56 protein-coding genes and 2 pseudogenes (1 of these 58 running past the window's edge) are annotated in these 57,671 nt (G+C 41.2%); 22 read left to right on the forward strand and 36 right to left on the reverse strand.

The features are described 5' to 3' along the window. The 14 genes from E5329_RS05665 to E5329_RS05725 all read right to left on the reverse strand — a co-directional run. On the reverse strand, window positions 1-709 hold a 709-nt coding region (locus tag E5329_RS05665), incomplete at its 3' end, for a hypothetical protein (protein ID WP_135988624.1). Window positions 710-879: 170 nt separating this feature from the next. Beyond that, window positions 880-1,602, reverse strand: coding sequence for a hypothetical protein (locus E5329_RS05670; RefSeq protein WP_135988625.1), 723 nt, complete (start codon window positions 1,600-1,602; stop codon window positions 880-882). An 18-nt stretch (window positions 1,603-1,620) separates the two neighbouring features. Beyond that, entirely contained in the window at window positions 1,621-2,355 is a 735-nt protein-coding gene (locus E5329_RS05675) for a hypothetical protein (RefSeq protein ID WP_135988626.1), read from the reverse strand. 24 nt (window positions 2,356-2,379) lie between these two features. After that, window positions 2,380-5,874 carry an RHS repeat-associated core domain-containing protein gene (locus E5329_RS05680; RefSeq protein ID WP_135988627.1) on the reverse strand — a complete coding sequence of 1,165 codons (3,495 nt, stop codon included), beginning with the start codon at window positions 5,872-5,874 and terminating at the stop codon, window positions 2,380-2,382. A 194-nt stretch (window positions 5,875-6,068) separates the two neighbouring features. Further along, entirely contained in the window at window positions 6,069-7,385 is a 1,317-nt protein-coding gene (locus E5329_RS05685) for a sensor histidine kinase (RefSeq protein ID WP_135988628.1), read from the reverse strand. Window positions 7,386-7,607: 222 nt separating this feature from the next. Then, window positions 7,608-7,808 carry a hypothetical protein gene (locus tag E5329_RS05690; RefSeq protein WP_275443054.1) on the reverse strand — a complete coding sequence of 67 codons (201 nt, stop codon included), beginning with the start codon at window positions 7,806-7,808 and terminating at the stop codon, window positions 7,608-7,610. A 73-nt stretch (window positions 7,809-7,881) separates the two neighbouring features. Continuing rightward, the gene (locus tag E5329_RS05695; RefSeq protein WP_135988629.1) at window positions 7,882-8,595 is read right to left on the reverse strand and encodes a LytR/AlgR family response regulator transcription factor; all 714 of its coding nucleotides are present in this window, start codon (window positions 8,593-8,595) and stop codon (window positions 7,882-7,884) included. Continuing rightward, window positions 8,567-8,998: a hypothetical protein gene (locus E5329_RS05700; protein ID WP_135988630.1), complete on the reverse strand. Its 432-nt coding sequence runs from the start codon at window positions 8,996-8,998 to the stop codon at window positions 8,567-8,569. Before E5329_RS05700 ends, E5329_RS05695 begins: the two co-directional genes overlap by 29 nt. After that, window positions 8,968-9,720, reverse strand: a complete 753-nt coding sequence (locus tag E5329_RS05705; RefSeq protein ID WP_135988631.1) for a pyridoxal phosphate-dependent aminotransferase — start codon at window positions 9,718-9,720, stop codon at window positions 8,968-8,970. The genes E5329_RS05700 and E5329_RS05705 overlap by 31 nt, the downstream gene beginning before the upstream one ends. Before the next feature lie 62 nt (window positions 9,721-9,782). Beyond that, window positions 9,783-9,989, reverse strand: a complete 207-nt coding sequence (locus tag E5329_RS05710) for a hypothetical protein (protein WP_135988632.1) — start codon at window positions 9,987-9,989, stop codon at window positions 9,783-9,785. A gap of 76 nt (window positions 9,990-10,065) precedes the next feature. Then, a complete protein-coding gene (locus E5329_RS05715) occupies window positions 10,066-10,557 on the reverse strand; it encodes an HAD hydrolase-like protein (RefSeq protein ID WP_135988633.1) in 492 nt (163 codons plus the stop codon). Window positions 10,558-10,627: 70 nt separating this feature from the next. Continuing rightward, on the reverse strand, window positions 10,628-10,981 hold the full coding sequence (locus tag E5329_RS05720) for a hypothetical protein (RefSeq protein ID WP_135988634.1): 354 nt from the start codon (window positions 10,979-10,981) through the stop codon (window positions 10,628-10,630). Beyond that, entirely contained in the window at window positions 10,948-11,274 is a 327-nt protein-coding gene (locus tag E5329_RS29645) for a hypothetical protein (protein ID WP_168356535.1), read from the reverse strand. Before E5329_RS29645 ends, E5329_RS05720 begins: the two co-directional genes overlap by 34 nt. Before the next feature lie 12 nt (window positions 11,275-11,286). Beyond that, entirely contained in the window at window positions 11,287-11,928 is a 642-nt protein-coding gene (locus E5329_RS05725) for a hypothetical protein (RefSeq protein ID WP_135988635.1), read from the reverse strand. A gap of 410 nt (window positions 11,929-12,338) precedes the next feature. Between E5329_RS05725 and E5329_RS05730 the strand changes: the two genes are divergently transcribed. Both E5329_RS05730 and E5329_RS05735 read left to right on the forward strand, forming a co-directional pair. Further along, the gene (locus tag E5329_RS05730; RefSeq protein WP_135988636.1) at window positions 12,339-12,803 is read left to right on the forward strand and encodes a hypothetical protein; all 465 of its coding nucleotides are present in this window, start codon (window positions 12,339-12,341) and stop codon (window positions 12,801-12,803) included. Between the two features lie 27 nt (window positions 12,804-12,830). Beyond that, window positions 12,831-13,181 carry a transposase gene (locus tag E5329_RS05735; RefSeq protein WP_135988637.1) on the forward strand — a complete coding sequence of 117 codons (351 nt, stop codon included), beginning with the start codon at window positions 12,831-12,833 and terminating at the stop codon, window positions 13,179-13,181. A gap of 772 nt (window positions 13,182-13,953) precedes the next feature. Here E5329_RS05735 and E5329_RS30465 read toward each other — a convergent pair. The 3 genes from E5329_RS30465 to E5329_RS05755 all read right to left on the reverse strand — a co-directional run bounded on the left by E5329_RS30465 (window position 13,954) and on the right by E5329_RS05755 (window position 15,076). Further along, window positions 13,954-14,235: an ATP-dependent Clp protease proteolytic subunit gene (locus tag E5329_RS30465; RefSeq protein WP_275443055.1), complete on the reverse strand. Its 282-nt coding sequence runs from the start codon at window positions 14,233-14,235 to the stop codon at window positions 13,954-13,956. Further along, the gene (locus E5329_RS30470; RefSeq protein WP_275443056.1) at window positions 14,132-14,581 is read right to left on the reverse strand and encodes an ATP-dependent Clp protease proteolytic subunit; all 450 of its coding nucleotides are present in this window, start codon (window positions 14,579-14,581) and stop codon (window positions 14,132-14,134) included. The genes E5329_RS30465 and E5329_RS30470 overlap by 104 nt, the downstream gene beginning before the upstream one ends. Window positions 14,582-14,674: 93 nt before the next feature. Continuing rightward, window positions 14,675-15,076 (reverse strand): PH domain-containing protein, encoded by a 402-nt coding sequence (locus E5329_RS05755; RefSeq protein ID WP_135988638.1) that lies wholly within the window; start codon window positions 15,074-15,076, stop codon window positions 14,675-14,677. Between the two features lie 170 nt (window positions 15,077-15,246). On the opposite strand from E5329_RS05755, the pseudogene E5329_RS32100 reads away from it, so the two are divergent. Both E5329_RS32100 and E5329_RS05770 read left to right on the forward strand, forming a co-directional pair. Then, window positions 15,247-16,601 (forward strand): annotated as a pseudogene (locus E5329_RS32100) (transposase). Window positions 16,602-17,153: 552 nt separating this feature from the next. Continuing rightward, entirely contained in the window at window positions 17,154-18,467 is a 1,314-nt protein-coding gene (locus tag E5329_RS05770; protein WP_135988639.1) for an IS4 family transposase, read from the forward strand. Window positions 18,468-18,715: 248 nt separating this feature from the next. Here E5329_RS05770 and istA read toward each other — a convergent pair whose 3' ends face one another. The 6 genes from istA to E5329_RS05800 form a co-directional block, all read right to left on the reverse strand. Next, the gene (istA, locus tag E5329_RS05775; RefSeq protein WP_330571984.1) at window positions 18,716-19,645 is read right to left on the reverse strand and encodes an IS21 family transposase; all 930 of its coding nucleotides are present in this window, start codon (window positions 19,643-19,645) and stop codon (window positions 18,716-18,718) included. 684 nt (window positions 19,646-20,329) lie between these two features. Further along, a complete protein-coding gene (locus E5329_RS05780) occupies window positions 20,330-20,887 on the reverse strand; it encodes a hypothetical protein (RefSeq protein ID WP_135988640.1) in 558 nt (185 codons plus the stop codon). Between the two features lie 36 nt (window positions 20,888-20,923). Then, window positions 20,924-21,178, reverse strand: coding sequence for a hypothetical protein (locus E5329_RS05785; RefSeq protein ID WP_135988641.1), 255 nt, complete (start codon window positions 21,176-21,178; stop codon window positions 20,924-20,926). A gap of 63 nt (window positions 21,179-21,241) precedes the next feature. Then, window positions 21,242-21,955 carry a LytR/AlgR family response regulator transcription factor gene (locus E5329_RS05790; protein WP_135988642.1) on the reverse strand — a complete coding sequence of 238 codons (714 nt, stop codon included), beginning with the start codon at window positions 21,953-21,955 and terminating at the stop codon, window positions 21,242-21,244. Window positions 21,956-22,043: 88 nt separating this feature from the next. After that, window positions 22,044-24,926 carry a hypothetical protein gene (locus E5329_RS05795; protein WP_135988643.1) on the reverse strand — a complete coding sequence of 961 codons (2,883 nt, stop codon included), beginning with the start codon at window positions 24,924-24,926 and terminating at the stop codon, window positions 22,044-22,046. A 52-nt stretch (window positions 24,927-24,978) separates the two neighbouring features. Then, window positions 24,979-26,997, reverse strand: a complete 2,019-nt coding sequence (locus E5329_RS05800) for a beta-galactosidase (protein WP_135988644.1) — start codon at window positions 26,995-26,997, stop codon at window positions 24,979-24,981. 180 nt (window positions 26,998-27,177) lie between these two features. Here E5329_RS05800 and E5329_RS05805 point away from each other — a divergent pair, with 180 nt between their 5' ends. Continuing rightward, window positions 27,178-27,843, forward strand: coding sequence for an HAD family hydrolase (locus tag E5329_RS05805; RefSeq protein WP_135988645.1), 666 nt, complete (start codon window positions 27,178-27,180; stop codon window positions 27,841-27,843). A gap of 2 nt (window positions 27,844-27,845) precedes the next feature. Here the strand turns inward: E5329_RS05805 and E5329_RS05810 are convergent, their stop codons facing one another. The 7 genes from E5329_RS05810 to E5329_RS05840 form a co-directional block, all read right to left on the reverse strand. After that, a complete protein-coding gene (locus tag E5329_RS05810) occupies window positions 27,846-28,040 on the reverse strand; it encodes a hypothetical protein (RefSeq protein ID WP_135988646.1) in 195 nt (64 codons plus the stop codon). Between the two features lie 66 nt (window positions 28,041-28,106). Further along, window positions 28,107-28,964, reverse strand: coding sequence for a YitT family protein (locus tag E5329_RS05815; protein WP_135988647.1), 858 nt, complete (start codon window positions 28,962-28,964; stop codon window positions 28,107-28,109). Window positions 28,965-28,967: 3 nt separating this feature from the next. Then, the gene (gene tig, locus E5329_RS05820) at window positions 28,968-30,224 is read right to left on the reverse strand and encodes a trigger factor (protein WP_135988648.1); all 1,257 of its coding nucleotides are present in this window, start codon (window positions 30,222-30,224) and stop codon (window positions 28,968-28,970) included. Between the two features lie 173 nt (window positions 30,225-30,397). Then, window positions 30,398-31,018 carry a rubrerythrin gene (gene rbr / locus E5329_RS05825; RefSeq protein ID WP_135988649.1) on the reverse strand — a complete coding sequence of 207 codons (621 nt, stop codon included), beginning with the start codon at window positions 31,016-31,018 and terminating at the stop codon, window positions 30,398-30,400. Between the two features lie 126 nt (window positions 31,019-31,144). Further along, the gene (locus E5329_RS05830; protein WP_135988650.1) at window positions 31,145-32,257 is read right to left on the reverse strand and encodes an AAA family ATPase; all 1,113 of its coding nucleotides are present in this window, start codon (window positions 32,255-32,257) and stop codon (window positions 31,145-31,147) included. Window positions 32,258-32,421: 164 nt separating this feature from the next. Beyond that, a complete protein-coding gene (locus tag E5329_RS05835) occupies window positions 32,422-32,940 on the reverse strand; it encodes a fibronectin type III domain-containing protein (protein WP_168356536.1) in 519 nt (172 codons plus the stop codon). Next, window positions 32,918-33,280 (reverse strand): YccF domain-containing protein, encoded by a 363-nt coding sequence (locus E5329_RS05840; protein ID WP_135988712.1) that lies wholly within the window; start codon window positions 33,278-33,280, stop codon window positions 32,918-32,920. The genes E5329_RS05835 and E5329_RS05840 overlap by 23 nt, the downstream gene beginning before the upstream one ends. Before the next feature lie 195 nt (window positions 33,281-33,475). Between E5329_RS05840 and E5329_RS05845 the strand changes: the two genes are divergently transcribed. From E5329_RS05845 to E5329_RS05855, 3 genes are read left to right on the forward strand one after another with little or no spacing between them, the layout of a single operon-like run. After that, window positions 33,476-33,847: a GntR family transcriptional regulator gene (locus tag E5329_RS05845; protein WP_135988652.1), complete on the forward strand. Its 372-nt coding sequence runs from the start codon at window positions 33,476-33,478 to the stop codon at window positions 33,845-33,847. A gap of 2 nt (window positions 33,848-33,849) precedes the next feature. Then, window positions 33,850-34,698 (forward strand): ABC transporter ATP-binding protein, encoded by an 849-nt coding sequence (locus tag E5329_RS05850; RefSeq protein WP_135988653.1) that lies wholly within the window; start codon window positions 33,850-33,852, stop codon window positions 34,696-34,698. Window positions 34,699-34,714: 16 nt separating this feature from the next. Further along, window positions 34,715-35,368 (forward strand): ABC-2 transporter permease, encoded by a 654-nt coding sequence (locus E5329_RS05855; RefSeq protein WP_135988654.1) that lies wholly within the window; start codon window positions 34,715-34,717, stop codon window positions 35,366-35,368. Between the two features lie 147 nt (window positions 35,369-35,515). On the opposite strand, the gene E5329_RS05860 is transcribed toward E5329_RS05855, so the two are convergent. Next, the gene (locus E5329_RS05860; protein WP_135988655.1) at window positions 35,516-35,776 is read right to left on the reverse strand and encodes a hypothetical protein; all 261 of its coding nucleotides are present in this window, start codon (window positions 35,774-35,776) and stop codon (window positions 35,516-35,518) included. Window positions 35,777-36,228: 452 nt separating this feature from the next. Here E5329_RS05860 and E5329_RS05865 point away from each other — a divergent pair, with 452 nt between their 5' ends. The 12 genes and pseudogenes from E5329_RS05865 (at window position 36,229) to E5329_RS05920 (ending at window position 49,254) form a co-directional block, all read left to right on the forward strand. Continuing rightward, a complete protein-coding gene (locus E5329_RS05865; protein ID WP_135988656.1) occupies window positions 36,229-37,077 on the forward strand; it encodes a patatin-like phospholipase family protein in 849 nt (282 codons plus the stop codon). Between the two features lie 18 nt (window positions 37,078-37,095). Beyond that, entirely contained in the window at window positions 37,096-37,587 is a 492-nt protein-coding gene (locus tag E5329_RS05870) for a hypothetical protein (RefSeq protein WP_168356534.1), read from the forward strand. A gap of 29 nt (window positions 37,588-37,616) precedes the next feature. Continuing rightward, entirely contained in the window at window positions 37,617-38,783 is a 1,167-nt protein-coding gene (locus E5329_RS05875; protein WP_135988658.1) for an exonuclease SbcCD subunit D, read from the forward strand. Next, window positions 38,780-41,605 carry an SbcC/MukB-like Walker B domain-containing protein gene (locus E5329_RS05880; protein ID WP_135988659.1) on the forward strand — a complete coding sequence of 942 codons (2,826 nt, stop codon included), beginning with the start codon at window positions 38,780-38,782 and terminating at the stop codon, window positions 41,603-41,605. The genes E5329_RS05875 and E5329_RS05880 overlap by 4 nt, the downstream gene beginning before the upstream one ends. Window positions 41,606-41,771: 166 nt before the next feature. Continuing rightward, entirely contained in the window at window positions 41,772-41,903 is a 132-nt protein-coding gene (locus tag E5329_RS30485; protein ID WP_275443059.1) for a Fic family protein, read from the forward strand. Window positions 41,904-41,974: 71 nt separating this feature from the next. Further along, entirely contained in the window at window positions 41,975-42,916 is a 942-nt protein-coding gene (locus E5329_RS05885; protein ID WP_135988660.1) for a DUF1848 domain-containing protein, read from the forward strand. Window positions 42,917-43,369: 453 nt separating this feature from the next. Next, complete coding sequence (locus E5329_RS05890) at window positions 43,370-44,257, forward strand: damage-control phosphatase ARMT1 family protein (protein WP_135988661.1); 888 nt, start codon at window positions 43,370-43,372, stop codon at window positions 44,255-44,257. 296 nt (window positions 44,258-44,553) lie between these two features. Beyond that, window positions 44,554-45,523: pseudogene (locus tag E5329_RS05895) on the forward strand (ABC-three component system protein). Continuing rightward, entirely contained in the window at window positions 45,510-45,737 is a 228-nt protein-coding gene (locus tag E5329_RS05900) for an ABC-three component system middle component 6 (RefSeq protein WP_135988662.1), read from the forward strand. Before E5329_RS05895 ends, E5329_RS05900 begins: the two are co-directional and overlap by 14 nt. Then, window positions 45,728-47,458: a DUF2326 domain-containing protein gene (locus E5329_RS05905; RefSeq protein ID WP_135988663.1), complete on the forward strand. Its 1,731-nt coding sequence runs from the start codon at window positions 45,728-45,730 to the stop codon at window positions 47,456-47,458. The genes E5329_RS05900 and E5329_RS05905 overlap by 10 nt, the downstream gene beginning before the upstream one ends. Window positions 47,459-47,713: 255 nt before the next feature. Further along, the gene (locus E5329_RS05915) at window positions 47,714-48,322 is read left to right on the forward strand and encodes a histidine phosphatase family protein (RefSeq protein ID WP_135988664.1); all 609 of its coding nucleotides are present in this window, start codon (window positions 47,714-47,716) and stop codon (window positions 48,320-48,322) included. After that, window positions 48,319-49,254 carry a D-2-hydroxyacid dehydrogenase gene (locus E5329_RS05920; RefSeq protein WP_135988665.1) on the forward strand — a complete coding sequence of 312 codons (936 nt, stop codon included), beginning with the start codon at window positions 48,319-48,321 and terminating at the stop codon, window positions 49,252-49,254. Before E5329_RS05915 ends, E5329_RS05920 begins: the two co-directional genes overlap by 4 nt. A gap of 2 nt (window positions 49,255-49,256) precedes the next feature. On the opposite strand, the gene E5329_RS05925 is transcribed toward E5329_RS05920, so the two are convergent. The 5 genes from E5329_RS05925 to E5329_RS05945 all read right to left on the reverse strand — a co-directional run bounded on the left by E5329_RS05925 (window position 49,257) and on the right by E5329_RS05945 (window position 55,880). Further along, window positions 49,257-50,276: a zinc dependent phospholipase C family protein gene (locus tag E5329_RS05925; RefSeq protein WP_135988666.1), complete on the reverse strand. Its 1,020-nt coding sequence runs from the start codon at window positions 50,274-50,276 to the stop codon at window positions 49,257-49,259. Window positions 50,277-50,490: 214 nt separating this feature from the next. Further along, window positions 50,491-51,135, reverse strand: coding sequence for a YczE/YyaS/YitT family protein (locus tag E5329_RS05930; RefSeq protein WP_275443062.1), 645 nt, complete (start codon window positions 51,133-51,135; stop codon window positions 50,491-50,493). Continuing rightward, on the reverse strand, window positions 51,132-53,360 hold the full coding sequence (locus E5329_RS05935; protein ID WP_135988667.1) for an alpha-galactosidase: 2,229 nt from the start codon (window positions 53,358-53,360) through the stop codon (window positions 51,132-51,134). Before E5329_RS05935 ends, E5329_RS05930 begins: the two co-directional genes overlap by 4 nt. Window positions 53,361-53,381: 21 nt before the next feature. Further along, a complete protein-coding gene (melB, locus tag E5329_RS05940) occupies window positions 53,382-54,797 on the reverse strand; it encodes a melibiose:sodium transporter MelB (protein ID WP_275443063.1) in 1,416 nt (471 codons plus the stop codon). A gap of 168 nt (window positions 54,798-54,965) precedes the next feature. After that, window positions 54,966-55,880, reverse strand: coding sequence for an AraC family transcriptional regulator (locus tag E5329_RS05945; RefSeq protein WP_135988668.1), 915 nt, complete (start codon window positions 55,878-55,880; stop codon window positions 54,966-54,968). A gap of 236 nt (window positions 55,881-56,116) precedes the next feature. Here E5329_RS05945 and E5329_RS05950 point away from each other — a divergent pair, with 236 nt between their 5' ends. Then, the gene (locus E5329_RS05950; protein ID WP_135988669.1) at window positions 56,117-56,371 is read left to right on the forward strand and encodes a helix-turn-helix domain-containing protein; all 255 of its coding nucleotides are present in this window, start codon (window positions 56,117-56,119) and stop codon (window positions 56,369-56,371) included. 153 nt (window positions 56,372-56,524) lie between these two features. Continuing rightward, a protein-coding gene (locus tag E5329_RS05955) for a glucose-1-phosphate adenylyltransferase (RefSeq protein WP_135988670.1) crosses the window boundary here: on the forward strand, window positions 56,525-57,671 show its 5' portion. It continues 59 nt past the right edge of the window; 1,147 of the gene's 1,206 nt are visible here — the first part of the coding sequence; the start codon lies at window positions 56,525-56,527; its stop codon lies off the right edge, out of view.

Consider the following 57,671-nt stretch of genomic DNA (forward strand, 5'->3'; position numbering starts at 1 on the left):
CTTTCTCGATTACCTCTTCCGGAGTCATATCCATATACGCTTTATATTTTAATACGGTTCCCTGTTCGTCCAGAAGGAGAACAATATGTTCTCCTTCTATGTAATCAAAGCCGTCTTCATCGTCGATGAAAGAATCAATAAAAGTCACAAAAGCTTTATTCCCTTCATACTTGTACTCTTCCATCACTATGGAAGTGATTTTTCCATGATCAAGCTGACCAAACATATAACTTCTAATTTTCCTTTGTTCATTATAGCAAACCTTTGATATAGTTCCACACTCTAATCCCCAAAGTTCTTCATAACGTAAACCAACCTGGGTATATGGATCTGTCCAAAAAATGTACTCCCTGTTTCTGATTTCCCCTCTCACCATATCGCTTATAATCAGGTTATCCTCTTTATCATAACCATAGACATACCCAGGATTTATGTACTCTTTTACGAGTCTTCCCCACTTTATTTTACTCATTCTCAACTTTTCTATATTTCCTGGGCACAGCCTGCCCCGGGACAGTATTGATTCTGTTCCATACCTTTCATGATCCACTTTCTTTGCAAATTCTTCCTTAAAATATGAAAGTTTATCTTTGTATTTCGAATAGTATCCCTGCAGTATTTCCCGGCATTCGTTCCGAAGGATTTTCAGTTTCTGGTAAGATTCACAGGCTTCATATTCCCTAAGCGCTTCTTCCGGTATTCGTTCCATAGCATTCTCCATAAAATTTTTTTGATAAAACCAATATTATTTTAACCCAATGAAACTACAGAAGAACATGCATATACATTTAGAGGAACAACACCATGCAGGCATATCCTCCTGCCGACGCTGTTTTTCGCTCCCTCTGTTAAAGATGTGCTGCTGTCTTTCAGCGTTTTTCAAAGCACTAATTTGTGCTTTGGCACACCCTCGTACACTTCCTCCGGATACATATCCGTATATCCGGTATATTTCAATACTTTTCCCTGTTCGTTCATATCCAGAACAACATGCTCTCCCGTGATATAATCTCCGTCAATGAGGATGGAATATATATACGTAACAAATGCCTTATTGCCTTCATACCTGTATGTTTCTATATGTATTTCATCAACTTTTTCACCGTCCATAAGGCCAAACAGATATCTTTGTATTTTTCCCTGTTCATCATATGCGGCTTCTGTGATTTCTGCCAATTCCAGATCCACGCCCCAATACTTCAGTCCCAGCTGTATCTGAGGTTCTTCCCAGAATATATATTCCCTGTCCCTGATTTCCCCTTCCACCATATCACTTGTAATCAGATTGTCCTCTTTATCGTAGCCATAGATATATCCAGGATTCACATACTCTTTTACTAACCTCCCTCGTTTTACATTTCCAATAATCAGTTCTTCTATATTTCCCGGGCATAGTCTGCCCCTTGGCAATGTCATTCCTGTGCCATATCTTTCGTGATCCAGTTTCTTTGCTGCTTCTTCCTTAAAATACGGCAGGCTATCTTTATATTTTCTATAATATCCCTGCAATATTTTGCTGTTATCATTCCGAATTTTTTTCAGCTTCTGGTAAGATTCACTGGCTTCATATGCCTTAAGTACTTTTTCTGGTATTCGTTCCACAGTAATCTCCTTAGAATTTTATAGCGTTAATTTATACTTTGGCGCTTTCTCGATTACCTCTTCCGGAGTCATATCCATATACGCTTTATATTTTAATACGGTTCCCTGTTCGTCCATATCCAGAACAATATGTTCTCCTGCTATGTAATCAAAGCCATCTTCATCGTCGATAGAAGAATCAATAAAGGTCACAAAGGCTTTATCTCCTTCATACTTGTACCTTTCCATCACCATGGAAGTGATTTTTCCATCGTAAAGCACTCCAAATAAATATCGGATAATCCTTTTTTTCTCACTATAACAGACCTCTGATATTGTTCCACATTCAAGCCCTAAAAGTTTATCATAACATAAACCAACCTGAGTATATGGATCTGTCCAAAAAATATATTCCCTGTCTCTGATTTCCCCTTCCACCATATCACTTGTGATCAGATTGTCCTCTTTGTCGTAACCATAAACATATCCAGGATTTACATACTCTTTTACTATTCTCCCTCGTTTTACATTTCCTATAATCAGCTCTTGCATATTTCCAGGACACAGCCTGCCCCTTGGCAATGTCATTCCTGTTCCATATCTTTCGTGATCCAGTTTCTTTGCTGTCACTTCCTTAAAATACGGAAGACTATCTTTATATTTTCTATAATATCTCTGCAGTATTTCCCTGCCTTCGTTCCGAAGGATTTTCAGTTTCTGGTAAGATTCACTGACTTCATATGTCCTAAGTACTTCTTCTGGTATTCGTTCCATAGCATTTCCCTCATGATAATCAACTTAAAATGGCGCCATTTTATTTAATCCTTTAAGTGTATTATATAAAATTTCTAAAACACCTGACACATTTCTCTTCTGCCTCTGCTTTATATTAGACATATTATAACATTTTACCACCATTTCGTTCACTATTTTATAATACATATTTGTATGCAATCTTTTATGGAGCCCTTTTTTAAGCGGGATTTTATTCAGAGAACTTTCAACCGATATTCCTACACTATTTAGAACTTTCCTGGCTTCTGTAGCTTTATATGCTCCCTTTGCCACAATATGATGAATTTCTGTTCCCGTTAACTTTTTCTTTGCTCTCGCAAAACTCTGACTATAATCAGCCCACAATGCATCCACTAATGACTTGTAATAACCCAATGTTGAGCCTATCTTAGTCAGTTCTCTGCCCATAGCCTCCGCCAGCTTTTTGCTGTTCTTCCGCCAGGTTGGAATGAAACTGCTGCTAAGATAAGACACCAACACTAAAACTACCACAACCGTAATGATTGTAATTACAACTGACTGGCCGCCTGTTGGATCTACGCGCATCACGCTGTTGTTCGCTGCATATGTAAATAAATTTCCCTCTGCGTTTCCGGCTCCATAATCTAAATGGTAATCCGCATTCAAAAACCTCCCGGTATTTGCATCATAATACCTGCTCTGCAAATAATAGAATCCCGTCTCATTGTCATAGTAATATCCCCGGTATTTTATCGGATTCAAGTTCCCTAACGTTTCGTCTCCGGAAGCTACTGTGGTTTTCCCCCACGCATCATACTCATATTCTACCAGAACGGCGCCGCTGCTGTCTACAATTGACACTATATCTCCCTGAAGATTTTTATTGAAATAATAGGAATTGCCATCATATTGAAATCCTGCAATCGTATTTCCTGCATCATACATGTACCATATAACATTGCCGTTCCTGTTTTCTCCGATCAGGTTTCCATTTTCCCAAAAATACTCCGTTTGCTCACCGGCAGTATTTTTCCCTGTTCTCAGTCCATCTCCATTATAGGAATATGTAGTTGTCCCTCCTTCATTTTCCACAGAAGCCAATTGTTTTCCGTTCCACTCAAAGGTCATTCCATTATAATATTTGATGGGGTTTCCTATTTCATCATAGGTAATCTCAGCTCCATTATACGCAGTCAGCAGATCTCCCCATTGCTGATCGCCATATTCATATACTATTTGTTTACCCCCGGCAAGATCATCGGTTTCTGCCCCCATATTCAACGCATATTCCGTACTGCTTAAAATATTTCCTCCTGTATCATATTCGTTGATTACAGTAGTTCCGCTTTCCAGGGAATCTTCTCTGATTAGCTGCCCGAAGCCGTCATACTCATATGCCGCAGTTACAACCCCGTCCGTTTTAACTTCTGCAATATTGCCATTCTCATCATACTGATATTCAATAACCTCTTCAGAATTCTTTTCTGTTTCTACAGACTGCTCTTCTGTAATCTCTTTTTCAGATTCTGCCACTGTTACATTCTCGGAAGTTACAAAGTGTGACGTCAGTGTATTGTTCTCGAGTTCCATCACATTGGTATCTTCCCCGTTCATTACTTCTACTTTCAGAGAATCTTCCTCTTCTTCTAATATATTTATGGCTTTATAAATGCTCTCTTCTCCGTAACTATATGTGACCTCCTGATATTCATCGCTGCCTGAATAATCCACGGTAAATCCATCTGAACATTGAATTTGGGATAAATAGTTATTTTCATCATAAGTATAAGTGTATATTTTATCTTCCAGATAGTCATGGTAAAATAACGGACGGTTTTCCTCATACTCCCATTCATAGGCTATTTCATCATTTTTTATTACTTTGACAAGATTTCCTTCCTCGTCATATTCCATTTTCTGCCTGTCCCCGTTCCCATAAACAACTTCTGTAAGCTGTTCTCCGGAATAGGAGTTTTCCTCCAGAACACGATCTCCCGCTGTTGATTTTATCACATTTCCATCTTCATCATAGGCATAACAATAACGCATCCCATTGTAATTCACACTTACGGCATTTCCATTTTCATCATAAGACGTTGTATTTATGATATATTCACCGTCCGCCTTTTGAATGCTGACTGTCTCATAGCCATCCTGGTTATAAAACCTTTGCGTTGCTTTTCCATTCTGATTCAGATAAATCGAATGTCCGTCGGTATAATCATAAATTGTCTCAAATTCTGTTCCATTTTCATCATAATATCTGATGCATATGTCAAAAACTCCTGTTTTTGTTTCCACTTCATAATCGGGAACCTGCCCGCTTTCAACATCTGTCAGCATTGGTTCTGGATCTGTGCTGTCAATCAGCCCATCAAAATCACTGTCTGCTAAGTGCGGGTTTGTTCCCAGTTCCATTTCTGTTTTATCAGATAATCCATCCCCGTCACTGTCTGCATCTCCTGTAACTTCTAAGGGGTCTGTATATAGTACATAGACCTCATATCCATCCGGAAATCCATCCCCATCTGTATCTGCAGCATAGGGATCTGTTCCCAAATCCCATATTTCATATCCATCTGGTATCCGATCCCCATCAGAATCTAATACCGTTTCCTCAACCTCTCCATTTTGATTAGAATATGTAAAAATACTGGAATTCTGCGTTTCGCCAAACCTTTTTGTAACCGTTCGGTATTCTGATATTCCCTGAATTTCATCATAATTAATTTCGTAAGTATCTTCCTCTGTAACAGCAAGTAATTCAAAACTGGGACTGTTTTCCTGTCTTACATAGATTTCTGTTTCATCGTAATTTTCCATATGAAAGACAAGCTTTCTATTATCTTCATCCAAAACTGTATAGCTGCTGTTAATTTTTTCCTCTTGCATCCATTTCAGTTTCTTCATCTCAGAATCAGAGTATCCTCTGATCTCTAATTTGTCAGATTCAATACTTATATTTTTTGCAATCAGAGCGCCGTTCCATTGAATTTCTTTTGCGGACAGGGTAATTGACGCTTCAGGCGCATAGAGAATCCCTGTAAAATGAATAACATCCGCCTGCAGTTCAATACTTCCGGTTTTGCTATATAAAACGGCACTGTCTTCTGCTTCTGCTGAAATTGTCTGGGAGCTGAACTTTATATCACTTTCTGTCACAATACTTTTTGTCAAGGTACAGTGTCCTGCTTCTGTTATAAGCGCATTCCCGTACAAACTGGTTTGATTTTTGTACACATCTCCAGTAAATGTTTCACTCTCCAGAACAGCCGTCTCTTCATTTAATGTCATGAGTATGCCGTCTTTATAATCAGCAATTTCTTTCTCTTCATATTCATGTTTTCCATTTAAGCCATGCCCGTCAACTTTTACTTCCAATGTCTGCGCCTGCAGAGAGTCAGGCAAGGAGGCAATATCGCCCAAACTGATGTTCTCTGCATAAACTTCATTTTGGTATACTGCCGACACGAAAACTGTCATCACCAATAACAATGCGCACAATCTTTTTCTTATTTTTCCATAAAATATTTTCATATTTTCCTTATCCTTCCGTATATTTTTCCTTGTTCTATTAGCCAAAAAAATTCTTCAGCCATTTCATCCATACCGGCATCAATGCCATTGCAAAATAACCCATAACAGTCTCCTCCTTTTTTTCTTGAAAATAATAGATTCTGCTATGAGTTGCAATCTTAACTGTTTGAACGGTCAGATAAGTTCTTACACGGTCATTCTATTCTGTTTTTCATCACTGCTTCGACAATAAATTTTTGTTTCTCCCTGTTAGTCTCTAATATTCCATGATAACGTTCCACTGTTTCCTGAACATTGCCAAGCCCTATTCCGTGATTCATTTTGTCCTTTTTGGTTGTCTTCCATAGTTTTCTCACATTTTCCCTTATGCTGCCCTTATCATATTCAGCGCTGTTTTCTATCCGGATTTTTAGGTATTCCCTGCCTTGTTCAAGTTCAATCCTGATATATTTCCCGCTGTCTTGCGCTCTCCTCACCCCTTCTACAGCATTCTGCAAAAGGTTGCCAAAAACTGTACACAAATCCGCCTCTGTAATTTTCAGATTATTTTCCATTTTTCCTAAAACTATCAGTTTTGTATCCTGCGTTATCACAGAGCCATAGTGATTTAACAAAGAATCTAACGTATGATTTCCTGTTGAAAAAGGTTTTTCCTGTATAAATTCTGTCTGTTTCTGCATACCTCTGATATACTCTGTAACTCTCCCGGCACATTCCTCCTGCGCAAGCCCTTTCAGGCAAATCAGATGATTTTTTAAATCATGCCGATACTTTCTGGTTTCCTCTTCCTTCTTCAGCAGGGTCTCATAATATTTTTTCTGCACTTCCTTGAGTTCTCGTTCTGTCTCCACATTCTGTTCCAGTTTTTCATTCATGTTTTTTATGTAAATGATAAAAATTCCCAAAATACCTGCCGCAAAATATGCGACTCCGCTCAAACCCCCGGCAAATATTTTAAATTTCACATTTGGAACATAATCTTTTGTAAAATCTAATGCTGTAACTGCCAACATAATTTCCGTTGCTATCAAAACAACCAGAAAAACCATTCCTTTTCTCACAAATTGAATTAGCCCTTCCTTTTTTAAGATATGCTTCCTGTCATTTACGGCTGTCATGCCTAAAAATATGGCTGCCGTTATCGCTCCGCTTACAAAATCTCCCCATGTTTGGGCAAATCCTATCCCCTGACACCATTCCAGAGCAGCGGTTACACATCCTGCACACAGACTGTCTATGCAGGTAATCACCAGATACAATAAGAGCAATTCCTCTAATTTCTTTTTCCAATCTGTCTCCATCCGAAAGAAAAGGATTACCATTACGATATAGTACATGTTCAAATACGCATCCTCTTCTTTCCTTGCGCCGGAAAAATACCATATTAGATACAGTGCCATACCTGCAATCGTCGGCCATTTTCTCCGAAGCCTTTCTTGAAAAAATAAACGCAGCCCCAATTGATATTTCCAGATCTCCATTACAAAACAGCAAATTAAAATCCCTGTCATCCCTGTTCCTCTCCTCACCTACAGCTTCTGAAATGTGCAGCCATATGCGCAAAAACAAAAAGAAAGATAATTATAAACCCTGAACATATAAAAACAAAATCAGTTTCAACTGCTGCAGCCTGATACGCTGCACTAAGCAAAAATGAAACAATCTGTACATCTCCCTGAAACATTTTCGATGCAATTGGAGCAAGCGGCGCATCAAAAGGAACAACCGCCGAATTAATTAAAAAAAGGCTGAATAATGACAGAGGCCGCCTGGTTAACACCGAAAATAATTGCCGACCAGCCCGCCTGATTTGTAATGGAATATACCAGCCATGTAAAAAGTATGGTGTCTAAGGAATCCTCGCAGCGATTTATAATATTAGAAATCAGCAGGTATATATAATTGTAATTATGATATATTTCCTGTTTTTTCATGGCTTTTCCCTTCTTTCTGATTGGATCGAATAAACTTCTGTCCTCCCTCGAATGTTATTTTAATCACCTGAAATCATATTTTCCCCTTATACTTCAAATCAAACTCTATATAAGCTCGTTCGAATTCTTTCTTCCTGCGCCTTGACACCTTGATATTCTCTTTTCCAATTGTAACGATCCCATTTTTATAATCATCTACATGCCCCAAATTCACCAGATACTTCCGATCTGCACGGAAAAACAGTTGAGTCTCCAGTATCTTTTCCATCTCTTCCATAGAAGCCTCTTTGCGAAACCGCTTCCCTTTCGCCAACAGTTCCACATAACTGCCATAGGAAATCACATATACAATGTCTTTCTGGCGCACCTGGAAGAAATTTCTGTTTCTGTACACATCCACAGTTTCAAATCCAATTCTCCGTCTGAGACAAGCATCCATTGCCTCCTCAATTTCTGAGGGTTCGAAAGGCTTCGTTACAAAGCGCAGCGCACGGACATGAAAGGCCTCTTTATACCTTTCTTCAATTCCGGTAGCCATAATAATCTCACATTCAGAGTTTCTCTGGCGAAGCATCCGGCCGGTTTCTATTCCATCCAATTCCGGCATTTCAATATCCAGAAAAGCAATTTCCAATTCTTCTGCCTGCTGCAATAAATCCTTACCAGAAGAAAAGACCAGAATTTCAAATTCCAACCCCATTTTTCTGACGGCCTGTTTTACCAGGCCGTACAACGTCTTTAATATCATTTCTTCATCGTCACAAATTCCGATCCTCAATTGCCCCATTCTTGGTGATCCCCTTTATCTTTCTTGTATCTAATACTCCCCAGCGACTCCCACCTGCGGCATATTTAATGATTACTGCCTTAATTTTTTGCATTTTATCATGATCAACTATTGTTATCCTAACACAATTTTTAAACGGACTCATCGTTAATCTTCTTACAATGATATCATTTTCATTATAATAGTCGCTTAACCCTATGGTTATTTTTTCTGACCCTAAATTAACTAATACAAAATTTGCTTTAGACGGATAAGCAATCCAGGGTGTTTTTGCATTTATAAAATCAATAAACTCATTACGTTCTTGCAAGATATCATTAATTATCTTATCAAGACTTTTACAAGATAAATAGTATTCTCCAATTTCATAACTCAGTGCGGAAACACTATTAATCCATTCCATTTAGTTAAGTATGATGCAATGTTCTTACATGTACAAGTATATGCCAACCTAGCGCCTGCAAGTCCCAATCCCTTAGATAGCGTTGATATTACTATTACATTATCATATTTTAAAGCAAATTTAATATAATTTATTTCAGCAAACGGTGCATAAGCTTGATCTATTACAACGATACTATTATTACTATATGCTACTTCAATTATTGAAGTAATATCTTCTAATGTCATTGTAAATCCAGTAAAACCATTTGGTGTTGTTAATATAACAATAGATACTCCAATCTGCTCTAATAATTCAATCCCTTTTGATACTGCAAAATGATAAGTATCATCCATATTCCATTGCACTATTATATGACCATTAAGCCGTGCATAGCAATAGTAATTCTCATAATTAGGACTCTGAATAATTATATTTTTACAATTAATCCCCAACGCTGTCAATACGATTTTAATAGCATCATCTGACCCTGAAAAAAGCTGTAAATTTTCTTTAGGAATTTGTAATAATTTAGAAAATTTGACCATTTTGTCTGGATAATAAATGTAACAATTATTTAAGTTTACATCTAATACCTTTATCATATCATCATTGATACAGGCTAAATCATGATGAATCAATTCATTGCTAGCACAATTTAATTTTCCAATTTTAGATACTTTTTTCTTTGCTTCAACAGTATCCACATCATTCCAAAAATGATGATAATTAAAATTGTTCATATTCCCCTCCTAAATATAATCATCTATTTTTAGCCTATATAAAAATGAAAATCTTATTAAATCTATACTATTTCATTAACGATATTATAAATTTCTTCCAAGCTACTTATTATCTTAACCCTTTTCATAAAATTAAAATACAACTTATTATCAACAATCTCCAATTCATCAGCTGTTATATGGTCAATATCCAATACTGGAGATAGATAATAGAAACATATCTCTTTATACTTTCTCTTAACTTTGTAACATTCATCCTTTTCAAGCAAAAATGCCACTCCTTTTTGATACAAGGTATTAATAAACAAATTTTTATCATCTAAAAGACAAGCAAAAAAACCACATTTAATTTGGAATAATTAAATCACTATGCCAGTTATCTCCTATAAAAATTCTATTTTCGTATGTCTCATATTTTGTTTTCTTCAGCACCTTTAAACTAGGTTTTCTTTCCATTATATCACAAGATAACAATATTTGATCAAAATAACTATCAAAACTTAACATTGAAATTAAAGGTTTATATACAGAATATAAATTTGACACAAGACAAAGCCTCGCATTTTCTTTCAATTTTGATAACATATTAATTATATTTTCATTAAATTGATGATTTTTCATAAAAAGCGATATATATTCTTCCGTTATTCTATCCCATACTGAATTATAAGGAACTGATAAAATATCGAATACATCTTTGTTATTCAATATCTGCCTGCATAATAATTTATCTTTAACTAGATTTAATTCCTCAATATTGTTAATAAATATGGAATATGGAAAACCTTTTAAATACATCTCTTTTTGAAAACCTGTTAAAAAATAAGCCCTTTTCATGATTTAATTATTCAACGTTAGAGAATCAGGAGGAAATACTAAAGTTTCCATCAAATCAAAACATATTAATTTATTCAAGACTTTTATCTACCTTCGTATTCTTTAATACATCGCCAAAAATAACATTATACAATTTCAGTTTTTCATCATAAGAAAAACTTTTTCCCAAAAGCTGTCGATTAAATTTACTCAATTCATTCAATTGCATATCTGAATTCATTTCATAATATGGTGTATAAACAGTAGGGCGAATGCGGACATTATAATTATTTAATTTTTCTATTGTTTTCATTGATTCTTCTACTGAAATTCCAGGAATACCTAACATTACAAAACAATTTAACTCTACACTTAAATGTTTGCAGATTTCTACTATTTTTTCAAATTTTTCTAACGTATTTTTTTTAATTTCTGGAAAAGCCAAAATCTTTTCATTTTCAAAAAATTCTCAATGCCTATGCTAATATGAATACAATTAGCTTTTGCCATTTTCTCTATACAATCTAATGATAAATGCTCAATAGTTGTTACACATTTCCAAGGAATTATGAGACCTTTTTTTTGCATTAACTCGCAAAATTTAATTGTCCACTCTTTATTTAATGTAAAAATCGCCGAATACATAGAAACATATTCAAATTGGTATTTTGTAAAATTTTCAATTATGTATTCGCAAAGCATATCTGGTGATAAACGTCTATCTACTGTTCCCTGCATCTCAGAAACATCTCAAAATTTACAATTTATTGGGCACTCCCTGGAAACATGTACGACCAATTCTTTTTTATTAGGAATTCCACAAAACTTATTAGAATCCTTTAAATATAATTTAGAATAGCATTCAAATGGAATTTCTTTTAAATTTGGAAAAACCCATTCAGACACATCTAAATACTTACCTTTAGATCCATTTATCCACTCTCCATTTATATAAACACTACATCCTGCTGGAATATTAATATTTCCACAAATATATTTCCAAAACTGTAATACTGAAAATTCAAAGTCCCCATCTGTTACAATTCCATCAATATTAAATTTTTTAAAATAATCCGGTATTTGTTTACATAGTCTTCCAAAAATTAATATTTTACTCTTAGGAGTAAGTTCTTTAATATAGTTTAACATTCGTTCAAAATTATCAGAAGTATCAAAATCCATCATAATAGCAATCATTTTATAAGAATTCTGATAGAAATAATCCCCTAATTCTTTCCATGTATACATAAGTGCACCTGCATCTAAACAAGTAACGTGTATATTTTTAGAATTTTTTCTTAAATATTCTCCAACTTCAAAAATCGGTAAATGATGTCCAGCATTAAAATAACTTGGGACATATGGTGAATTAATTACAAGTATATTATCCATTTGCTTTTTTACCCCATTTCTTTTTTATATTTATCTGATCCGCTTCTGTAATACCTATATTACATACTATAAATGAGTAAATACTAAATATTGCACAAAATAAAGACACCCTCTGTTGAATGATGTATAATTGAAGTACCAACAAACAACATACTCAAACAACAAGGGGTGCCCGTTGCAAACAGTATACATCATTCTAACAGTATTTACAATTGCTTTAAAACCTTAAAACTCGGATTATTTTTATCCGATGTGTACCTAAACCATCTGATGACTATCATTGTTTCCGTTTTCCTCTGTGGTTACAGGGGAAAACTGTAGATTTCGCCAAAGTAAGTAACCAGCATAGAACCACAACCGCCTATTTCCTGAACCACGGCAAGTGGAATGATTCGGCTCTCCAGGATATCTTGAAAAATGCCGTCATACAGGTTATTTATCAGGAAGCGCAACGCTCAGGACAGCCTGTTTTCTGTATTAGGGATGATACGATTGCTTCGCATACCAGGCCTTCGTCACAGGACGGGCATCCAATTGAAGCGGCGCACTTCCATCAATCCCATTTAAAGGGCTGTCAGGATTATGGGCATCAGATTGTTTCTGTCATGCTTTCCTGTAATGGGCTCATACTGAATTATGCCGACATCCTGTATGACAAATCAAAATCAAAGATACAGATTGTCCAGAAGATTGCGGATGAGCTTCCCGTGGCGCCGGTGATTTCCTATTTCCTTTGCGACAGCTGGCATACCTCCGTAAAGGTAATGGACAGTTTTATCCGGAAAGGGTTTTATCCGATCGGAGCGCTGAAGACCAACCGGGTCATCTATCCATGCGGGATCCGCCAGAAAGTCAGTGAGTTTGCCCTTCATTAGAGAAAAGCAGACCGTGCTGTCAGCCTTGTGACCGTTGGCGGCCGTGAATTCTATGTGTACCGCTACGAAGGAGAACTCAATGATATTCCAAACGCGGTGGTTATTATCAGCTATCCCCGGGAAGCTTTTGGAGATCCGAAAGCGCTGAGGGCATTTATATCCACAAATGCCGGAATATCCACACAGGAAATCCTTGACACATATACAGAACGGTGGCCAGTCGAAATATTTTTCCGTCAGAGCAAAAACAAACTCGCGCTGGACAAATATCAGATCCGCTCACGGCAGGGAATCGAGCGGTACTGGCTGATCATGTCATTGGTTCATTACATGTGCTGTATGCATTCCGGGAAATACAATACCTTCGAGGAAGGATAACGGTATTTTCAAGAAAACGCAACAGACTCTTTAGTGCTTGAATATAATATTCTAATATAAGTATGAAACCAGATAAGGATAAAACTCATAATAACACATGAGGGATAATCTCAGCCATATTCCAAATTGAAAATCTTTTTGAGAAAAAGATAGAATAGCCTCAAACAATATGTTATAATTCTTGCGTTGCTCACCGAAACCTGGCAACAGGAAGGAGGTGTCGGCGTTGGATTTTTTCATTTCTTTTTTATCGCTGTTGCGGCTGGTGTAGCTTGCCACTACATCATCAAATGGTTAGACAGCGATGACAAGAGCAACAAATAACCTACTGGGCGCTTTGCCAGTATAAAAGTAAAGAAGAATCCCTAGACTGTACTGCAATACAGTTTAGGGATTCGTTCTTTCGTCAACGTGGACTTTTCATTCCTTTTTGCCTATTGGCATTATAGCATATGCAAAAATGTTTTTCAATATGCTTTTGAGATAATATTTGCATAATACCTTCGTCTGTTAAATATCGATAGAGAAATATAATTATGGTACAATTTGAATTATTAAGAAAATGCAAGTATATAGGGACATTGAATTGTTACAGAATGTACAGAGGTTTGAAAAAAAGAGTATTTGTTTAATACATGGAAACAAATTTTAAAAGATGAAAACCATCATCTGATCGTAAACGAGGTTGCTGGAAAAATTGTTTCCTCTTACATATGCGTCATCATCCCTAATTTGACAAGAAATTTTTCCCTTTCAGATTGCCCATCATGAACTATTCTATTTCTGCAGCCGTTGCAATAACTCTTGATGCGATTCCATAATCTATTGCTTCCTTTGTATCCATCCAGCAATTTTGATCAACGTCTTTGCTTACCTTTTCCAGTGGCTGTCCTGTTGCAGCACTGATTAATGCTTCTATCCTTTTTCTCGTCTTCACAATTTCTTCCGCTTCAATTGCAATATCCGTTGCTCTGCCATTGATGGCGCCTAATGGTTGATGAATCATAAATCTGGTGTTTCGCAAACAGAACCTTTTTTCTTTCTCTGCTGCCAAATAGATCGTGATACCCGCACTGGCTACCCATCTGGGGCCTATCATAATATATTGAAAGATCAATATATTGGATCATATCGTGAATGGTGTCTCCCGCTTCAACATGCCCGCCTTGACTATTTATAAAAATAGTAATTGGATCGTTTCCCATGGCTTTCATATAAAGCAGCTGCATCGAAACATCCTTCGCTAAATTCTGCACTGCTGAGTTAATAATATACACCAATCCTGATAATCCGTTTCCGGCTAATACGGCTATCTTTGTAAAGGATACATTGATACTTACTCCCTTATCATAGTGTTCGTCTGGAAGAACGTGCTGGATCACAGCTATGCCTGCTGGCATATGAAATGCCTCAATCAGGAAGATTGATATTGTCATAAAAAACAAAAGTTTGCTGTAGTACTAAAGCGTGTTTGAAAATCCTTCGATATTTTTTTAAAAATCTCTCATGTTCCGTGGTGAAATTCCAATTGAGTATATTCCCTGACCTTCACTATATTTGATGTATAGCCGTTGCATATTTAATGCCGGTTCTCTTCCAAAAGATTTTCTGGGAATAACTTCAACGATATCATTAAGTAGGATTTTCTTTTTATAAAGTCCGCATTTTATCAACAATTTTTTCTCCTGTATGATATATTCCGTATTACAAATAGGATAAGTAAAAGAAAAGCAATATGCTGTAAATCCCAGAAGATAAGCTATAAGCAGTATCACCATCTCAGCTGTCGAATAATTGTCTTTCATAGCTATGGCAAATGATACTATAAGGATAAGAGCAGTTAGTACGGCCACCAATCCAAAACTAACCCCAATCTTACTTTTATATTTTTTCATTTTTAATTCTCCATCCTCTCTTACTTTTTATGGTAGTGTCAAATACTACCTCACTTTTTGTTCCAAAAATCTTGATTTGTGGGAGGTTACAAATAAAAAGAGCATTAACCTTCCTTTTTATGTATAATATCAGTGACCAAACACACAACCTACAAAAGGAGCCAATGCTCATGGACATTAAACTTTATTTACTCAACACCATTTAATACCTTTATAATGAATTGCTGGTTAATCAACTTTATCTGCAGATATATCCCTCTTAAGCAGTGGGCCTTTGGCGATTCCCATTCCCCGAAGTACCAGAAGTTCAAGATCGATGAACTCCCCCTGTTCACCGACTTCTGCCAGGACTGGGCTTATAGGGAGCTGATCCCTTACTACGAAAACCTTATGGCAAGAAGATCCGCCCCGTTACCCGCCGCTCGGAATGCGATATTCTTGGCGTCTATGCCTGTTCCCGCTGTGATGCTTCGAAACCTTTCCTTTACAAAAACAACGGTTCCAAAGGGCAGAACTTCTCTGCAAGGTATGCAGTGCCAAGTTCTAACCAGATGAAAGCCGTTTTTCTTCCGTGAAACTGCGCTGCTCGCACTGTGGAGAAACCTTGGTTTCCAAGAAAAACCGCAAACACTTTGTGCTTCATAAATGCGTCAATCCCAAATGCCTTTATTACCTTCACAATATGAAAAAGGTTGACAAGGACGACCTGAAAGGAAATTACGGCAAAAACAAATACAAACCCCACTATATCTACCGTGAGTTCACAATGGATTTTTTCAGCGTGGACTTAAACTCCCTGCCAAAGAATGTCTCTTCCTTGAAATTCAGCAAGCACAATGCCCATGCCATGTGCCTCACCCTACATGTAAACCTCGGGCTTTCCTTGCGCAAGACTTCGAAGACCCTCAAAGCTTTGTATAACATCAGCATCTCCCATCAACAGATCGCCAATTACTGTAAGACCGCCGCTGTTTGCATTAAGCCTTTTGTGGATCTGTATCACTACGAAAAAAGAGATGTCTTCACTGCCGATGAAATCTACATAAAAATCCGCGGCATCAAAACCTATGTCTGGCTCATCATGAACATCGCCACCCGCTCCATCCTTGGCTATCAGGTATCGGACCACCGCAATGAAATTTGTAAAGAAGTTTGGGAAAGACTTTACATTCAGGATCACCCAGGTCATTGGATTTGCCAATGACGATGCCGTTTCTGCAGAACACCGCCCCTTCAACAAATGGTTGAATCACTCAACCGCACCTATAAGGTTTCTTACCGCCATACAAACGGTTTTAACAACATCAACAATGCCAGCTATGACCTGGCCTTGTGGGTCTCTTACTATAACTTTCTCCGTCCGCATAACCACAACAAATACAAAGCACTCGACGAAGTGGAAATGCTGCTGGGCACTGACAACATGCCCAGCAAGTTGTAGCTCCTGCACTTCCTTGGGCAGCAAACCATCCTGAACATGCAGAAAACTGCCGCCACTTCATCGGAGCGGAGCTGTTGTCCATAGAACCGTGGCATACAGGAACCGCCGGTTAGGCGGTGAGAATATGTCGCGAAAGTCTATTGACATAAGGCTCACGGATTATCCCGTTCAGCAGAAAAGGGGCAACTGCCTCCTTTTCCTGCCTTCTGGCGAGGATGGGTTCAGGCAAAGCCCGAAAACGGGTCAAGGGACTGGTCCCTTGTGGGTTCTTAGGGCAATGCCCTAAGTTCTCGGAGGGATTATCGGGATCAATATTTACAGTTTTCAAGATTCATTTGAGCCTGTTTTTCAGCTCGATTTTTCATAGATTACTTGGCACTACCTCTCTTGCTTTTTGCCTTACTACTCATTTAGTAAACTCTTTTTTTTATTATTTTGGACCAATGTCATTTACTTAACGTGAATTCGGATGAATACGTACGAATTCTTTTTTTCTACCAGTAACCAAAATTTTTTTAAGAATTACTTGACAAGTACCTCAAAGTGCGCGGCCTTTTTCTGAACACTCAGAAAAAGGCCAATTAATCAGGAACTGTTTATTTATTGTTCACTTTCACCTGATTAAGGAGGTGCTTTATGAAATACTCTGATCTTGTTAAAGCAATGCTGTTCGCTTCCATCCATGAACTTGCTGCCAATTCCGAAAATTATGCACTCCATCCCGGCAAAGATTTTTCGCGTAATCGAAAACTCGGATTCAAACATCTTCTCCTTATGCTCCTGGCTATGGAAGCAGACTGCATTAAGGAAGAACTTTACCGCTTTTTTGGCCGTTCTACAGACGCCCCTTCAAAAGCTGCCTTTTATAAACAACGCAAAAAGATTAATAATGATGCTTTTAGGAGCCTTCTCGTTTCTTTTACTCAAAAGTGTAAAAAGAAGTTGTTTAAAGGCAAATATTCCTTAGTCGCATGTGATGGTTCTGCGGCCGATATTTTCAGGAATCCTGATGACCCGGATACTTTCTTTGAACCAAATGGAAAGTCCACTAGAGGATTTAACCAAATCCATATCAATGCTTTCTTTTCTGTTCTGGACAAAAAGTTTACGGACCTCTTGGTCCAGCCTTCCCGGAAACGCAATGAATACAGCGCATTCTGCCAGATGGTTGACCGTTCCGAAACAGACACTCCTGTCATTTATTTGTGTGACAGAGGCTATGCCTCTTATAACGCTTTTGCACATGTAATTGAAAATGGGCAGTTCTTTCTCATACGCTGCACCGATGCCAAGACGGAAAAAATTCTGGGGGTTCCTTTAGACGGCATTAAGCAACTTGATTATCATGTGGACCGTATTTTATCCAGATCACAGTCAAAGAAAAAACGGCTTTATTCTGAACTGGAAGAACAATGTCGGTTTGTGTGCCAGGATGTCCCTATGGATTATATTGCACAGGACCATCCTGAATACAGACTGTCCCTGCGCATCATCAGGATTGAATTATCGGATGGCTGTTACGAAAATCTGGTCACGAATCTTCCGGACCTTGATTTCGATATCGATGATTTCAAGGACTTGCACCACCTAAGATGGAATGAGGAAACTTCTTTCCGTGACCTGAAATACCCACTGTGTCTCAAAGCATTTCATTCCAAGAAATATGAATACATCGTACAGGAAGTATGGGCAAGGGCAATCCTGTATAATTTTTGCGCGGAAATAGCTATAGCAGTAGAGAGCCCTGAAAAAAAGACGAAACATGTATATCAGGTTAACTATTCGGAAGCAATCAAAACATGCCGGGACTTTTTGAGAATACATGATGGGACAACAACATTAGACGTGGAGGGTCTGAACGCTCAGAATATCCTGCCGGCCAGGCCCGGGCGAACCTTCGCACGCCAAGCAAGGTTCAAACTTCCAATCAGCTTCTGTTATCGAAACTAACAAAAGCAGAGCTAAGCATAATAAATATACCTAAAAATGAGACGAATGAAAATGATTTTTTTAAATTTCATAAATTCGTCTTGTTGTTATGTCTTTCTATTGCCATAAATCCATACATTGCACCACAAAATCGAGAGCACTCCTGAATTTACAGCATTCCATCTGCATTTGGAAATAGAAATCCCCCTCTTTTTCTTAAGTTGATAGAAAATCTGGTCGAAAACAACAGATCACACGATTATTAGAAGTTAAGTAAATGACATTGGTTCATACCGGCAGCCTTCTTTCTTTTGGAAAGGGCGGTTGTTAAACTCTTCTAGCTTTACTCTGATCGCGGCATTCAATTCCGCGATCGTGAAGAACTGCTCCTTACGCAGGACGGCAGTGATCCATGTGGAGATGTTTCCCACAATGCCCTCGGCATTCAGCTTATCCTTCGGCGTCCTGACGCGGGCAGGAATGATCGCCGTGCCATAGCGCTCGGCCATCTCGTGGTAAACGGTGTTGATCCTCTGGTCTTTCCAGATGCCGTTATGGATGACCGCTGTCTTGCAGTTATCCGGCACAAGGATCTTTGCAATGCCGCCGAAATACTCATACATGTGGACATGGGCATCAATCCATGACTGCTGTTTCTCATCAGGGAACGCTTCCACATACGCATACTGGCTGTATGTCATCACACCGACAAAGATATATGCAGGTACGATCTCTCCGGTATAAGGAGCGATCAGTTCGGCGGTATCGCCAGCCCAGTCAACCTCCACTCGCTCCGCAGGTTTGCGATTGATATGCATGGTGGCACGGCATTTGTTTTCGTCCTGCTGGATGTAATAGCAGAACTGCGAATACATAAGCGGCTCGTCACCGGCTTGGCGGCAGTCCTCCATGTATTCCGTCCACAGGAGCTTCTTGGAAATGCCGTTCTTTAGGAGTTCCTTGCGGATGTAGGCGAAATCAGGCATCCGTTTTGAAGAGACCGCTGGTGCGGATTGAGATAACAGCTTTTCTAAATCTCCATCGGTCGTGCTGTCTGAAAGCGGCCATGAAATCCCGCGTTTCTCGGCGCATTTAAGCACCTTGGAGACTGTATTGCGCGAACATGGAACTGATAGTGCGATGTTCCGCTCGCTGAATCCTAAGCCCTTCAATCTTAGAATTTCTCGATACTTGGTCATAATCTTGACTCTCCTTAAAATGAATTTACGCATTTCTGCGCATACATTCATTCTAATCAGATCAAGAGTTTGGCTCAATGATGCCGGAATGGTGGCTCACTTCGACTGGACAGGTGGCTCAAAACCACCCGGATTATTCATTTGTGCCTCATTCATCAGCTCTTTCCACTCATCTGGACTATTTATTTAATGAAAACTTTCTGACACCCTGAATAAGCTTGTGTCTATTTTGCGGATGGGCTTGGCAAACGATACAATCCAGATGGATGAATCCGTAAGGAAGGAGATCCTAAACGGGTATGTGTATTTCATAGCAAAATCTTGTGAAAAGTTTGAGTTACTAACTGCCTCTTTTATATCTATTTAATATTTTTTTATATTGTTTGTATACAATCTAAATGCCAACAGTACATTCAAAACAAAGTATTCCAATAAAAATGTATGTATGCAAAATTATTAGCACAGGTGTAACAATAAGTATTAATGCGCATCTCTTATATAAAGTTGCCATGCTCCTATTATATCCTTCTACATTATCAACTTCCAAACTCTTATCTCCGGCCCAAAAATTAATAGGTTTATTATCATGCTCGCCAAAAAATGCAATTATGAACAAAGGCAGAGCACATAGACCACAGCATATGAACGCAATAATCAATTCTTGCAACATAAAACACCTCCACTTTATATACAATATTCCGTTTGAATATCACCTTTTTTTCTAATTATCTGAAGACTTTGTCCAAAATAACGGGTTAATGTACTATCTTTATATGTGACTTCGCTATATTCAGGCGCTAAAAACTGATATCCGTTATCAGCATTTTTCCTAATTGATAAAAACATTAAGTCCTTTTTTATTATGTCATAATATGCAATAAATCCACCTTTACAATACTTCATACACAAAGGCAATTTATATTTCGCTAATTCATATGTTATAAAGCAAGAACTGGATCTCCAATATAGTTTTTTTTCATCACGGTAAAAACCGTCACGTTCAAACTTTAATTTGCATACCCAATCATTGGCCATTACATCATATACCTTATAATTACTTATAAGACCTTTATTAAAATCAAACTCAATTTGAATTCTTCTATGCATTTCACCAACATTGCATTGAACATTCATTTCGAGTATATAATCATTTTTCCATAATTCTTGAATAAGTTCGTTGCCAATCATTTTATCATCGTAAACCACAATATATTCATATTTTTTTATAATACTATTTTTCATTATCATATTCATTCCTTTTTAAATGATAAAATATTACTAAAACAGTATTTTTCCTGTTTTCCTTTTCCAGTCTATGTCGGCCATGAAAAAAATCAATGCCACTGTCAATCCATATGCAATGATATACATATGCCTTTCCCGTATCTGTCCCGAAAACACAAATGCTGCATAAAAGGCTATGCCTATCACTGCCAGCCATTTTCTGCGCAATTGCACGGAAAAGAATAACTTCAGTCCCAGTTGGTATTCCCATAATTCAATAATAAAACCGCATATTCTTATTCCCGCCATCCTTGCTCCCTCCCTTTGAAACTGTCAGGAAATCATCTGCTGACAGTCCCTTGCTATTTAAAATCACAGCTTATCCCTATACTCCAAATCAAATTCTATATACACACGTTCAAACTCGTTCTTCCTCCGCCTTGATGCCTTAATCTTCTCTTCCCCAATTGTAACAATCCCATTTTTATAATCATCCACATGCCCCAAATTCACCAGATACTTCCGATCTGCACGGAAGAACAACTGAGGCTCCAGTATCTTTTCCATCTCTTCCATAGAAGCCTCTTTCCGAAATCGCTTCCCTCTCACCATCAATTCCACATAGCTGCCATAAGAAATCACATATGCGATATCTCTCTGACGCACCTGATAGGGTTTCCTGTTTTGGTACGCTTCCACAGTTTTAAGCCCAATCCGCTTTCTGAGACAAGCGTCTATTGCCTCATCAATTTCTGATAAATCAAAAGGTTTTGTCACAAAACGAAGCGCATGCACATGAAATGCCTCTTTATACCGTTCTTCAACTCCAGTAGCCATAATGATTGCACATTCTGAATTGCTCCGGCGAAGCTTTCTGCCGGTTTCAATTCCATCCATTTCCGGCATTTCAATATCTAAAAAAACAATATCCAGTTCTTTGGCTCGCTGCAGCAACGCTTCCCCAGAAGAAAAGGCCAGAATTTCAAATTCCAGCCCAGTTTTTCTGACGGCCTGTTCCACCAGGCCGTGCAGCGTCTTTAATATAATTTCTTCATCATCACAAATTCCAATAAATAATCTCTCCATACTTATCCCCTGTATCTTGGGTATATTCCTGCATCTTCTTCCTGTATCTTTTTAGAACGCCAATTCTCATATCCCAACTTACCAACGCTTACTGATTCGCCTGATTGCCGCACTTAGGACAGGTATTTCCTCCCCGGTAAGTATACCCGCAGCGGTAGCAGCATTTTACGTCATGCTTTTCCTTAGAAAGATAAGCAATGCTTCTGGACTCCGGTTTTTCCTGCAGATAAGATACAAATTCATCCAGAACCTCCCCAAATTCTTTCAGCTCTTTGGCTGAAATTCCTCCTGGAATCTTCGTTTTCTTTCCATTCCCCCGTTTCACATAAATTCCTTTGGACAAAAGTCCGGTATTGCCCTCTATTCCTGTTACAGAGCGGATGGGTATCATCTCACTGCTGAACATGCTGTTGTAAAAAATATGGTCCGGCGTTAGGATAAATCCGTCCCTGCCGTCCTTTCTGGCAGAGGAATCACAGATGAGGATTGGGTATTCATAGCGATCCCGTTCCTGGGCATAGGTATTCAATGCCCTTGCCGTCAGCTGGGCTTCTCTTGGTTCCCAGTCGCCCCGCATAACTTTACGCGCCTCATAGAAATGAAGCCGTTCCATATCGTTGATTCTTCCGCTTAATGCGTCCTTGAGTTTTTCTACCAGCAGCCCGCATTCATCCATTTTTAATTTCGTCAGCCGTTTGTCAATCATTTCCAGTGTGTTGGTTTTGATTTCCGGCAAAAACACTCCGCCCTCAATTTTCTCATAGGCGCTGGCTGCTTCGTCAAAGGACATCAGAGGGATATTGGGGCACATTTTGTCAATGACCTTTTGATCCATTGCCATCACTCTGCCCTCAATCTCCTTAATGGCAATCTCCGCCTGTTCTGGTAAGAAACCATCCTCACGAAGTTTCGTAAGCATCTGCATCAGCCCCCTGCGGTCGCTGTTTGCCGCACGTTTCAGCATTCCGGCAATTTCCCGCTTCTCCGTTAAGCGTCTGGTGCCTTCTAATACTTCATTATAGACGGAAATATCTTCTCCGTCATATTGATTTAATTTTTCACGGAAGGTCCGGTACTGGCTTCTTGTCATATTTTCCGGCACCCGGGCAATCAGATTTGCGGCTTCCTCCTGTCCCCGCTTCTTTTTTACTTCTCCAAGGTCTTTCAGCATTTCTTTTTTAATCAATTCCGGGCATTCTGCCTGGGAAATCTCGTCCATCACTCGTTTTATCACAGCGTAAGACTGGGTCATGGCATACTCTGCCTTTTGGCGTACTTCTTCGGCTCCTTTCTGGTAAGAGGCCTGACGCAGCAGCTTCTCGTATTTCTCTTTGTCCACCCAATCGAGACGTTCGTCATCCTTTACCTGTTCCCGCAGCCTCCGCAGCTGCCACATGGACATGCGGTCCAGCTTCCGCATACGGGCGTCGTATTTCTCTTTGATGGACATGGTACCGTTGCTTTCTGCAAATTCTGCTTCCAGCTCTGCCTCAATTCCGTTGGGATCTTCCGGATTACCGGTTCTTTGTGTGGAAACATCCTGTCCTTTCCCAAAGGCAGTTCCTTCTGGTTTTTCTTTGGCATTCCGCTTTCCGAAAAGTCCTTTTTTCTTTTCTTTTTTCCCTGTTGAATCTGTATCAGAACCATACGGTGATGTCTGTTTGGTGGATTCTGAATCAGAATCTTGCAGGGAGTTTTTGGAGCCGGAACCCTGCGCAGAATTTCCAGCGGATTCTGCATCGGAATGCTGATATGTCTGTCCGGTGGATTCTGCACCGGAATCCTTTGCAGAATTTCCAGCGGATTCTTCCTGAGGGCTGTCTGATTTTACTAATTCTGTTTCCTGTTCTGGTTTCTTTGTCTTCTTTTTCTCTTCTTTGTCTTCTTTTTTTGCTTTCAGCAATTCCTGAATCTTTTCCCGGTAGGGCTCTGCCTGCATCAGTGGGAAGAAATTTTCGTCTATTTTTTCCTCTATATTATGCAGCTCTTCCTCCGACATATGTTCCATATCCGCACATTCCTCTTCAATGGGCGGCATGGCGTGTTTGCCCCTTTGGGAAGCAAATTCATTAAAATTACAGTTGGATGTTCGTTCTGCATTTCTTCCCAGCAGCTCCAGGTAATCCTCATAGGCGTCCCGGTCGCCGCCGAATTTCATGGAATAATTATCTCCCTCCCGCAGCAGTCTGCCGGGTCTTGGGGTATAGAAGAGATTGCAGTTGTCACAAGTGTAGCTTCTTGCCAGGTACACTCTGCCTTCTTCCGTCTCAATCGGAAATTCCTTCCCCTGGGGATAAATGGCCATATACAGCTTTCTTGCGCACTCGGGGCATTGATAGCCGTTTATGTAGAAATTATTTCCAACCCGGGAAGCCTTGCGTTCATATGCTGATATTTCGCTTTTATGAAAGGTGGCTTTTGTCAGGCTCCAGCGTACATTGTGCCACAAGCCCAGCCCTTTTTCTTCTGGTTCCTCTTCCTGTTTCTCTTCCGTTGCTTCCTGGGGTTTCCGCTTCCCTTCCTCCATGGCGGCCTGAACCACCTCTTCAAAGGTCATCTGGATATTGTCTCTGTAAAAACGGAAATTATCGTCCCGGTATCCCGGTATGATTCTCATATCTTTTAAAATTGCATAAAACAGGGCATTCAACTGACTGTAGTCTTTGTCAACCTTAAGTCCGCGGATGGAGCCCCATTTGCCAAATGCATACAAAGTCATGTTCAATACATTGGCAAGTGTCTGATTATCTGCCACCGGCTCCATGTCTTCTTCTTTGTCTGGCAGTTCAATGACGTTAGTTATAATTTTCCTGTTATCAAAATTAAAAATTAAGGATCTGACCTTTCCTGACAAAATCAGGAAATTATTCAACACTACGATGTTTCCCGTCCATACCACATTCACATCCATGGTTTTCAGCATTCGGCTGAATATATTTGTTAACTCACTGTTTGCTTTCAGAAGGATCATTTTAACACCTCACTTATGTTCGCAGACTGGGCTGCTTTTTCTTTTGCGGTTCTCAGCGGCTCTTCATAATGGCTGCGCCTTTGGCCGGAAGCTTTAGAATCGCCCCTTTTTGATACTCTTTTCCGGTAAGCAGTTCTGCAAAGGATTCTGGCAGATGTACTTCTTTTGCTTCCTCATTATGGTTTAGCAAAAACAGATACTGTTCTTTCTCGCGGACCCGTTTGACTGCTTCCACTCCTTTTGGCGTCTCTGCTGCAGGGTGAATATTATTTTTCCTGCAGATGTCTCCAAGGAACTTCTGATAGAATTCCGCTCCGGAATGAGTTCCCACATAATACGCCGTTCCTTTTCCAAAAGAATTGCAGGTAATCACTGGCGTTCCCTGATAGAAATCCTTCTGATATTCCGCCAGGGTTTTAGCGCCCTCGGAATGTATGATATCGCAGAGGATGTTTGCTTCATATTCTTGTCCATCATATATAAATTGATTGGCCAAATGTTTCGGCAGCGCGTCGCTTTCTTCCACCCAGATTCCCAGTATGTCCCTGAGCCTGCCTGGATATCCTCCGGTAATGACAAGATCATTCTCATCCACATATCCGCTGAAATAGGTGGCAATAAAGATTCCGCCGCCTGTGACAAACCTCCGAATGCGTTCATCCACGCCGGGCTTTGTCATATACAGGATTGGTGCAATCAGTAATTTATAACGGGACAGGTCATCTTCTTCTCCTATAATATCTACCGGAATATTTTTGCTGTGGAGGGCGGTATAATATTCCAGGGCCTCCTGATGATATTTCAGATCAATGCTGGGCCCGGAGGAATATTCCACTGCCCACCAGTTTTCCCAGTCAAACATCAGGGCTGTTTCGGCAGTTCCCACAGATCCAAGGATCTCTCCTCCAAGCTGTTCCAGTTCCCGTCCCAGTTCCGCCGCTTCACGAAATACTCTGGTATTCTCATGCCCTGCATGGCTGATGACTGCTCCGTGGTATTTCTCGCACCCGCCGATGCTGCGCTTTAACTGGAAAAATAAAACAGAATCGGAACCATGAGCAACGGCCTGATAGCTCCAGAGCCGCATGACTCCGGGGCGTTTCAGTGCATTAAAGGGCTGCCAGTTCTGCTGGCTGGGCGTCTGCTCCATCAACACAAATGGTTTTCCGTTTCCCACGCCCCGCATCAAGTCATGATGAAAAGCTGTCTTGCTGACGGAATCTTCGTTGGAAGGATAGTTGTCCCAGGAAATAAAATCCATATATTTTCCCCATTTTCGGTAATCCAGTGTCTTATAGGCGCCCATGAGATTGGTGGTTACTGGAATCTGAGGAGTATATTTTTTCACTGCTTCGTATTCCAGGCGGAAACATTCTAGAATGCTGTCAGAATTAAATCTCCGGTAATCAATGCTGATGCCCTGGGCCATCGTCCGTTCCAGTTCCATATGCTCGCTGCGGGTATCCGGCAGCACAATTTCATCCCAGTCGTAAAAAGTATGTCCCCAGAAAGAAGTATTCCAGGCGCGGTTCAGTTCTTCCAGCGTCCCATATCGTTTCTTCAGCCATACCCGAAATGCTTTCTCACAATTGTCACAATAGCATTCCCCGCCGTATTCATTGGAAATGTGCCAGGCAACGATATTGTCATAATTCTGATACCGTTCCGCTAATTGTTCCGCCAGCTTTACGGAATATTTCCGGTATGTCAGGCTGTTGGGGCAGGAATTATGCCTGCCGCCGAATTTCCGTTTGACGCCGCCGAACTCTGTCCGAAGAATTTCCGGATATTTTTTTGCCATCCAGGCCGGATGGGCTCCGGTACTGGTGGCAAGGCAAACCTTCATTCCATTCTCTTTTGCCAGAACCATGATTTTGTCCAGCTTATCAAAACGGTATTCTTCCTCGGAAGGCTGCAGAGCGGCCCAAGAAAATACATTTAATGTCAGGGTATCTATGTGCGCCAGCTTCAGCAGCCGCATATCCTCTTCCCAGGTTTCCTCTGGCCACTGCTCCGGATTATAGTCTCCGCCATAGGCAATTTTATCTTGTTCCCAAACTTTTTCCCACATATTTCCAAACTCCTTTTCCATGATGTAAAATGCATCTGGGTACATTTTATCACACCGGAAATCCTCTGTAAACGCACAAAGATTTTTCTTGCAGATTTCTTTTGACAGGTATAAAATGGTAACGGTTTATATTTTTAAAAATATGGGACTGTATGGGATAAGAGACAAAGGAGTGAGCGTATGACACGGAAAATTAATACAATTATTTTTGATTTAGACGGAACCTTACTGAATACATTAACTGATTTGACTAACAGCGTAAATTATGCCATGGCTTGCTATGGATTCCCCACCCATTCTGAGGACAGTGTGCGTCAAATGGTTGGAAACGGCGTTGCCGTACTGATCGAGCGGGCTATTCCTGAAGGACGGAATTTCCCTCAGTATGAGGAGTGTTTGAAAGATTTTCAGGATCATTATGCACTTCATAAAAAGGACTGCACCAAGCCCTTTCCCGGAGTGATGGAATTTCTGAAAAACGCTGCAGACAAAGGCTATAAACTGGCAGTGGTTTCCAACAAGTTTGACCGGGCGGTGAAAGGGCTCTGCGAGGATTTTTTTGATCCTTATATTGCCGCTGCCATTGGGGAATCACCGGAGGTTGCCAAAAAGCCAGCGCCAGATACGGTGTTTGCGGCTATGAAGGAACTCTGTTCCCAGCCGGAGTCCTGTGTCTATGTGGGGGATTCAGATGTGGATCTTGCCACGGCTAAGAATGCAGGAATTCCCTGTATCAGTGTAAGCTGGGGATTTCGGGACCGGGAGTTCCTGCTTCAGAATGGGGCAAAGCAGATTGCGGATACGGTGGATGATATCTGGAAAATTCTTGCAGATATGCAGAGGTGACGTTAAAAAAACGGAAGCATCAAAATCAAAGTCACCAGGCCGATCACAACAGTAACTGCCCCAAACAGGCAGCTTATTTTCCAATAGTTCTTCTGCTTCGCTGCATTCCCTTTATTCCGGTAACCCAGAATAAAGGGAATGACAGTCATAATTGCAGAAATGCTCAATGCGGTTGCCAGATAATTCAGTATATTCATAATTCTCTCCTGTCCTCTGTTCCAATCCATTTGGCTCACAGGTATAAAAAACCGCTCTGCCAAAGGTTAATTCAGTCCTCGAAATCCTTTGCCAATGATCTCGCTGCTGTTTGTAATCATCATAAACGCTCCCGGCTCATTCCATCTGATATAATTTCTGAGCTGAACTGCCTGTCCCCGCTTCATTACCGTTAAAATCACATATTTTTTATGATGGGTATACGTTCCCTCTGCTTCAAAAATAGTAGCGCTGCGGGTTAGCTTCTCATGGATAAAATCGCAGATAGGCTCCGGATCATCACAGACGATGGTAAAGTATTTGCACAGGTTAATGTTTTCAATGGCGGTGTCGATTACCAGGGATTTTGCCATCAGGCCGCAAAAGGAAAACAGGCCTGTGGCAGCGTCAAAGATAAAGCATGCTGCCACGGTAATCATCAGATCCACCAAAAACAACGCTGTTCCGATATTTACAGTACTGTGCTTTTTTAAGACCATTGCAATAATATCCGTACCTCCCCCGCTGGCTCCTATATTAAACAGGATAGCGGAACTGAGAGCTGGAAGCACAATGGCAAAAATCAGCTCTAACACTGGCTCGTTTGTCATAGGATGCGGCATGGGGAAGTATTTTTCCAGGCCGCTTAATCCCAAAGACATTAAAACGCTTACATAAACTGTTTTGGCTCCAAATTCCTTGCCGAAGCAGAGAAATCCCACAACCAGCAGAGCCATATTTATTACAAAGTTGATCGTGCCGGCGCTGAAGGGGGTCACGGCGCTGAGCACTATAGCCATGCCCGTGACTCCTCCAAAAGAAAAATTATTCGGAAATTTGAAAAAATAAACGCCGATTACCAATAAAACAGCCGCAAAGGTAATCATTCCATATTCAAACAGCGCCAATTTTACATTTTTTTTCATTGCTTACTCTTCTCCGTCTGTCTCTAATTCCAGTTCGCCTTCGCCAGCTTCTTCTCCGTCTTCTGTATCTTCGTCTTCTGATTCATCCTCGCCGTAATACTCATCTTGGGACACTTCTTCCACTTCGGCATTCTCATAAAGGAAATTTACAACTCTGCTGCGGATGATCTGGGTAATAATAGAAGTTTTTCCGTAGTCCTCTTCTAACTCTTCTATCGTATCATATTCATATTCTTCCAGCAAGGCCTGGACTTCTTCCTGATACCCTTCACCCGTAACCGTGAGACCTTCTTTGTCCGCAATGGCCTGAGCCACCAAATATTCCTCTACCTGGGCTAACACTGCATCCTCAACGGCTCCTTCTCCTAATTGCTCTAAAAATTCCTCGTATTCCATTCCCATCATAGATGCATAGAACTGATATCCTGCTACAGTTTCATCGTAATAGAAATCATACAATTCCTGAGGATAGCCGTTTACTTCCGCATTTTCCACAGCCAGCGCCAGAGCGTCTTCTCCGGATGCAGAAGCAGATTCCTCCTGAGCTGTAATCATTAAGTCCCCTCTTATGTAATCCTCATACTCCTCTGTTGTCTTGTAATCTGTGACCTTTGCCACAAATTCATCTGTATATTCCGGCACAATAACTTCACTGATTTTATTGATGGTAACGGTAAATTCTGCCTGCTTTCCTTCTGCTTCGGAATCAAAGTATTCTTCCGGAAAAGTTAGCGGAAAGGTCACAACTTCTCCTTTGTTTTTTCCGATCAGGCTGTTCTCAAAATCTTCCAGAAAATCTCCAGACCCCAGCACAAGTTCATAATCTGTATCGCTTCCGCCTTCAAATTCCTCGCCGTCCATGGTCCCGGTGTAGTCGATATTGACACTGTCTCCTTCTTGGGACGGGCGGTCTGTAATTTCCTGGTATTCCGTATTTTCATCCTGCAGTTCCTGAATTGCATATTCTACATCTTCCTCAAACACCTCCGGCACCGGATACTGTACCTTCAGATTCTTATATTCTCCCAGCTTCACATAATCTTCAGACTTAAAATTCAATGCATCCTCATGGTTATTTTCTGATCCGGTTTCCCCTGCTTCTTGCTGCCCGCTTTCCCCGGAATCACCTCCGGCAGTATCCTGATCTGCGGTATCCTCCACGGATTTTGCCTCTTCCTTTTTGTTATTTCCGCATCCAGCAGAAAATACCATAACTCCTGATAATACCAATGCAATAGCTAAATATTTTTTTCTTCTCATAGCTAAATTACCTCCAAATTTTCTTTTATTTATTGCAATAACGGTATTTTAACATAAGCCCGTGAAAAAATCATGAAAAAAACCACTTTATTGAAAAAAGCTGTCGGAAAACCTTTCCAACAGCTTTTTTCTGCCATACGGCCGCCAGACGGCAGGCTGAGCGGTATTGGCAGTTACTGTATCCTTGCTCCCTCTGTCTTTCCGCAGTAGGGTGCAAGCTCCAGACGCACATACCATCCCTGTTCATGGTCGCATACGGGGCAGGTCATAGGCGCTTGTGTGCCCTCATAGACATATCCACAGTTTAGACACATCCATTTTGTTTCTACTTTGGAGACAAATAACTGGTTATCTTCCAAAAGCTTTGCAAATGCGCCGAAGCGATCTCCATGCATCTTTTCAATTTCTGCAATCTTATGAAATTTCATGGCTGCCTTGCCGAATCCTTCTTCCTGAGCCGTATCTCCAAAATGCTTATACACATCATCATGCTCTTCGTATTCGTTGTGCTGGGCCATTTTCAGTAATTCTGACATATTGGGGCTTAAGTCCACCGGGTACGCCCCTTCAATGGCAATGGTTTTCCCAGCCAGCTCCTTTAACTGGTTATAAAATACTTCTGCATGTTCTTTTTCCTGGTCTGCAGTGAATTTGAAGATCTGCTCCAGCACATACAGTCCTTGCTGATGGGCCTGGCCTGCGGCAAAAGTGTAGCGGTTTCTGGCCTGGCTCTCTCCGGCAAAGGCGCGCATCAGGTTCTTCATGGTTTCGCTCTGTTTAAAGTCTGCTGCCATAATGATTTTCCTGCCTTTCTTTTCCAATCTTGTGATATTTACCGGAATAGTATGGGCAGAAATGGAAGTTTTATACTTCTTCTATTTTGCATTGGTGCACTTTCTTTCCCGTATCATAGCATATTCCTACCAGTAAAATATGCTCCATGCCTTCTTGCTGTTATGGATATCATGCAGATATGCTGCTACAGCTTCTTCTCTTTTCTCTAATGTAGCATTCAACATTTCATTGGAATTTCTTACAAGCTCTGCCACATAGCCAAATTCCTCATCTTTTAATGCTTTCTGAAATTCCAGCATCAATTCTTTATTAGGAATCCGAAGTTCTCCATCATAATAAGATAACAGGCCATATACTAGCATAGCGGCATAGATTTCTTCCCTGTTGGAGGGGCTCTTTTGGCCAGCTGCATATTCTTCGGATATGTCTATCTTGACAGGCATATGGTTCACCATCTTAATTACGTCATCCCGAACCTCTCCAAGATTGTATTTCAGGAAAAAAAGCACCTCATCCAGTTTACCGGTCCGTGTCCAATAACTCCTGCAGATCCCATTGATCAAAGCCAAAACAACGGAACGGGGATTATATAATTTTCTGCCGTCCCAGGCGGAATAGCCATTGTACCATTCTGCAAGTTCAGTCAATGTCAACTGTGACTGCCTGCAGCAAAGCATTTCTGCTTCCTGTTCGGTAAATCCAAAATATTCATCAAAACAGCAATCATTCAGCATTGTATATTCATCAAACATGTTTAATGCGGAGCCAGTGCTGTACTTTTTGATAGGAAGCACTCCTGTCATATAGGCCAATGCTACATAAGATCTGTCTTTGAGCAAATTTCTTAAAAATTCAAGAAAATCCCTCTGGTTTTCCTGATATAATTCATGGCTGAAAATATAATCCAGATATGTGTTTCCCTGTCCTGAGAGTTCATTCATGGAAAAGCTAATAAGGTTATATTGATTCATATGAACCGGATAACTTTGGCTTCTGCTGATCTTTAAATGGTCAAACAATTCTTTTGAGGAATAGGCTTTTCCGTAATATGCCCCAAGCATATTCAGCGCTGACGTTTTTCCAAACCGCCGGGGCTTTGTAATGCACAGAAACCGATTTTTGGTGTTCACCCGTTCATTTACTTTTTGGATCATTGCAGATTTGTCCACAAAATACCTGTCATTTCTAAGCATCTGAAAATCTTTGAATGCTGCATTTGTGTTTAAATATAATGCCATGGCTTCGCCCTGCCTCCTTTTTATGCCTACCTTATCACAAAAGCACGGATGTTTCAACTAACTTCCATATTATTTTTGCAGGCAAAAACAAGGCTGCCGGGAAACTAATCATTTCCCGGCAGCCCCATTTCTTTACGATTGCCTGCCTGTCCTGCAGAACCGGACTATTTTTTTACTTTAACAGTCTTTACTTTACTCCAGTCACTGTATACCGTTGTCTTTTTGTTCACCTTTTTGTATGAACGTATGCGCACATAATATTTCTTGCCGCCCTTCAGTTTCTTTAATTTGGCGGAAACGGTACTGTTTTTCTTTACGGATATCGTCTTAGCGCCTTTAAATTTATTGTTGGCTGCATATTGGACTTTATACCCCGTTACTTTTTTATCCCGCTTCCATTTTAAAACTGCCGTTTTTGATTTGGTGGATTTCAGGCTGCGGACAGTCACTTTCTTTGGAATTACCTCAACGGTAATCTTTTTCGTTGCCGATTCGTAATTGCTGTTTCCTTTTGCATTTACCGTAATGGTTGCTTTTCCAAATTGTTTGAAACGTACTTCTCCCTTGCTGTTTACGGATGCAATTTTGGAGTTGCTGCTTTTATAAGTGGCTGTTCCTTCCGGTTTTAAGGTAACTTTGCTTCCAATTCCCCCTGTTTCATTAGGAATGTACAATTGCCCCAAATGGCATGAGGGCCAGCTTGGCAATTTTAAAGCATTGCATTCCAAATGGAATCCCTATGATGGTACAACATAATAAAACGCCGTTTATGGCAGCAGATAGGGCTAAAGGAATTCCGCTTATGATCAGCCATAAAATATTTGCAAGAAGGGATAATGTTCCTCCGCCGTATTCTACTTCTTTTCCAAAAGGGAAGAATGCCAGAGATGCAAACTTAAAACACTGCGTCCCTATGGGAATGCCCACAATCGTAATGCACCACAAAAGCCCTGCAGCCATCCAGCAAATTCCCTGCCATATTCCTCCGCATAAAAACCATATCAAGTTACCTAAACAGCCCATAGTTACCTCCTTAGCCGTAATAATGAATTTTTTATCTATTATACTCCAATGGCTGTGTGGATGGAATAGGTTTTTTGGCAATTTTATCATCATTTACAGCCCGTCAGTCAGGTGAGATTTGAAATAAACAGTATATAACACTTGACAACAGTTGAATACTGTTATATACTGTTTACAACAAGGAGGAAATGAAAAATGAATATCATTATAAATGGTTCCCTGATGGTTCCTATCTATGAGCAGATTGTGGATCAGATTAAGGCCATGATCCGTGAAGGGGAGCTGAAGGAGAATGATAACCTGCCTTCTGTCCGTGCCTTGTCAAAGGAATTGAAAATCAGCGCTTTGACAGTGAAGAAAGCATATGACAGCCTGGAAGCGGAGGGCTTTACGGTAACAGTTCATGGAAAAGGAACTTATGTGGCTGCAGCCAACAAGGAGCTTCTCTTAGAAGAACAGAAGAAGGAACTGGAAGCGGATTTGGAACTGGCGGTTTTAAAAGGCAGAAGATATGGAATCAGTGACGAAGACATCAGAAGCTTGTTTGAATTGATTTTGGAGGGATGAAAATGTTGAGAATTGAGCATTTAGTGAAGAAATATGAGGATTTTACCCTGGATTGCTCTATGGAGGTCAGGCCGGGATGCGTGACGGGGCTGATTGGCCAGAACGGCGCAGGAAAAAGCACGACCTTTAAGGCAATTTTGGGCTTAATTCACAGAGACGGAGGGAAAGTAGAGGCCTTCGGCAAGGATGTGGAGGAATTTACGGTAAAGGATAAGCAGAAGCTGGGAGTGGTCCTGTCAGATTCCGGATTCAGCGGATATTTGAATATTCATGATATTATTCCAGTGCTGGCAAATCTTTATGGGACTTTTGACAAGGATTTTTTCATGAAGCAGGTGCAGCGGTTCGGACTGCCGACGGATAAGAAAATTAAAGAATTTTCTACAGGAATGAAGGCGAAGCTAAAGGTGCTTGCAGCTATTTCCCATAGGGCAAAGCTGCTGATTCTGGATGAGCCTACCGTAGGCCTTGACGTGGTAGCCCGTGATGAGCTGCTGGAGCTTTTGAGGGACTTTATGGAGGCGGAGGAAGACCGCTCTATCTTGATTAGTTCCCATATTTCCGGTGATTTGGAAAGTTTGTGCGATGACCTTTACATGGTGCATGAGGGGAAAATTATCCTGCATGAAGACACGGATGTGCTGCTGAGCGATTATGCTCTGCTCAAGGTAAACAGCAGCCAGTATGAGAAGCTGGATAAGCAGTATATTTTGCGGCATAAAAAGGAAAGCTTTGGATATACATGCCTGACGAACCAGAAACGGTATTATCTGGAAAATTATCCCCAGACTGTGATAGAAAAAGGGTCGGTGGATGAAGTGATTGCCATGATGATACGGGGAGAAGCGTGAAAGGAAGGTGGAAGGAATGAAAGGATTACTGATTAAAGATATAAAACTTATGCTGAACCAGAAGAAATTTTTCATAACCATTGGATTTATTGCCTTAATGTTAGTCAGCGTCGTAAAGGATACATCATTTATTATCAGCTATATAACATTTATCGGCGCACTGTTTACACTGAGCACCATCAACTATGATGAATATGATAATGGCAATGCATTTCTGTTTTCCCTGCCTGTTACAAGAAGCGGGTATGTGGCGGAAAAATATGGGTTCGGTCTTATGATGGGCGGGAGCTGCTGGCTGTTTTCCCTTCTGATTGCCATAGTCAGCGGAGAAGTGAGAAAGACTGCTGCTGCTTGGGATATACTTTTGACTGCCATTGAAATTTTTCCGGTGATCCTGATATTGTTGGCAATGATGATTCCTTTTCAGCTTAAATTCGGCGGTGAAAAGGGCAGAATTGCAGCGATTGCTGTGGTGGGAGCAGTGTTTGTGGTATGTATCATTGTGGGAAAGGCTGCAGACATTATGGAAATTGATTTGATTGACCTGCTGAATCGTATGCCCAAATTGGGTTGGGAAGCTATCGTGGGGCTTACCATGGCTGCGGCAGCGGCGCTGCTGCTGTTGTCTGCCAGCATCAGTGTTGCCATTATGAAGAAGAAGGAATTTTAGCGGGCGGCAAACAGTTTGTGATAAAACAGATGAAGAATATTTATTGTGCTGATAACCTGTAAACCTTTAGACGGCAAAAAGCATTGACAGACTCTATAAAGAGGGGCTTTCACAGAGGGCGTTTTCTGTGGAAGCCCTGTGACGTGTTTATTTTTTCCTCATCCAGTTCCGCAGGGGATTCACCTCTTTTGCTTTTGTGAGAATATTATCTCCATTCTGGATCAGGTAATCGCTTAATTGTTTTAATTCTTCCGGCGTAAAGCCAGAAGATTTCTCTATCTGGCCGGAGGGCACAATTCCCTCCGCAAAGTCTTTGCCTCGTTCAAAAACGACTCTTACAATTTTTTTTCCATCCTTTTGCGGAAGCAGGCCGGAATAAGTCATTTGGATTTCTTGTGTTTGTTTCATGGAAGTTCCCCCTCCCCTTTACGTTGGTTATCTTGGAAATAATTGTATTTTTTTAATTATAACTCTTTGAGAAAAAATTACAAGGGTTGTTACAGGCGGTTTTTGCAGAAATGCTTTAAACAAAAAAATAACAGGCAGGGAATTTTGGTTTCCCTGCCCGCTTCTTTTCAAATGAAAATTCCAAGTCACACTAACTCAGGCTCCTTTTTTTCAATGACATTCCTGATGTCATCTATGTCCCTGCCTGTTGCAAGTGCAATCTGTTTCCATAATACTTTAAAGTTTTGTCATTGTAAATATGAGAAAAATGCGGTAAAATACTAAAGCGTATTAAAAAATCTTTTTATAATCTGAAAATCCCGCCTTATTAGGCACATCTCGCAGAAAACATTTTTCAAATGCGTTTTAAGCGGCAGAAGAAAGATGAGTATAAGGAAAGGAATGAAAATAGAATGAAGCTTGGAATTACCATGGAGGGCGGCGCAAGCAGGACATTATTCAGCTGCGGCGTCACAGATGCATTTTTAGAGGAAAATATTATGCCAGATTATTTTATCGGGGTGTCTGCAGGCATTGCCTACGGAGTATCCTATCTGGCAAAGCAGAAGGGCAGAAACCTGGAAATTGCACAGAAATATATGAATGATAAACGGTATATGGGAATGCGCCATCTGTTAAAAGACAGAAGCTTTTATAACATTCCCTTTGTATTCGGGGAGGTTCCCAACAAGCTGGAGGCTTTTGACTATGACGCCTTTGAGGCTTTTCCGGGAAAAGTGGAAGCCTGTGTGACAAATATCCATACTGGGGAACCGGAATATCTGGAAGTGCCCAGACGGGATGATAAATTTGATGTGGTGGTCGCAAGCTGCGCCCTGCCCATTCTGTTTCAGCCGGTGAAAGTGGGGAGGCGATATTATCTGGACGGCGGATTGTCTGATTCTGTTCCCTACAAACATGCGATACAGGAAGGGTGCGATAAGAATATCGTGATTCTTACCAGGGAACGGGGCTATGTGAAAAAAACAGAGCGTGTGGGAGATATTTCCCGGAAATTATATAAAAAATATCCAAAGGTAGCAGAGGACATTAAAAACAGGCCCGAGCGATATAATGCGTGCATCCAGGAATTGATGGAGCGGGAACGGTCTGGGGAAATCTTTGTGATTGCGCCGGAAACCACTCATGGAGTCGGAAGGACGGAGTCGGATCCCCAGAAGCTGACGGCTTTGTATGAAGAAGGATATCAGCAGGCCAAAAAGCAGATGGAAGATTTGAAGCGATATTTGAAAATTGCCTGAATGAGAAGGAGAACGGCTTTGGAACACCAGTATTTTCATCAGGCGTTGGCTGATTTTGTCGGTGATATGGCCTATGGAGGCGCCATTTGTCATCTTGCAGATTTGGGTTATACCGTGGAACAGATAATAAAAGAACTGGATTATCCCATATCCAGGGAGCGGGCAGGGGCCGCAGTCTGGCAGCATTATCTGGCCAAGGGGATTATTTTGCTGGAGGAGCCCCAGGCAGAGCCCCTGATTGAGAAAGTATCCTATGTCAGGGAGTACGGAAAATACGGCGCCGCCCATTTCCGGCGGGTGGTAGAAAAGGAAGAATGTCCCCAGGAAAAATATTATCCCTGTGATTTTGGGAAAAAGAGGTATCAGAATGAGGCGTCATTTTTGCGGGAATTGGAAAGCCTGCAGAGGAGCGATCGGGAATATATTTTGGGGCTGCCCTGGCCCTTGCAGCGGGTATACCATGCTGCAGACCAGCGGATGACGCGGATTATGAAAACATTAGGTAACTAGCCTTGTCAGGGGCAGAAAGGAGAGGAATTATGAAGATTTTTCATTTATCGGATCTGCATATCGGAAAACAGCTTCGATATTATAATTTAAAAGAAAACCAGCAGGCAATTCTTTCTCAGATTACAGCTTTGGCAAAGGAGCGCCGGCCGGACGTGATTTTAATCTGTGGAGATATTTATGACCGTTCCGTTCCTTCCGGGGAGGCATATACCATATTTGACAATTTTTTGCAGGAATTGGCAGAAATTACTCCACAGATCCCTGTTTTAATAATTGCCGGAAACCATGATAATCCCCAGCGGCTGAGTTATGCCAGCTCTTTTCTGGAAAAACATCGGATCTACGTGTCAGCAGAGCCCCCTGTTCGGCCAGAGGAGTATCTGAAAAAAGTAGTATTGCAGGATGACCATGGGGAAGTGAATTTCTATCTGCTGCCTTTTTTAAAGCCGGGATATGTGCGTCATTTATTTGAAGAGGGGGTTGTGACGGATTATGAAAGTGCAGTGGATGCAATTCTTTCCAGGGAACAGATTGATTTCAGTCAGAGGAATGTGCTTTTATCTCATCAGTTTTATACGAATCAGGGACAGAAGCCAGAGGTCTGCGATTCGGAACAGACGGTGATAAATGTAGGAGGGCTGGACAATGTTGATGTGTCTGTGATAGAGAATTTTGACTATGCGGCCCTTGGGCATATCCACGGAGCTCAGAGTATAAAAGCGCCCCATATCCGTTATTGCGGTACGCCGTTGAAATATTCTGTCAGCGAGGAGCATCATAAGAAAGCAGTCACTATGGTAACATTAGGCGCCAAACAGCAGGAAATCCAGATCGAATCTATCCCCTTAACGCCCATTCAGGAAGTGCGCCGGGAACGGGGGTTATTACGGGAGATTATCGGAAGGGCAACGGAGGGGAACCGCCATGATTTTATCAGCGTCACACTCACGGATGAAAAGGAGCCCTACCGGCCCAAGGAACAATTGGAGGAAGTGTACGATTTCATCCTGGAGCTTCGGGTGGATAATACCAGAACCAGAAATCTTTTAGAGCCAGAGGAAGAAGGGGAAATCCTGCTCCATCCCATGGAAGCCTTTCGTGCTTTTTACCAAGAGATGCAGAGCCAGCCCATGAGTGAAGAGGAAGAAAAGATTGTTGCAGATATTTTGGAACAGTGGGGAGGGGAAGCAGTGTGAAGCCAGTAAAACTTGTGATGTCTGCCTTTGGTTCTTACGCAGGTAAGGCAACGATAGATTTTGCAGATGCAGACCGTGGCGTGTTTTTGATTACCGGTGATACGGGTGCCGGCAAAACCACAATATTTGACGCCATTACCTATGCATTATATGATCAGACCAGCGGCGGCAAACGGGAAGGGGATATGATGCGCAGCCAGTATGCAGACCCGGATACCCCCACCTTTGTGGAGCTGACTTTCCTTTACGGGGGAAAAGAATATAAGATTCAGAGAAATCCCAATTATCAGAGGACAAGCAGGCGGAAAAATAAAGAAGGGGAATATACCCTGACGAAGGAAAGCGCTTCTGTTACGTTATGGATGCCGGACGGCAGGGAATTTCCTGGGAAAATCAGGGAAATCAATGAGAAAATTATAGAAATCCTGGGTGTGGGGGCGCAGCAGTTTACCCAGATTGCCATGATTGCCCAGGGAGAGTTTATTAAATTGCTCCATGCGTCCTCCAAAGAGCGGAAAGAAATATTTGCCAGAATATTTGACACTAATGTGTATGCCGTCCTTCAAATGAAGCTGCGGGACCAGAGCAAGGCATTGTATGGCAAGTTAGAGGATAACCGCAAATTGTGCAGCCATGAAATCCAGGGCGTTTTCTGTCTGCCAAATAGCAGCTATGCAGCAGAGTGGGAAGACTGCTGCGGCAGGCTGGAAACAAACCCTTCTCAGATTTTGGAAACTTTGGGCAGTTTTCTGGAGGAAATGGAGAAGAGAGAGAAGGAAATCAAAAACAAGGAATCAGAAAACAGAAAACAATCAGAGGAGAATGCCTGGAGCATCCGTCAGGCAAAGGAAGTAAATCAGTTATTCCAGCAGGCAGAGAAATCAGAAGAGGAATTGAACGCCAGAACCAAGCTGCTGGAGCAGCAAAATCAGCAGGAAAAGGAAGAAACTGGCAAGCTGAGGGAACTTTGCCTGCAATTGGAAAAGCGGCTTCCTGAATTGTCTGGACAGATTGCGGAATGGACAAACCTGCTTCCCAAATATGAAGCCCTGAAAGAAGCCAAGGAAGCAGTTTTGAGTGCGCAAAAAGAGCGGCAGGCATCGGAAAAAGAGCTGCAGCAGGCCAAAAAGAAGCTGGAAAACATTCAGGACATGATGCAGCAGGCCCGGGAGCAGATAGGAAAGCTGGAAGAAGAAACGGCAAAAATTCCTGCCCTTACAGAAACAAAAAAGGAACTGACAACAAGGCAGTCATTGTTAGAAGAGATGTCAGAAACCTGTAAACGGCTGCAAAAAAGTGAGAAAAAGCAGAAGCAGGAGCAGGAAAAGCTGCAGCAGGCATTGCTGCTGTTTCAGGAAAAGAGCCGGGAATATGAAGAGAAAAACCGCTTCTTTATTCAGGAGCAGGCGGGAATCCTTGCTCAAAATCTCAGAGACGGTCAGCCCTGCCCGGTGTGCGGCGCCAAGCAGCATCCCAATAAAGCCGCACTGTCTCCCCATGCAGTGACAAAACAGCAGGTAGAGCTGGCAAAAGAAGAACGGGAACAGGCAGATTTGAATATGAATCAATACCGGGAGGCTTTTCAGAAAATACAAAAAAGCTGTGAAACAGAACGTTCTTTGCTGATGCAGGATGGAATCCGTATGTTTGGGGAGGGATTTCAGCCGGAAATGATAAAACCTGCGTTGGCAGAGTGTATGAAACAGCAGCAGAAGACAGCGGCCGCTTTGGAAGAAGCCCAGAGACAGGAGAAGCTGTTTAAGCAGTTAGAGAAAAGGCAGGAAAAGCTGGCGGAAGAAGAAAAACAGCTTGGGCAGCAGCAGGAAGAGATGGTGAAAAACCAGTACGAAGCAAAGCTGTTATTTGAGACCTCCAGCCAGGCGCTGGAGCTGATTCAGAAGGAACTGCCCTTTTTGGAAATCCGGGAATTGCAGCAGCAGCTTAAGAAAGCCCAAACGGAGAAAGCTTCTCTGGAAGATAAGAAGACAGCGGCAGAATTGTCTTTACAGAAATTAAGGCAGGATATTGCAGAAAGCCAGGGAATGCTCACGGAGCAGAAGAAGAACCGGAAGTTGCTGATGGAACAGTTAAAGGATAAAAAACGAGTGGAAACAGAAGGGCTGATGGAACACAGCCGTCAATTGGAGAAGGAAGGGAAGGTTCTGGAAAAAGAAAAACTGAAACTTGCAGCGGGAAAGGCCAGAAACCAGCAGGCCAAACAGCAGCTTGCAAAGCTGTATCAGGAACGGGAGGCGTTAAAGCAGAGGTATGAGCTGATCAGCAATCTGGATAAAACAGCCAATGGAAATCTGCCCCAGCATATCCGCCTGGATTTTCAAACCTATGTCCAGCGGCGTTATTTTTATTCCATCATAGGGGAAGCAAACCGGCGGCTGGTAAAAATCAATGGAAACCGCTTTATGCTTCGCTGCCGCAGGGTAGAGCATCTGGGCAGACAGGGAGAAGCCGGGCTGGATTTGGATGTGTATGATTTGGTAACGGATAAAGTCAGGGATGTAAAAACTCTTTCCGGCGGGGAATCCTTTCTGGCAGCCCTTTCCATGGCCCTTGGCATGGCGGACGTGATACAGAACACAGCCGGGCGGGTGCATTTGGATACGATGTTTATTGATGAAGGATTCGGTTCCCTGGATGAAGAAGCAAGGGATTGCGCTATCGGAATCCTTAATGAGCTGGCCGGAGACTCCAGATTGGTTGGCATTATTTCTCATGTGACAGAACTGAAAGAGCAGATAGACCGAAAGCTGGTGGTGAAAAAGACGGATCAGGGAAGCCGGGTGAAATGGGTCGTGGAAAATTAAGCTGTGCCCGGAAAATAAACCAATAAATAAGCTAACTAAATATGAAAATAAGCAAACAGATAAGCAAAATTTTTCGAAACAAGCCAACAACTGTTTGCTTATTTTTTGTTTTTCGAATAGAATAATAAAAGAGGCACATAATTTTATTCAGGAGGTGCAGAATGTTTTGAATATGGTGATTGATGAGAAGCCTACCCTGACCTGCACGCTGCTGGAAACAGGGCAGCTGAAAATGACGATACCGGATAAGCCTAAGAGTAAAAATCAGAAATATTACAGCGGGCCTCTGGAACACTGAGTGGATAAACGCTGTGTGTGCAAGCCGAAACAAAATAGACAAAAGATAGAAAGCGGAAAGGAAATGCAAAAGTGATTTTAAGTGTCAGCCGCCGAACCGATATTCCCAATTATTATTCTGAATGGTTTCTGAAACGCATCAAGGAGGGCTTTCTCTATGTCCGAAATCCTATGAGTCCTCATCAAATCAGCAGAATCATGTTATCTCCGGATGTTGTGGACTGTATCGTATTCTGGACGAAAAATCCACAGCCGATGCTCCACAGGTTAGAGGAACTGAGCGCATACCAATATTATTTTCAATTTACCCTCACTGGATTCGGGAAAGATATTGAGTCCAATGTTCCTCATAAGAAAGAATGCATGATTCCTGTTTTTCAAAAATTATCCGGCAAAATTGGCAGAGAGAAAGTAGTATGGAGATATGATCCGATTATTTTTACGGATCGCTATACTCCGGAATATCACTTAAAAGCCTTTGCGCAGATTGCAGGAGAGCTCAAGGGCTGCACGTCAAAATGCGTGATTAGTTTTGTGGATCTGTATGGAAAAAACCAAAAGAGGATGAAATCGCTGCATACTTTTTCCCTGACAGAACAGGAGCTGCTTGCTTTTGCAGCAGAACTTGCCGCTGTAGCCAAAAAGAACGGAATGAAAACGGCGGCATGTGCGGAACAGATGGATTTATCTTCTTGCGGCATTGAGCGCAATTGCTGTATTGATAAAGAACTGATTGAGCAAATTACCGGATACAGAATCCATGGGAAGAAGGACAGGAACCAAAGAAAGGAATGCGGCTGCCTGGAAAGTGTGGAAGTCGGAACATATAATACATGCCGAAATGAGTGTATCTATTGCTATGCAAATTACAGTCCGAAAAGTGTTCTGGAAAACTGCAGGTTCTATGACGTGAATTCTCCGATTTTATGTGGAAGAATCACCGAGAATGATAAAATTACAGACAGGAAAATGAACGCATGCAAAGAAGAACAACTGTCAATAGATTGGGAATGAACATGAAAAAAATTTTTTTATCCTATGTGATCTGCATTCTGGCGTGAATTTTTGATTTATTTGCCGGGATGTCCGTTAGAGCAGACGTCAGAGGATTTTCTGACCTGGTCCTCTATTCATACCGGAATAAGAAAGACGCTCAGTCTGTCCAGGTTACTGTCACAGGCCAGACGGGATATGATTTTTCTAAATGGGGAGGTGAAAAAGAAGGAATCTGGGAAAAGAAAATGTCTAATGACTAATGTTGAGTTTTTGCAAATGTTAATTGGAAATCATAGAAACATATAAATGATGTAAACCAAAAGAATCCCTATTGTTCCTGTAAATTTTCCTTAAAAAGAAAATAGAGTTTCTGGAACCATTCGATTAATTTATTGCTGAATAAGCTGATTTAACGTATAATAGGCAGTAGAAATTTTTATAAATGGAAGCAAGCGGTAAGGAGGGTGAGCGATGCTGTTATATTCAAAATGCATGTGCTGTCTGGTGAACCAGCAGGAGCGGCTGATTGAGAATTTTAAAGATGAAGAGAAGAAAACGGCCTTTATGCGAGAGGTTATGGCGCTGCTTGGGAGCAGCGAGCCGGAACATAACGCTCCGTGGATGGGAGCAATGCTGACAGAGCTGCGGGAAAAATATTATGGAAAAGATGAGAAAATTGCACAGATGAAGCAGGAATTCAATCAGCTTCTGCTTGAGATGGAGCCGGAATTGCATCAAGAAATTCAGAAAAGCCAGGATACCCTAAAAGAGGCTATCCGCTTTGCACGGATTGGAAATTATATTGATTTTTCCGCTGTGGAACATGTGACAAAGGAGGAATTTCTGGAATTGTTCCGCAGAGAGAAAGATCAGTTGGATGAAGCGGAGTACGGCCATTTGTGTCAGGAACTGGCGGAGGCTTCCAGTTTGGTATACATCATGGATAACTGCGGTGAAATCGTGCTGGATAAAATTGTTCTTCGTGAACTGAAGAAAGCTTATCCCCAATTACATATCACCGCCATGGTTCGGGGAGAGGACGCCATCAATGACGCTACGATGGAAGACGCCAGAATGGTTGGAATAACAGAGGAAGTTCCGGTAATTACCAATAACAGTTCCATCCAGGGCGTGATTTATTCCAAGCTGACGGAGGAAGGAAAAAAGATTTTAGACAGCGCAGATTTGATTCTTTCCAAAGGACAGGGGAATTTTGAATCGCTGCATGGATGCGGGAAAAATATTTATTATCTCTTTTTATGTAAATGCCAGCATTTTTCTAAGAAGTTTGGAGTGGAACGGTTTCAGGGGATGCTGATTAATGAGAGAAGGGTCTCCTTGTTGTCAGATTTCATGTAGAACAGCATATCGAAGTAAGAGGAAACATTCGAAAGTGGAGCAAGTGGAAGCGATAAAGGATGCTTTGAAATATTTTGAGGTAATTATTTAAGATGAAGAAAAGGAGGAGGGTATTATTATTATCCTACAAAAGTATGATAGGTTGACTTATTCTATTCATCAGTGGTAGAATTTTGTCAAAGAAGTGTGAAAAAGCAAGTATTGCATTGGGAAATGTACAAAAATAGCTGGTGCATTAGAGATAGATGCCTATTTACTTTTTATGGATAGTGTACGTTCTGAAGGGAGAGGCTGAAATGAACCGTAGTAATTATTTTAACTACATAGAAGAAAAGCTAAATATATTATCATATCGTATAAAAAGTAGAGGCAAAATAAATCTGCTAGATTTAAATATTTATTCTGAGACATTTTTTGCTGAGCTTATGAACCATTTGTTGGGATATGAGTTAGAAAATATTAATGGTATCAAACAAAATACAGAGGGAATAGATTTGGTTGATAATAAAAACAAGATTATTGTTCAGGTTTCAGCTACTTCTTCCAAACAAAAGATTGAAAATTCTTTAGCTAAAAAGATTTTTGAAGATTATTCTGGATTTGCTTTTAAGTTCATTGCAATTTCAGGGGATGCTGATAAATTAAGGGCACAAGTATATACAAATCCATATAAAGTTATCTTTTCGCCATTGAACGATATATATGATATTAAGTCATTGTTGAATATTGTTTTGAATATGCAGATTAGCGCTCAACGAGGATTATATGAATTTTTAAAAGATGAGTTGGGAAGTTTTGTTGACATAGTTAAGGTTGATTCTAATTTGGCGACTATTATCCATATACTATCTCAGGAAAATTTGTCAGGTATAGTTGAATCGCCAGAAATAAATTCATTTGAAATATTAAGAAAAATAGAATTTAATGATTTATTGACTGTTCAGCCTACCATAGATGATTATAAAATTTATTATAGTAGATTAGACGAAAAGTATAAAGAATTTGATAAACAAGGCGTAAATAAAATTCTCTGTTTTGGCAGTTATTCGAAAACAGTATGTTAAATTATTGGGGGAAAATGTAGAACCATATGAGATGTTTTTTTCTATTATAGACAATCTAATTGAGCTAATAATGAATAGTAAAAATTATGTGGAAATTCCTTATGAAGAATTGGAGATGTGTGTTTCTATTTTAGTTGTGGATGCATTTATTCGTTGTAAGATATTTAAGAATCCGGAGGGATATAATCATGTTGTTACCTGACAATATACATCCTGAATTGAGTATATATTATAATGGAGCATTTGTTCTTGAAGAATTGAAAAAAATGGATAATCAGACAATTATGGATTTGTATCAGAATGTAAAGGTTAAAAATGAAATGTCTTTTCCAACTTTTATGTTATGTCTTGATTGGCTATATTTAATTGAAGTGGCTAATATGAATGAAAGGGGGTACATTCAATTATGTTTATAAAAAAACTTATAATCTCAAGTTCGTCTGAGATTATTCGAGAAATAGACTTTTGCTCTGGACTAAATCTAATTATTGATGATACCCCGGTCGAAGATACGAAATCAACTGGAAATAACGTTGGAAAAACAACGGTCTTAAAATTGGTCGATTTCTGCTTGGGGGCGAAAGGGAGTATAATTTATACAGATACAGAAAATAAAAAAGAAACTTATGATGTTGTGAAAAATTTTCTGTTTGATGAAGAAATAGAAATTAAACTTATTTTAACTGAAAACTTAAGTGATTCAAACGCAAAACAATTAGAAATTCAGAGGAATTTTTTGCAGCGAAAAAAGGCTGTTAGAAAAATTAATGGAAAAACTGTTCTGGATAAAGATTTTGAAGATGAACTGGAAAAAAATATAATGCCAGATAAAGACGTCGAAAAACCTTCTTTTAGACAAATTATATCTCATAATATTCGTTATAAAGATGATAGCATAAATAATACTTTAAAAACGTTGGATAAATTTACTTCGGATATAGAATATGAAACATTATATTTATATTTGCTAGGATGCACTTTTAATGAAGGAGCCAAAAAACAGGCACTGGTTACTAAAATCAATCAAGAAAAAACATTTAGAGAGCGTTTAGAGAAAAAGCAAACAAAAACAACCTATGAAATAGCATTAGACTTGGTTGATGACGAAATTGATGCCCTTAATGAAAAAAAGGCATCTTTTAATTTGAATGAAACATTAGAAGAAGATTTGGAGCAGCTTAATATTGTTAAATATAATATTAATAGAACAAGTGCATTAATCAGTAAACTCGAAATTCGTAAGAATTTGATAGAAGAATCTCAGAGAGATTTAGAACAAAGTATTTCTCATATTGATTTGCGGCAATTAAGATTGCTATATGAAGAAGTGACGGAGAATATTTCTGGCGTCCAAAAAACATTTGAGGATTTAGTTGCTTTTCATAATAATATGGTAATAGAAAAGGTAAAGTATATTTCTCAAGATTTGCCTGAGTTAATACAGAAGTTAAAAGATTCACAAGAGGAATTATCTCTGCTATTAAGGAAAGAAAAAGAATTGACAGATGAAGTTGCTAAAGGCGACTCTTTTGAAGAATTAGAAAAAATAATTTTTGAATTGAATGAGAAATATAGAATAAAAGGTGAGTATGAAAGCATAATTTCTCAATTAAATGAAGTTGAAGAAAATATCGATACACTTAATGAGCAAATTGATACCATAGATAATTATCTTTTTTCGGGAGATTTTGAAATTCTATTAAAAGAACAGGTTAAAAAATTTAATAAAATATTTTCTAATATTTCACAAGAATTATATGGAGAAAAATATGCACTTACATTTAAAAAGGAAACAAACAAAAAAGAGCAACAATTTTATAAGTTTAATGCCTTTAATGCTAATATGAGTTCTGGTAAGAAACAGGGAGAAATTTTATGTTTTGATTTGGCATATTTATTGTTTGCTGATGCGGAACAACTTCCGTGTTTACATTTTTTACTCAATGATAAGAAAGAACTTATGCATGATAATCAATTAATTAAGGTTGCAGAATTTGTACAAAATAAAAATATTCAGTTAGTAATTTCTATATTAAAGGATAAATTACCAGTGGCTGTATTAGACAAAGCACATATTGCAGTAGAACTTTCTCAGCAAGAAAAATTGTTTAGAATTGAAAATGGTCAGAGCTTTTGAAGTAAGCCGACCACCTCCTATGTGCTGAATGCCATGGGCTTATCCGTTTTGACGGGGTACGAGTATGAGCAATTCTGAACCAGTTACTGGTACTTGCAAATTTGGAAAGTTACAATGCTGTTTTGATTAATCAGGGGAAAAATCAACAAGAAGGGATGGAATTACTTCGGCAGTTGGCAGTACAACAATTACAGACGTTGGAAACAGTAAGTTTAAATAATTTGACTGTAATATCATAGAGAGAAAGGTATCCTTATGAAATTGTATTTCATTCGCCACGGGGTAACCCAGGGCAACCTTGAGCGCCGTTATGTGGGGTGTACCGATGAGGGAATACTGGAAGAGGAAAAGGAAGGGCTGCGGCAAAAAGGACAGGCTTTGCCTAAAATGGATCAGGCGTTTGTAAGCCCTTACTTAAGATGCAGGCAGACGGCAGAACTTCTTTTTGGAAAAAATCAGACAGAAATCATAGAAGATTTCCGGGAAATGGATTTCGGAGTATTTGAATATAAGAATTATCAGGAATTGAGCGGCAATCCAGATTATCAGAAATTTATTGACAGCGGCGGAACCCTTGGATTTCCGGGAGGGGAGGAGCCGGAATATTTTAAGCGCCGCTGCAGACAAGCCTTTCAAAGCTGTGTCCAAAAGTCCTGGGAAAACCGCTGGAATCATGTGGGGTTTGTGCTTCATGGGGGCACGATTATGGCGATTCTGGAAGCTTTTGTTTATCCCCAAAGGGGATATTATGAATATCAGACAGGGAATGGATGCGGCTTTGTCTGCCGGGTGGCAGACAATGGAGATGAAGAGAAATATGATAAGAGATACATAAAATTAATCATAGAGGAGGATATCACATGAAATTAGTATTTTTAGATGCAAAAACCATCGGGGACGACATTGATTTATCTGGTTATGAGTCTCTGGGCGAAGTGGTTAAATATGATTTTTCCACGCCAGAACAGGCCAGGGAACGAACCAGGGACGCAGACGTTATCATTTTAAATAAGGTACCCATCAATGAAGAAAGCGTTGGGGAAGCAGAGAATTTGAAGCTGGTCTGCGTGACGGCAACCGGAACCAATAATCTGGATAAGGAATACTTGGCTCAACGGGGAATTGCGTGGCGCAATGTGGCAGGGTACTCCACAGAATCGGTAACGCAGCATACCTTTGCCATGCTGTTTTATCTGGTGGAGCATCTGCCCTATTACGATAAATACGTGAAGTCAGAAAAATATGTGGCGGATTGTTTGTTTACCCATTTTGACCGGAAGTTTTCAGAGATCGATGGGAAAACCTGGGGAATTATCGGAATGGGAGCCATTGGCAGACGGGTGGCGGAAACAGCGAAAATGTTTGGCTGCAATGTGATTTATTATTCCACCACCGGGAAAAATAATCAGCCGGATTATAAGCGAGTAAGCTTTGAAGAACTGCTGGAAACCTCCGATATTGTATCGGTTCATGCTCCGCTGACTCCTGAGACGGAGAATCTGATGGATAAACAGGCATTTGAAAAAATGAAAAAATCAGCAATTTTTCTGAACTTGGGCAGAGGGCCCATTGTATCAGAACAAGACCTGGCAGACGCCTTGAATGCAGGGGAAATCCGGGGAGCAGCCCTTGACGTTCTTTGTGCGGAGCCAATGAGTGAGGACAATCCCCTGAAAAATATCAAAGACAGTGACAGGCTTTTGATTACGCCTCATATTGCATGGGCCAGCCTGGAAGCAAGAATCAGGCTGATGAGTACCATATTGGGACAGATAAAAGAATTTTTTGGAATTTAATTTTAACTGGGAATCCCCGCATCCAGCCCGCTGTGATAGGACAGGTTTCCAAGGCGGTTCAGGAATTTCTGCCAGCCATTTTCCCCGCTCTGCGCTGCCGAAGTAACAGAATAACGTTGTTTTAAGAGCGCTCTGTCTTTGACTGGGGCCTCATGTTTTACAGAAAGCAGGCGGTTCAGCTCTTCCAGAATTTCCAGATAACTTGTTTGGGCGGCTTTCATTAAATCAAAAAAAGAAGCCGTGGAACTCAGAGAATGGTCCCAGGGATTTTTCCACTCTTCATGGAGAAGATTTAAGGGATCTCTGTGGACAGACAGGCTGCCGCTTGGAATTAATGTGGATAACAGTGTGTGGCCTAAGAACAGTTTCTCCAGTGTGCTGATAATTTTCTTCTTATATCCCGAAGGATCATGCAGAAATTTTGTTCCAAGCTGGATGGATGAAATAGAAGTCCGTATGGTAATGGGCAGGATGCCAAGTTCCGGATAGGTTCTGGCATATACATAGTGCAGAATTCTAGTAATGGTGCGTTTTTGCAGGCGGGAAAGCCCAATTGTGACGTTCTGCTGGAAAGCGTAAGGTGGAAGATGCCGGTAGAATTTCAGCAGCTTAGCGTCAATTTCTGTTTCCAGGCCCATATGACGTCCGTGATATTGATTGGTTTTTTCTGTAAATTCTGTTTTCCAGTAAACATAGGGATGACAGCGGGTATCTAAGATATAATGTCCCAGAAAGCCGGCCGCATACGCTTCTGCAATGTCCTGTTCTTTTCGAGTTGAAAACATTCCTCGGCTTGCCAGCAGATGGCGCAGGAATTCTTTTGTCTTTTCTGTGTGGGCGATGGAACCGATATTGTTCTTGTGAACAGCGTAGGAGGGAAGAAAATAGAAAAACAGATCGGGACCCTGCAATCCCAAGCTGTAAGCGTGGTGTTCCTTTTGAATTATACTTTTTAAATGTGTGGCGTTTAATTTTTTATAAGCGTTTAATCCAAATAGATAGTGCGTGGTAAATCCGGGCATAATAACCTCCTGTTTTTTGTAAACTGTCAGGAACCATACGATGATTCAGCGTAATTATGTTATGATTCGGCCAGCATATATATCGGGAATCCGTGGTAAGCTGTCAGACAGATTTATTGTAACACATGAAAATCTGTCTGACAAAATAATTCCTCCAACTTGTCGTATTATTTTTTCGGAAAATCTGTTGGGGACAGGAACGGCAGGGAACGTTTTATTTTAATAATTTTTCAAATCTTTCCCGGAAAAATTGTATCAGCGGCCCGTTGCAGCAGGCGTTGACAATGGTTCCAAGTCCCACAATCTCCCAAATATTATTCTTTGCCAAAAGGCAGAAAGTAATTCCTATCACAATTACAATCAAATCAGAAAGCACCCGCGCCACACGGAAGGAAACCCTCTCCTTTGTATATTTTGTTACAATGAACGCAACACTGTCGTAAGGGGCGATTCCCATTTCTGCCACCATATAACACGCACATCCAAGGGAGGCGAACAAAGTGCCCAGAGCCAGCAGAAAGATACGCAGAGGCGTTGTTACGTGAAGTCCCATTTGTTCTAAGCACAGCCAGCAGAGAAAATCTGCCGTATATCCCACACAAACCATGTTGACAATGGTTCCAAGCCCGATGCAGTGCCGTACGGTAAACCACACAATTATAAGCAGTACGGCATTTACGATAAGCTGCCAGGTGCCGAAGGACATTCCCACAAAGCCGCTGACGCCCAGGTTCATGCAGGAAAAAGGGTCTACTCCGAAACCGCTCATCCGGTAGGAAGCCACGCACATGCCAATTAACAGGATTCCAACAAGCATCATCAGGATCCGGGCAGGACTGTATTTTTTTTCGCTGTTCAAGGCTCATCCACCTCCAGGACATAAATTCTGGATTCAAAGTCACTGGGGGGCAGGGCGTCTGCCGGAACCTGACCTGCCGTGTCGTCGCTGGTAATCAGTCCTGCATGCATCAGCTCATCGCCGTAATGGCACAGTCCGGTGTTTTTATTCCGGTAGCAGTACTGGGGATTCAATCCCTCCAGACGCACACGGGTATAGGAGGCATTGACACAATTTAAGGTTCGATACCAGCCCACCAGAGCGGTTTTCTGATCCTGGCTTACCGCCATCCATACCGTTTCATTGCCCTCAAAAGGACTTTTCAGGCGGTAGAATGTTCCAAATTGCAGCACGTTTCGGTACTGTTTCATAAAGGCAATCTGTTCTTTTACTTCTTCCAGTTCTTCTTCTGTTAATTTATTAAGATCCAGCTCATAACCGAAAGTGCCGAAATAAGCCACATTTGCCCTTGTGTGAAGGGGCGTGTTACGGAAGACCTGATGGTTGGGGGTGACAGATACGTGGGCGCCCATGCTGCTGACTGGATAGCACATGGAGGTTCCGTACTGAATTTTCAGCCGTTCTATGGCGTCGCTGTTATCGCTGACCCAACCCTGAGGAGCATAATACAGCATGCCGGGATCGAATCTTCCTCCGCCGCTGGCACAGGACTCGAACAGAACTTCTGGAAATTCTTTGGTCAGCCGTTCATACAGGTCATACACGCCCAGAATATATCGATGGTACACTTCCCCCTGCCGGTCTGGGGGCAGAGCGGCGGAATAGCATTCGGTAATGCTGCGGTTCATATCCCATTTAATGTAGGAAATCTTTGATTCCCGTAAGATTTTGGACATCTGCTGATAGATGGCAGACACCACCTCTTTCCTGGAAAAATCCAGTACATACTGGTAACGGCCATGGGAAGCGGGCCGATCTGGAGTGGCGATGATCCAGTCTGGATGGTCTCTGTAAAAATCAGAATCCTTGTTCACCATTTCCGGTTCAAACCAGAGACCGAATTTTAATCCGAGATCTTCGATTTTTTCAGAAAGTCCCTGGATGCCCCGGGGCAGACGTTCAGGATTAGCGGTCCAGTCCCCAAGACCTGCTTTGTCGCTGCTTCGGGCGCCGAACCAGCCGTCATCCAGTACAAACAGTTCCACGCCGCATTCTTTTGCTTTTGCGGCAATTTCCACCAGCCGTTCTTCTGTAAAATCAAAATAGGTCGCTTCCCAGTTATTGTTTAAAATGGGCCTTACCCTGTCCCGCCAGTATCCTCTTGCAAGACGCTTCTGATACAGTTTGTGGAAGGTCTGGCTCATATGGTTTAAGCCCTGATCCGTATAGACCATCACCGCTTCCGGCGTCTGGAAACTTTCGTCCCTGTCTAATTTCCATGAGAATGTTTCTGGATCAATTCCAGCCAGAATACGGAGGGTTTCGTGGGCGTCCACTTCTGCCTGAATGCGGAAATTGCCGCTGTAAATCAGAGAAAATCCAATGGCTTCCCCCTGGCGTTCGCTGGTATCTTCCCGTTTTAATACGAGGAAAGGATTATGCTCGTGGGAGGAATTGCCCCGCATGCTTCCTATGGACTGAACGCCTGGTTCCAGATTTCTTCTGTGGATATGGCATTCCCTTGCCCAGCATCCAGAAAGCTGCAGCCATTCATAGTTCCGATCCGGCAGGTCCAGAGAGAGGCTCATGGCGCGTTCCAGCTGTACTGGAGCTTTCCCCTGGTTGCAGAAGCGGACGCTGCGGGTGAGAATGCCGCCTTGACAGAAAATGGTATAGAAAAGCTCTGCACAGACGCCGGAGGTCTCATCCTTCAGAGACAGAATTAAGGTTTCTGCTTCCTCTTCGGATTCAGTATAGGTTGCCGGAAGCCCCTTTAATGCGGGCTTCCCTTTTGTAATTGTATGTCCCTGGTATTTAAAATCCAGAATCCGGCTGCCGTTTTGCTGGCGGATGTCTACGGCGGGCTGGCGGTAATCGGTTGTGCCGAATACGGGGTATTCCTGGCGGATATGCTCCAGGGAAAAGGTTCTGTCATTTTCATAGAGGTAAGAAGTCATGGGCCGTTCACAGGTTTCCAGCAGGTAGGAAAAATCCTCTTTGTCACGGATTTTTTTCCCAAAATACAACTGGCCCATATGACCGTTTGACATGACTGTCATAAGATAGCTGATGGAATCGTTGTGCAGATGAAATGTTTTGCTGTTTTCGTGATAAATAATACTCATGGGTTCCTCCTTGCCGGAATTTCAGGCATTCCGGCTGTGTATTTCGTTTAATTTTGCAGTTACCTCTTCCATTTTTTGTCCCTTTAAAATATAGTAACGTTTATAAATCATATAGCTGATTGCTGCGAGGATGATGGGAATTACAATCATCATGATACGGATACCAAAAACTGTGCCTGCAGACTGTGTTTCCAACTTGGCGTTATATCCTACAATCTGAAGCCCTACGCCGGAAAGTCCGCCTGCAGCAGCCGTTGCCGCTTTCATAAGGAACGTCTGTGCGGAACAGGTCACGCTTTCGTTTCTTACGCCGAATTTTACTTCGCCATAGTCGATTACATCAGCCATGCAGCAGGTGGTTACCCCTAAAGAAAGGCCGGAACCGAAGAAAATAAATGCGCAGCTTATGATAACGAATACAGAGCTTTTCGGTGCAAGAAAACCGAAGGCGCCAAGCAGGGCAAAGCCCAGAATCGGCAGAAAGCAGGCTGCAAAGTATACTTTTTCACGGCTGATTTTTTCAGCGATTTTCGGAAACGCCACAAGGCCCAGCATTTCAGCAATAATTGCAAATCCAAAAATGGAGTACAGGTACTCGTTGCCGCAGACATTTTTGAAGTAGTATACGGCGAAGCTCTTGGCAATCTGTGTGGATAAGTTAAACGTGAGGAGCAGGCCGATAAATGCGATTAACTGGTCGTTTTGCAAGATAATGGTAAACGCTTGCTTTAAGCTGGTTTTTGTGGATTTATTTCCAAGGGTAGATTCTTCTTTTACATTGCAGACGGTAATTCCGATGGTGACAATAAAGATAACTGCAATGATAATGGCGAATGTGGTATAGCCGTGTTCTGCATAGAGGTTCTCTTCCCCTGCCGCCCGGTTCAGGCCGTGGATGACATAGAGGCCGAAGGTTGCCACGGAAAATCCTGCAAGGCTGGCAAAGAATCTGGGGATAACTGATACCTTTTCGCGCTCTCTTGGATCATTGGTCAGGTTTGGCAGCCAGGACCAGTAGGGCACGTCCATAATTGTGTAGGTCATGCCGTATAATATGTACATAATGGATACATAAACATAAAGGGCGGTTCCTTTTAATTGAAAACTGTGGAACAGCAGTACAAATACCACAGAGTTGAGCAGCGTGCCCACAATCAGCCAAATGCGGAATTTGCCGTAGCGTGATTTGGTATTGTCTACGATCATTCCCATTACCGGGTCGTTTACTGCGTCCCAGATGCGCGCCACAAAGAATAAAACTCCTACAAACGCCGGGGCCAGATACAGAGTATCCGTAAAATACAGCATCAGAAACGCCCCTACCAGATTTACAATGGCGTCTTTTCCGATTGCCCCGATTCCAAAACAATACTTTTCCCGTGTTGATACATGCTTATAAGTTGGATTTGCAGCTTTAGTTGTTTCCTTACTCATCATAATATCCTCCAATGTTCTCTTATGGTTGTAAATATTAAGTGAGAAGATTTGTGCGCACATGTTTCTCTCTCAACTTACTTGTATTATACTTGCAGAAAGAAAAATCAGGTAGCGCATTTTGTTGCCGAAAACAGTCAAAATGTTTCCAAAGTTATTGTTAGAGACATTTTACCGCTGTTTTTGATGAAGTTTTTGAAAGGTTTGTTCTGCATTTAATTCTTCCAGCAGCGACTGGTTTTCTTTTAAATTTTTCTGAATCATGTTCTGATGTTCTTTGCGGTAAAGGGTGGGCACGCAGCCGGTATTTTTCTTAAAGGCTTTGGAGAAAACAAGGGCGTCCTGATAGCCGCAGGATAATGCGACGTTTTCAATGGACAGTTTTGTGATGCTTAACAATTCCTTTGCCCGGGAAATCCGAAATTTTGTCAGAAATTCCTGGGGCGACATCTGGAGGGAATTTTTAAAAAGCTTGTACAGGTAGCTGCGGTTGACGCATAAATGATTGGCAATGTCTGTCACCTTGATATCCGAGGAATAGTGGTTGCGAATGTAGCTGATGGCCCGATCCACATAAAAATTTTCCATGGATTCCATTTCCTCCTGTGCTGACACGTCCCGGGAGAGAATTTCAAAAAAGCCGTACAAAAGGCTTTGCAGCCGGTACTGGCTGGTAACAGAATCATCCTGACATTTCATCATCTGCAAGATCAGATGCTTCAGCTCTTTCCCCTGGCTGGAGCGGAAGGTAAGCTGCCGGCTGTTTAAGCCAAGATCTTCTAAATATTCTCCGGCGTGCCTGCCGGAAAATCCCACCCAGAGGTAGCTCCAGGGCTGTGCCTTGTCTGCCTGATAGTAAGTGAGCACATCCGGTTCAATTAAGAATCCTTCTCCTGCTTCCAGACAAAACTTATGTTCGCCAGTTTGATAGATTCCTTTTCCGTCCATAATATAATGGATAAGATAATTAGGACGGGCGGCAGGCCCGAAGCTGTGCAGGGGTTCGCATTGGGCATAGCCGCAGAAACAGAGGAAAAGGTCTTTGAATTTGGAATCGGAAATTTCTAACACATATGCGTTTTCCATAGGGAAACCTCCTTTGTGTTTTACGATCTGAAATATTTTGAATGTCTGCGTCCTGAAATTGGAAAGCCTTGGCCTTGAGTTTTATTTTACACAGGAAAGAGAAGAGGCGCAAGGGTATTTCGATAAGAATCTGCTCTTTGATGGAAATGTCGGAAACAGTAACACGCGACAATAATTATAGATAACATATGATCTATTTTTGGCTTAAAAAGGCAAAAAGGGTTAAAATATTATCTATGGATAACTTTATTTTTTTGAAGTCGCCGGATAGGGTGAAAACAGAGATTGCAGGCAGGATGCGGGAGCGGAGAAAGGAGAAGAAATTATCACAGGTTCAGTTAAGTGAGCGTTCGGATGTAAGTCTTGGCTCGCTGAAGCGTTTTGAACGGACGGGAGAAATATCATTATCCTCTTTTGAGAGATTTTTCGTGAAAATTGCGGATTCAGGGGAAGGATATAAGAAAAAAATGTCAAAATGGTGCAGACAATAAAAAAGGAAAGGTTTTTATGGTAAAATTGCAATAATTTGTTTACAAAAAAGTCATAATCCTGTACAATAATAACAATGGGACTGGGGCATTTTAACAGTAACGTTTGAACGGCCCAGAACCAAAATTAATAATCAAAAGCAAAGGAGAGAGAAAATGGGTAAAGAAATGATAGCTATGCTTCTTGCCGGTGGACAGGGGTCCCGTCTTTATGCGCTGACCCAGAAGCTGGCAAAACCAGCCGTTCCCTTCGGCGGGAAATACCGCATAATTGACTTCCCGCTGTCAAATTGTGTAAATTCTGGAATTGATACGGTAGGTATTCTGACGCAGTACCAGCCACTGGTTTTAAATGAGTATATTGGAAACGGGCAGCCGTGGGATTTGGACCGTCTGTACGGCGGAGTGCATGTGCTTCCTCCATATCAGCAGGCGTCCGGTTCTGACTGGTACAAGGGTACGGCAAATGCGATTTACCAGAACCTTTCATTTATTTCACGGTATGACCCGGAATATGTTATCATCCTTTCCGGCGATCAGATTTGTAAACAGGATTACAGTGATTTCCTCCGGTTCCATAAGGAAAAAGGCGCAGAGTTCTCTGTAGCGGTTATGGAAGTGCCGTGGGAAGAAGCACCCAGGTTCGGATTGATGGTTGCAGATGAAAATGATAAGATTACGGAATTCCAGGAGAAGCCCAAGGAGCCCAAGTCAAATCTGGCATCCATGGGTATTTATATTTTTAACTGGGATATTCTGAAAAAATATCTGGAAGAGGACGAGGCAGATCCGGAATCCGAGAACGACTTTGGCAACAATATTATTCCAAATCTTCTGAAAGATGAAAGAAAGATGTACGCTTACCGGTTCAGCGGCTACTGGAAAGATGTAGGAACCATTTCTTCCTTGTGGGAAGCCAATATGGAAGTTCTTGATCCGGAAAACAGCGGAATTAATCTGTTTGATGAAAAATGGAAAATTTACAGCCGAAACAGCGGTATGACCGGCCATAAAATTAATGCAGGCGCATCCGTGGAAAATTCCATGATTACAGACGGCTGCAATATCTCCGGCTCCATTAAGCATTCGATCTTGTTTGCAGGCGTAAAGGTGGAAGACGGCGCAGAAGTGGAAGACGCCGTAATTATGGGCAATACGATTATTAAGGCAGGCGCGAAAGTAAAACATTGTATCATAGCAGAGAATGTAATTATCGGGCAGAATGCCGTAGTGGGACAGATGCCGGAAGGAGAATCCGCAGGCGTAGCAACGGTAGGGCCTGGCGTTTATGTAGGCGATGATG

The organism is Petralouisia muris (assembly GCF_004793545.1).
In the GTDB taxonomy this organism is placed as follows: domain Bacteria; phylum Bacillota; class Clostridia; order Lachnospirales; family Lachnospiraceae; genus Petralouisia; species Petralouisia muris.

Bases quoted from the DNA above. Each gene is read 5' to 3' on its own strand.
- melB (WP_275443063.1), bottom strand. From the start codon at position 54,797: ATGATGAGTAAGGAAACAACTAAAGCTGCAAATCCAACTTATAAGCAT.
- E5329_RS05915 (WP_135988664.1), top strand. From the start codon at position 47,714: ATGAAATTGTATTTCATTCGCCACGGGGTAACCCAGGGCAACCTTGAG.
- rbr (WP_135988649.1), bottom strand. From the start codon at position 31,018: ATGGCAGCAGACTTTAAACAGAGCGAAACCATGAAGAACCTGATGCGC.
- E5329_RS05890 (WP_135988661.1), top strand. From the start codon at position 43,370: ATGCTGTTATATTCAAAATGCATGTGCTGTCTGGTGAACCAGCAGGAG.
- E5329_RS05855 (WP_135988654.1), top strand. From the start codon at position 34,715: ATGAAAGGATTACTGATTAAAGATATAAAACTTATGCTGAACCAGAAG.
- E5329_RS05810 (WP_135988646.1), bottom strand. From the start codon at position 28,040: ATGAATATACTGAATTATCTGGCAACCGCATTGAGCATTTCTGCAATT.
- E5329_RS05920 (WP_135988665.1), top strand. From the start codon at position 48,319: ATGAAATTAGTATTTTTAGATGCAAAAACCATCGGGGACGACATTGAT.
- E5329_RS05935 (WP_135988667.1), bottom strand. From the start codon at position 53,360: ATGAGTATTATTTATCACGAAAACAGCAAAACATTTCATCTGCACAAC.
- E5329_RS29645 (WP_168356535.1), bottom strand. From the start codon at position 11,274: ATGCAGGGAACAGTAGATAGACGTTTATCACCAGATATGCTTTGCGAA.
- E5329_RS05705 (WP_135988631.1), bottom strand. From the start codon at position 9,720: ATGAACAATTTTAATTATCATCATTTTTGGAATGATGTGGATACTGTT.
- E5329_RS05755 (WP_135988638.1), bottom strand. From the start codon at position 15,076: ATGAAAAAATATAAAAGTAAGATTGGGGTTAGTTTTGGATTGGTGGCC.
- istA (WP_330571984.1), bottom strand. From the start codon at position 19,645: ATGACCAAGTATCGAGAAATTCTAAGATTGAAGGGCTTAGGATTCAGC.
- E5329_RS05715 (WP_135988633.1), bottom strand. From the start codon at position 10,557: ATGAAAAGGGCTTATTTTTTAACAGGTTTTCAAAAAGAGATGTATTTA.
- E5329_RS05925 (WP_135988666.1), bottom strand. From the start codon at position 50,276: ATGCCCGGATTTACCACGCACTATCTATTTGGATTAAACGCTTATAAA.
- E5329_RS05865 (WP_135988656.1), top strand. From the start codon at position 36,229: ATGAAGCTTGGAATTACCATGGAGGGCGGCGCAAGCAGGACATTATTC.
- E5329_RS05905 (WP_135988663.1), top strand. From the start codon at position 45,728: ATGTTTATAAAAAAACTTATAATCTCAAGTTCGTCTGAGATTATTCGA.
- E5329_RS05795 (WP_135988643.1), bottom strand. From the start codon at position 24,926: ATGATCCTTCTGAAAGCAAACAGTGAGTTAACAAATATATTCAGCCGA.
- E5329_RS05830 (WP_135988650.1), bottom strand. From the start codon at position 32,257: ATGGCATTATATTTAAACACAAATGCAGCATTCAAAGATTTTCAGATG.
- E5329_RS05695 (WP_135988629.1), bottom strand. From the start codon at position 8,595: ATGGGGCAATTGAGGATCGGAATTTGTGACGATGAAGAAATGATATTA.
- E5329_RS05685 (WP_135988628.1), bottom strand. From the start codon at position 7,385: ATGACAGGGATTTTAATTTGCTGTTTTGTAATGGAGATCTGGAAATAT.
- E5329_RS05690 (WP_275443054.1), bottom strand. From the start codon at position 7,808: ATGAAAAAACAGGAAATATATCATAATTACAATTATATATACCTGCTG.
- E5329_RS05875 (WP_135988658.1), top strand. From the start codon at position 37,617: ATGAAGATTTTTCATTTATCGGATCTGCATATCGGAAAACAGCTTCGA.
- tig (WP_135988648.1), bottom strand. From the start codon at position 30,224: ATGAGAAGAAAAAAATATTTAGCTATTGCATTGGTATTATCAGGAGTT.
- E5329_RS05815 (WP_135988647.1), bottom strand. From the start codon at position 28,964: ATGAAAAAAAATGTAAAATTGGCGCTGTTTGAATATGGAATGATTACC.
- E5329_RS05850 (WP_135988653.1), top strand. From the start codon at position 33,850: ATGTTGAGAATTGAGCATTTAGTGAAGAAATATGAGGATTTTACCCTG.
- E5329_RS05680 (WP_135988627.1), bottom strand. From the start codon at position 5,874: ATGAAAATATTTTATGGAAAAATAAGAAAAAGATTGTGCGCATTGTTA.
- E5329_RS30470 (WP_275443056.1), bottom strand. From the start codon at position 14,581: ATGCCAGCAGGCATAGCTGTGATCCAGCACGTTCTTCCAGACGAACAC.
- E5329_RS05800 (WP_135988644.1), bottom strand. From the start codon at position 26,997: ATGTGGGAAAAAGTTTGGGAACAAGATAAAATTGCCTATGGCGGAGAC.
- E5329_RS05790 (WP_135988642.1), bottom strand. From the start codon at position 21,955: ATGGAGAGATTATTTATTGGAATTTGTGATGATGAAGAAATTATATTA.
- E5329_RS05860 (WP_135988655.1), bottom strand. From the start codon at position 35,776: ATGAAACAAACACAAGAAATCCAAATGACTTATTCCGGCCTGCTTCCG.
- E5329_RS05945 (WP_135988668.1), bottom strand. From the start codon at position 55,880: ATGGAAAACGCATATGTGTTAGAAATTTCCGATTCCAAATTCAAAGAC.
- E5329_RS05840 (WP_135988712.1), bottom strand. From the start codon at position 33,280: ATGGGCTGTTTAGGTAACTTGATATGGTTTTTATGCGGAGGAATATGG.
- E5329_RS05725 (WP_135988635.1), bottom strand. From the start codon at position 11,928: ATGGATAATATACTTGTAATTAATTCACCATATGTCCCAAGTTATTTT.
- E5329_RS05900 (WP_135988662.1), top strand. From the start codon at position 45,510: ATGTTGTTACCTGACAATATACATCCTGAATTGAGTATATATTATAAT.
- E5329_RS05700 (WP_135988630.1), bottom strand. From the start codon at position 8,998: ATGGAATGGATTAATAGTGTTTCCGCACTGAGTTATGAAATTGGAGAA.
- E5329_RS05770 (WP_135988639.1), top strand. From the start codon at position 17,154: ATGAAATACTCTGATCTTGTTAAAGCAATGCTGTTCGCTTCCATCCAT.
- E5329_RS05780 (WP_135988640.1), bottom strand. From the start codon at position 20,887: ATGAAAAATAGTATTATAAAAAAATATGAATATATTGTGGTTTACGAT.
- E5329_RS05805 (WP_135988645.1), top strand. From the start codon at position 27,178: ATGACACGGAAAATTAATACAATTATTTTTGATTTAGACGGAACCTTA.
- E5329_RS05675 (WP_135988626.1), bottom strand. From the start codon at position 2,355: ATGGAACGAATACCAGAAGAAGTACTTAGGACATATGAAGTCAGTGAA.
- E5329_RS05845 (WP_135988652.1), top strand. From the start codon at position 33,476: ATGAATATCATTATAAATGGTTCCCTGATGGTTCCTATCTATGAGCAG.
- E5329_RS05785 (WP_135988641.1), bottom strand. From the start codon at position 21,178: ATGGCGGGAATAAGAATATGCGGTTTTATTATTGAATTATGGGAATAC.
- E5329_RS05950 (WP_135988669.1), top strand. From the start codon at position 56,117: ATGGATAACTTTATTTTTTTGAAGTCGCCGGATAGGGTGAAAACAGAG.